At 52.2% G+C, this 55751-nt stretch carries 58 protein-coding genes and 1 pseudogene (2 of these 59 cut by a window edge); 24 read left to right on the top strand and 35 right to left on the bottom strand.

All coding sequences use genetic code 11. The features are described 5' to 3' along the window. Together B3007_RS12025 and acnA are read right to left on the bottom strand one after the other, a co-directional pair. Positions 1-880, bottom strand: partial view of an AraC family transcriptional regulator gene (locus B3007_RS12025; RefSeq protein WP_068439563.1) — the 5' portion only. 167 nt of this gene lie to the left of the window's left edge; only the first 880 of its 1047 coding nucleotides appear in the window; the start codon lies at positions 878-880; its stop codon lies beyond the left edge, outside the window. A 378-nt stretch (positions 881-1258) separates the two neighbouring features. Further along, positions 1259-3991: an aconitate hydratase AcnA gene (gene acnA, locus B3007_RS12030; RefSeq protein WP_301377338.1), complete on the bottom strand. Its 2733-nt coding sequence runs from the start codon at positions 3989-3991 to the stop codon at positions 1259-1261. Between the two features lie 277 nt (positions 3992-4268). Here acnA and B3007_RS12035 point away from each other — a divergent pair, with 277 nt between their 5' ends. Further along, positions 4269-4751 (top strand): FKBP-type peptidyl-prolyl cis-trans isomerase, encoded by a 483-nt coding sequence (locus tag B3007_RS12035; protein ID WP_301377337.1) that lies wholly within the window; start codon positions 4269-4271, stop codon positions 4749-4751. Positions 4752-4755: 4 nt separating this feature from the next. After that, complete coding sequence (locus B3007_RS12040; protein ID WP_301377336.1) at positions 4756-5085, top strand: TfoX/Sxy family protein; 330 nt, start codon at positions 4756-4758, stop codon at positions 5083-5085. A 54-nt stretch (positions 5086-5139) separates the two neighbouring features. On the opposite strand, the gene B3007_RS12045 is transcribed toward B3007_RS12040, so the two are convergent. Beyond that, on the bottom strand, positions 5140-6540 hold the full coding sequence (locus B3007_RS12045; protein WP_301377335.1) for a DEAD/DEAH box helicase: 1401 nt from the start codon (positions 6538-6540) through the stop codon (positions 5140-5142). Then, a complete protein-coding gene (locus tag B3007_RS12050) occupies positions 6537-7088 on the bottom strand; it encodes a YaeQ family protein (protein WP_068439536.1) in 552 nt (183 codons plus the stop codon). The genes B3007_RS12045 and B3007_RS12050 overlap by 4 nt, the downstream gene beginning before the upstream one ends. 144 nt (positions 7089-7232) lie before the next feature. On the opposite strand from B3007_RS12050, the gene B3007_RS12055 reads away from it, so the two are divergent. After that, complete coding sequence (locus tag B3007_RS12055; protein ID WP_068439534.1) at positions 7233-7610, top strand: helix-turn-helix domain-containing protein; 378 nt, start codon at positions 7233-7235, stop codon at positions 7608-7610. Further along, positions 7607-8920, top strand: a complete 1314-nt coding sequence (locus tag B3007_RS12060; RefSeq protein ID WP_068439533.1) for a type II toxin-antitoxin system HipA family toxin — start codon at positions 7607-7609, stop codon at positions 8918-8920. The genes B3007_RS12055 and B3007_RS12060 overlap by 4 nt, the downstream gene beginning before the upstream one ends. Before the next feature lie 48 nt (positions 8921-8968). On the opposite strand, the gene B3007_RS12065 is transcribed toward B3007_RS12060, so the two are convergent. From B3007_RS12065 to B3007_RS12080, 4 genes are all read right to left on the bottom strand, one after another. Then, positions 8969-9433 (bottom strand): hypothetical protein, encoded by a 465-nt coding sequence (locus tag B3007_RS12065; RefSeq protein ID WP_068439532.1) that lies wholly within the window; start codon positions 9431-9433, stop codon positions 8969-8971. Between the two features lie 40 nt (positions 9434-9473). Further along, complete coding sequence (locus tag B3007_RS12070) at positions 9474-11417, bottom strand: putative bifunctional diguanylate cyclase/phosphodiesterase (protein WP_301377334.1); 1944 nt, start codon at positions 11415-11417, stop codon at positions 9474-9476. Positions 11418-11693: 276 nt separating this feature from the next. Next, a complete protein-coding gene (locus tag B3007_RS12075) occupies positions 11694-12836 on the bottom strand; it encodes a fatty acid desaturase family protein (RefSeq protein WP_301377333.1) in 1143 nt (380 codons plus the stop codon). Between the two features lie 139 nt (positions 12837-12975). Then, positions 12976-14016, bottom strand: coding sequence for an AraC family transcriptional regulator (locus B3007_RS12080; protein WP_301377332.1), 1041 nt, complete (start codon positions 14014-14016; stop codon positions 12976-12978). A 128-nt stretch (positions 14017-14144) separates the two neighbouring features. Between B3007_RS12080 and B3007_RS12085 the strand changes: the two genes are divergently transcribed. After that, a complete protein-coding gene (locus B3007_RS12085; RefSeq protein ID WP_068439524.1) occupies positions 14145-15872 on the top strand; it encodes an AMP-binding protein in 1728 nt (575 codons plus the stop codon). A 175-nt stretch (positions 15873-16047) separates the two neighbouring features. Beyond that, positions 16048-17304 (top strand): annotated as a pseudogene (locus tag B3007_RS12090) (acyl-CoA dehydrogenase C-terminal domain-containing protein); the annotation flags it as partial. A 65-nt stretch (positions 17305-17369) separates the two neighbouring features. Here the strand turns inward: B3007_RS12090 and B3007_RS12095 are convergent. Next, the gene (locus tag B3007_RS12095) at positions 17370-19193 is read right to left on the bottom strand and encodes a HAMP domain-containing protein (RefSeq protein ID WP_301377330.1); all 1824 of its coding nucleotides are present in this window, start codon (positions 19191-19193) and stop codon (positions 17370-17372) included. 256 nt (positions 19194-19449) lie between these two features. Between B3007_RS12095 and B3007_RS12100 the strand changes: the two genes are divergently transcribed. After that, on the top strand, positions 19450-20091 hold the full coding sequence (locus B3007_RS12100; RefSeq protein ID WP_301377329.1) for an OmpW/AlkL family protein: 642 nt from the start codon (positions 19450-19452) through the stop codon (positions 20089-20091). A gap of 62 nt (positions 20092-20153) precedes the next feature. Here the strand turns inward: B3007_RS12100 and cls are convergent, their stop codons facing one another. The 3 genes from cls to murI form a co-directional block, all read right to left on the bottom strand. Next, positions 20154-21551, bottom strand: a complete 1398-nt coding sequence (cls, locus tag B3007_RS12105; RefSeq protein WP_301377328.1) for a cardiolipin synthase — start codon at positions 21549-21551, stop codon at positions 20154-20156. A gap of 87 nt (positions 21552-21638) precedes the next feature. Continuing rightward, positions 21639-22190 (bottom strand): GTP cyclohydrolase I FolE, encoded by a 552-nt coding sequence (gene folE / locus B3007_RS12110; RefSeq protein ID WP_068436502.1) that lies wholly within the window; start codon positions 22188-22190, stop codon positions 21639-21641. A gap of 83 nt (positions 22191-22273) precedes the next feature. Continuing rightward, complete coding sequence (murI, locus tag B3007_RS12115; RefSeq protein ID WP_301377325.1) at positions 22274-23161, bottom strand: glutamate racemase; 888 nt, start codon at positions 23159-23161, stop codon at positions 22274-22276. A gap of 116 nt (positions 23162-23277) precedes the next feature. Here murI and B3007_RS12120 point away from each other — a divergent pair, with 116 nt between their 5' ends. Then, positions 23278-24276 (top strand): DUF484 family protein, encoded by a 999-nt coding sequence (locus B3007_RS12120; RefSeq protein WP_301377324.1) that lies wholly within the window; start codon positions 23278-23280, stop codon positions 24274-24276. A gap of 3 nt (positions 24277-24279) precedes the next feature. Here B3007_RS12120 and B3007_RS12125 read toward each other — a convergent pair whose 3' ends face one another. Both B3007_RS12125 and B3007_RS12130 read right to left on the bottom strand, forming a co-directional pair. Further along, positions 24280-24855, bottom strand: coding sequence for a YceI family protein (locus B3007_RS12125; protein WP_297531933.1), 576 nt, complete (start codon positions 24853-24855; stop codon positions 24280-24282). Between the two features lie 106 nt (positions 24856-24961). Beyond that, a complete protein-coding gene (locus B3007_RS12130) occupies positions 24962-25444 on the bottom strand; it encodes a DUF2489 domain-containing protein (RefSeq protein ID WP_068439508.1) in 483 nt (160 codons plus the stop codon). A 32-nt stretch (positions 25445-25476) separates the two neighbouring features. Here B3007_RS12130 and B3007_RS12135 point away from each other — a divergent pair, with 32 nt between their 5' ends. Next, positions 25477-25692: a hypothetical protein gene (locus B3007_RS12135; protein WP_068439506.1), complete on the top strand. Its 216-nt coding sequence runs from the start codon at positions 25477-25479 to the stop codon at positions 25690-25692. A 10-nt stretch (positions 25693-25702) separates the two neighbouring features. Here the strand turns inward: B3007_RS12135 and B3007_RS12140 are convergent, their stop codons facing one another. Next, positions 25703-27424: a SulP family inorganic anion transporter gene (locus B3007_RS12140; RefSeq protein ID WP_068439504.1), complete on the bottom strand. Its 1722-nt coding sequence runs from the start codon at positions 27422-27424 to the stop codon at positions 25703-25705. Further along, positions 27411-27749, bottom strand: coding sequence for an ArsR/SmtB family transcription factor (locus tag B3007_RS12145; RefSeq protein ID WP_301377322.1), 339 nt, complete (start codon positions 27747-27749; stop codon positions 27411-27413). The genes B3007_RS12140 and B3007_RS12145 overlap by 14 nt, the downstream gene beginning before the upstream one ends. Positions 27750-27852: 103 nt before the next feature. Between B3007_RS12145 and B3007_RS12150 the strand changes: the two genes are divergently transcribed. Continuing rightward, a complete protein-coding gene (locus B3007_RS12150; protein WP_301377320.1) occupies positions 27853-28719 on the top strand; it encodes an MBL fold metallo-hydrolase in 867 nt (288 codons plus the stop codon). 90 nt (positions 28720-28809) lie between these two features. Then, the gene (locus B3007_RS12155) at positions 28810-29250 is read left to right on the top strand and encodes a DUF695 domain-containing protein (RefSeq protein WP_076517053.1); all 441 of its coding nucleotides are present in this window, start codon (positions 28810-28812) and stop codon (positions 29248-29250) included. A gap of 27 nt (positions 29251-29277) precedes the next feature. On the opposite strand, the gene ylqF is transcribed toward B3007_RS12155, so the two are convergent. Next, complete coding sequence (gene ylqF / locus B3007_RS12160; RefSeq protein WP_301377318.1) at positions 29278-30213, bottom strand: ribosome biogenesis GTPase YlqF; 936 nt, start codon at positions 30211-30213, stop codon at positions 29278-29280. Between the two features lie 137 nt (positions 30214-30350). Between ylqF and B3007_RS12165 the strand changes: the two genes are divergently transcribed. Beyond that, positions 30351-30542: a hypothetical protein gene (locus tag B3007_RS12165; RefSeq protein ID WP_068439496.1), complete on the top strand. Its 192-nt coding sequence runs from the start codon at positions 30351-30353 to the stop codon at positions 30540-30542. Between the two features lie 91 nt (positions 30543-30633). Here the strand turns inward: B3007_RS12165 and B3007_RS12170 are convergent, their stop codons facing one another. Next, entirely contained in the window at positions 30634-31251 is a 618-nt protein-coding gene (locus tag B3007_RS12170; protein ID WP_301377316.1) for a hypothetical protein, read from the bottom strand. 116 nt (positions 31252-31367) lie between these two features. Between B3007_RS12170 and B3007_RS12175 the strand changes: the two genes are divergently transcribed. The 3 genes from B3007_RS12175 (at position 31368) to B3007_RS12185 (ending at position 33790) form a co-directional block, all read left to right on the top strand. After that, positions 31368-31685, top strand: a complete 318-nt coding sequence (locus B3007_RS12175) for a BolA family protein (protein ID WP_068439494.1) — start codon at positions 31368-31370, stop codon at positions 31683-31685. Further along, a complete protein-coding gene (locus tag B3007_RS12180) occupies positions 31678-32334 on the top strand; it encodes an START domain-containing protein (RefSeq protein ID WP_297531926.1) in 657 nt (218 codons plus the stop codon). Before B3007_RS12175 ends, B3007_RS12180 begins: the two co-directional genes overlap by 8 nt. 85 nt (positions 32335-32419) lie before the next feature. Then, positions 32420-33790: a phosphate ABC transporter substrate-binding/OmpA family protein gene (locus B3007_RS12185; RefSeq protein ID WP_301377314.1), complete on the top strand. Its 1371-nt coding sequence runs from the start codon at positions 32420-32422 to the stop codon at positions 33788-33790. Positions 33791-33826: 36 nt separating this feature from the next. On the opposite strand, the gene B3007_RS12190 is transcribed toward B3007_RS12185, so the two are convergent. Next, a complete protein-coding gene (locus tag B3007_RS12190) occupies positions 33827-34411 on the bottom strand; it encodes a YecA family protein (protein ID WP_301377313.1) in 585 nt (194 codons plus the stop codon). Positions 34412-34458: 47 nt separating this feature from the next. Between B3007_RS12190 and B3007_RS12195 the strand changes: the two genes are divergently transcribed. After that, the gene (locus B3007_RS12195) at positions 34459-35163 is read left to right on the top strand and encodes a M48 family metallopeptidase (protein ID WP_301377312.1); all 705 of its coding nucleotides are present in this window, start codon (positions 34459-34461) and stop codon (positions 35161-35163) included. A 31-nt stretch (positions 35164-35194) separates the two neighbouring features. Here B3007_RS12195 and B3007_RS12200 read toward each other — a convergent pair whose 3' ends face one another. From B3007_RS12200 to B3007_RS12210, 3 genes are read right to left on the bottom strand one after another with little or no spacing between them, the layout of a single operon-like run. Further along, positions 35195-36235 carry a polysaccharide deacetylase family protein gene (locus B3007_RS12200; protein ID WP_068443910.1) on the bottom strand — a complete coding sequence of 347 codons (1041 nt, stop codon included), beginning with the start codon at positions 36233-36235 and terminating at the stop codon, positions 35195-35197. Between the two features lie 53 nt (positions 36236-36288). Beyond that, positions 36289-36870 carry a DNA-J related domain-containing protein gene (locus B3007_RS12205; RefSeq protein ID WP_297531918.1) on the bottom strand — a complete coding sequence of 194 codons (582 nt, stop codon included), beginning with the start codon at positions 36868-36870 and terminating at the stop codon, positions 36289-36291. 28 nt (positions 36871-36898) lie between these two features. Beyond that, entirely contained in the window at positions 36899-37168 is a 270-nt protein-coding gene (locus B3007_RS12210; protein WP_068443904.1) for a PGPGW domain-containing protein, read from the bottom strand. Positions 37169-37248: 80 nt separating this feature from the next. On the opposite strand from B3007_RS12210, the gene greB reads away from it, so the two are divergent. After that, positions 37249-37785, top strand: coding sequence for a transcription elongation factor GreB (gene greB, locus B3007_RS12215; RefSeq protein WP_301377311.1), 537 nt, complete (start codon positions 37249-37251; stop codon positions 37783-37785). Between the two features lie 67 nt (positions 37786-37852). Further along, a complete protein-coding gene (locus B3007_RS12220; protein WP_068439775.1) occupies positions 37853-38341 on the top strand; it encodes a hypothetical protein in 489 nt (162 codons plus the stop codon). A 5-nt stretch (positions 38342-38346) separates the two neighbouring features. On the opposite strand, the gene ttcA is transcribed toward B3007_RS12220, so the two are convergent. The 12 genes from ttcA to ccoN all read right to left on the bottom strand — a co-directional run bounded on the left by ttcA (position 38347) and on the right by ccoN (position 49575). Then, the gene (ttcA, locus tag B3007_RS12225) at positions 38347-39309 is read right to left on the bottom strand and encodes a tRNA 2-thiocytidine(32) synthetase TtcA (protein WP_297531911.1); all 963 of its coding nucleotides are present in this window, start codon (positions 39307-39309) and stop codon (positions 38347-38349) included. Between the two features lie 56 nt (positions 39310-39365). Further along, complete coding sequence (locus tag B3007_RS12230) at positions 39366-39860, bottom strand: hypothetical protein (RefSeq protein ID WP_068438283.1); 495 nt, start codon at positions 39858-39860, stop codon at positions 39366-39368. A 254-nt stretch (positions 39861-40114) separates the two neighbouring features. Then, on the bottom strand, positions 40115-40879 hold the full coding sequence (fnr, locus tag B3007_RS12235; protein WP_301377307.1) for a fumarate/nitrate reduction transcriptional regulator Fnr: 765 nt from the start codon (positions 40877-40879) through the stop codon (positions 40115-40117). Positions 40880-40907: 28 nt separating this feature from the next. Then, positions 40908-41585 (bottom strand): sulfite exporter TauE/SafE family protein, encoded by a 678-nt coding sequence (locus B3007_RS12240; RefSeq protein WP_297531907.1) that lies wholly within the window; start codon positions 41583-41585, stop codon positions 40908-40910. After that, complete coding sequence (ccoS, locus tag B3007_RS12245; RefSeq protein ID WP_301377305.1) at positions 41578-41811, bottom strand: cbb3-type cytochrome oxidase assembly protein CcoS; 234 nt, start codon at positions 41809-41811, stop codon at positions 41578-41580. Before ccoS ends, B3007_RS12240 begins: the two co-directional genes overlap by 8 nt. 2 nt (positions 41812-41813) lie before the next feature. Continuing rightward, entirely contained in the window at positions 41814-44255 is a 2442-nt protein-coding gene (locus tag B3007_RS12250; RefSeq protein WP_301377303.1) for a heavy metal translocating P-type ATPase, read from the bottom strand. Then, positions 44252-44746: a FixH family protein gene (locus B3007_RS12255; protein WP_076517085.1), complete on the bottom strand. Its 495-nt coding sequence runs from the start codon at positions 44744-44746 to the stop codon at positions 44252-44254. Before B3007_RS12255 ends, B3007_RS12250 begins: the two co-directional genes overlap by 4 nt. A 94-nt stretch (positions 44747-44840) precedes the next feature. Next, complete coding sequence (ccoG, locus tag B3007_RS12260) at positions 44841-46280, bottom strand: cytochrome c oxidase accessory protein CcoG (protein ID WP_301377302.1); 1440 nt, start codon at positions 46278-46280, stop codon at positions 44841-44843. A 151-nt stretch (positions 46281-46431) separates the two neighbouring features. Further along, positions 46432-47346: a cytochrome-c oxidase, cbb3-type subunit III gene (gene ccoP / locus B3007_RS12265; RefSeq protein WP_297531897.1), complete on the bottom strand. Its 915-nt coding sequence runs from the start codon at positions 47344-47346 to the stop codon at positions 46432-46434. Between the two features lie 2 nt (positions 47347-47348). Next, on the bottom strand, positions 47349-47525 hold the full coding sequence (locus tag B3007_RS12270; RefSeq protein WP_068435313.1) for a CcoQ/FixQ family Cbb3-type cytochrome c oxidase assembly chaperone: 177 nt from the start codon (positions 47523-47525) through the stop codon (positions 47349-47351). A 4-nt stretch (positions 47526-47529) separates the two neighbouring features. Continuing rightward, entirely contained in the window at positions 47530-48135 is a 606-nt protein-coding gene (gene ccoO / locus B3007_RS12275) for a cytochrome-c oxidase, cbb3-type subunit II (RefSeq protein WP_076517091.1), read from the bottom strand. Positions 48136-48147: 12 nt separating this feature from the next. Then, positions 48148-49575, bottom strand: a complete 1428-nt coding sequence (gene ccoN / locus B3007_RS12280; protein ID WP_301377299.1) for a cytochrome-c oxidase, cbb3-type subunit I — start codon at positions 49573-49575, stop codon at positions 48148-48150. 421 nt (positions 49576-49996) lie between these two features. Here ccoN and B3007_RS12285 point away from each other — a divergent pair, with 421 nt between their 5' ends. Beyond that, complete coding sequence (locus B3007_RS12285) at positions 49997-50647, top strand: alpha/beta fold hydrolase (protein ID WP_301377297.1); 651 nt, start codon at positions 49997-49999, stop codon at positions 50645-50647. A gap of 101 nt (positions 50648-50748) precedes the next feature. On the opposite strand, the gene B3007_RS12290 is transcribed toward B3007_RS12285, so the two are convergent. Further along, the gene (locus B3007_RS12290; RefSeq protein WP_301377295.1) at positions 50749-51030 is read right to left on the bottom strand and encodes an antibiotic biosynthesis monooxygenase family protein; all 282 of its coding nucleotides are present in this window, start codon (positions 51028-51030) and stop codon (positions 50749-50751) included. A gap of 101 nt (positions 51031-51131) precedes the next feature. Between B3007_RS12290 and B3007_RS12295 the strand changes: the two genes are divergently transcribed. The 5 genes from B3007_RS12295 to B3007_RS12315 all read left to right on the top strand — a co-directional run. After that, the gene (locus B3007_RS12295) at positions 51132-52094 is read left to right on the top strand and encodes a helix-turn-helix transcriptional regulator (RefSeq protein WP_301377293.1); all 963 of its coding nucleotides are present in this window, start codon (positions 51132-51134) and stop codon (positions 52092-52094) included. Between the two features lie 226 nt (positions 52095-52320). Then, on the top strand, positions 52321-53304 hold the full coding sequence (locus B3007_RS12300) for a LysM peptidoglycan-binding domain-containing protein (RefSeq protein ID WP_301377291.1): 984 nt from the start codon (positions 52321-52323) through the stop codon (positions 53302-53304). Then, complete coding sequence (locus tag B3007_RS12305; RefSeq protein WP_301377289.1) at positions 53292-53687, top strand: hypothetical protein; 396 nt, start codon at positions 53292-53294, stop codon at positions 53685-53687. The genes B3007_RS12300 and B3007_RS12305 overlap by 13 nt, the downstream gene beginning before the upstream one ends. 122 nt (positions 53688-53809) lie before the next feature. Continuing rightward, positions 53810-54709, top strand: coding sequence for a restriction endonuclease (locus tag B3007_RS12310; protein ID WP_414716226.1), 900 nt, complete (start codon positions 53810-53812; stop codon positions 54707-54709). 148 nt (positions 54710-54857) lie between these two features. Continuing rightward, a protein-coding gene (locus tag B3007_RS12315) for a type I restriction-modification system subunit M (RefSeq protein ID WP_301377285.1) crosses the window boundary here: on the top strand, positions 54858-55751 show its 5' portion. The gene runs 693 nt beyond the window's last position; only the first 894 of its 1587 coding nucleotides appear in the window; its start codon is at positions 54858-54860; its stop codon lies off the right edge, out of view.

Raw genomic sequence — 55751 nt, forward strand, 5'->3', positions numbered from 1 at the left:
GCAGTAAACCACGAAATTGATTGCCTTCCTCTTCCAATCGACGTCGCAAACTTCTTTCCGTTAACTTCAAATGTTGAGCCGCCCCTGTGACCGTGGGTTCGGACTTCTCAAGCTGGCTGAATATGTAATGGACAACGTGTTGGCTCACGGTTTTATCGGTTAAGTCTTGAACGTAAGACTGCACAATGGATTCATTGTAAGCTGCCATTTTTTTATCGCCCATGAGGTCGCTCTTGGCCACCTGTTGGCGATCAAACCATAAAGCGTTGTGCGTTTGCTTAAACTCAACTGCACAGCCAAAGCCGTTTTGCCAGCGTTCAGGGTAGGGTTCACCTGATCGTTGCAGTGTGACTTTGTTGATTAGCTTTGGGTTGCTGGTCAGTTGCAAGGCAAGCTGGTGAAGCGTTGCTAGAAAGCTGTCTATGGCTAAGGGGCTGATGTCCACACTGGGAATGGGTTGAATGGCAAACTGAATGTGCTCTGGTGTGTAATGCAGTTCGATATTGGCCGAATTACTCACCATGGCGTGATACTGCGCCAGTTTTTGAATGGCTTGCTCAAGATTGTCAGCGGTCAGCATCAACAGTCCCAACGCTCTAAAATGCATGGGCTGAACGTATTTGGCCACCTCTAGACCGAAGGCGGCGTTACCTGTGGCCTGCTCCACTAATTGCCAGAATTGGGTCATACGGCGAACGTCCACCCGCCCATCTGGATTGTCCTTAAACTGAGCAACGGACAGACCTACTTGTTCAAATAGCGGAGCGGGGTCAATGTCTTGAGCCTTAAGGGCGCGAATAATGGCCAGAGGCCATGCGGCAAGAGTGGTGTGGACTGGACGATTGATCATGTTTTTGGTTGTTATTGTTAGTTGGCTCATTTTATGGGTCAAGCTTGTGTCAGGTAAAGAGGTGAACCGGTAAACCCTAGCGTACGTATGTTGGGATAAGCGTATGAAATGGGCTGTTTCATGGAAATAAATCATTTTAATTGTGCGCAATCTAATTTACAGTGGTCACTCCCCAAAAGGGACAGGCTATACTGCTAGCCACATCAAAAGCATTTCCAATACAAAGCTGAAGCGCTTACCGCGCAAGACGGATTTCTGCCTGTACGAGGGCTATAAATTCGAGGTGCTGGATCTTGAGGGCGTGCGGGTAGAGCAGTTGCTGGTCACCCGATTGAATGGATGAGGTTGGTCGATGGCAAAGCGGGGTACTCCCGCTTTGCCACTTTCCTTAACGTTATCCCGTTGCGCTTATTTTGCAATCAGCTCGCGCAGTACATAATGCAGAATGCCACCGGCTTTGAAGTAACTGATTTCATTACTGGTGTCGATTCGGCACTGCACCTTAAATGATGTGGTTTTACCGTCGTCATCCGTCGCTTTGACTTCAAGAAGTTGGTTGGGTTTTAACTCATCATTAATACCTTTGATATTGATAGTTTCATGCCCGGTTAAGCCAAGGTCAGCAATGTTCTGACCGTCGATAAACTGCAATGGCAGAACACCCATACCGACCAGGTTTGAACGGTGAATCCGTTCGAAGCTTTCGGCGATGACCGCTTTTACGCCGAGTAGAATTGTACCTTTTGCTGCCCAGTCACGGCTTGATCCTGTGCCGTATTCTTTACCTGCGAGTACAACCAGTGGCGTGCCTTCTTTCTGGTAACGCATCGCAGCATCGTAAATAGCCATGCGTTCACCGCTTGGTGTATGGATGGTTTCACCACCTTCTTCGCCGCCGAGCATCTGGTTGCGGATGCGGATGTTGGCGAAGGTGCCGCGCATCATGACTTCGTGATTACCACGACGTGAGCCATAAGAATTAAAGTCCTGAGGTTTTACCCCAAGACTCTGCAGGTATTCACCCGCTGGTGAACTGGTCTTGATGTTACCCGCCGGTGAAATATGGTCGGTGGTAATGGAGTCACCAAAGAGTGCCAGCACTCGAGCGTTTTCGACGTTCTCTAAGGGTTTTAGAGGTTGGTCGATGTCATCAAAAAACGGCGGGTTTTGCACGTAGCTTGAGTTGTCGTCCCAGGCGTAGGTTTTCCCTTCGCTGATATCAATACCTTGCCAGTGCTTATCGCCGCTGAATACATCGGCGTAACGGGTGCGGAACATGCCATCATCGACCTTGGCAACGGCCTCGGCAATTTCGGCATTGGTTGGCCAGATATCTTTCAGATATACCGGCTTGTTGTCTTTATCCAGACCGAGCGGTTCGGTTTTTAAATTAATGCGGGTATTTCCGGCGAGCGCGTAAGCAACAACAAGGGGCGGTGACGCTAACCAGTTGGCTTTGACGTGCGGGTGTACACGCCCTTCGAAGTTTCGGTTGCCCGACAGTACCGCTGACACGGTCAGATCATGTTCGGTGATGGCTTTGGCTATCTCGTCGGGGAGTGGGCCAGAGTTACCGATACACGTGGTACAGCCGTAGCCCACCAGATTAAAGCCGAGCTTATCCAGATACGGTGTGAGTTCGGCTTTTTCAAGGTAGTCGGTTACGACTTTCGAGCCGGGAGCGAGTGAGGATTTCACCCAAGGTTTACGTGCCATGCCCAGTTCTATGGCTTTCTTCGCAACCAGACCGGCCGCCATCATGACGCTTGGGTTCGATGTGTTGGTGCAGGAGGTAATAGCAGCAATCACCACAGCACCGTGGCTCATGGTGTGTTCTTCGCCGTCAATCGTCACTGTTGCCTGTGCGTTCGGGCCGCCTACGGCCGTGCCGCTGCCACCTTCGCTTTCCAGTCGTGCTTGCTCATCATCGGCAGGCGTTACCTGCAATGCGAGCAGATCGTCGAAGGTATCCGGTACATCGGGCAGGGCAACGCGATCCTGCGGACGACGTGGCCCGGCAAGGCTGGCTTCTACTGTGCTCATATCGAGATGCAGGCTGTCGGTAAATTCAGGCTCATCACCGGCTTCACGCCACAAGCCTTGTGCCTTGCAGTAGGCTTCAACTCGCTTGATTACATCATCGGGGCGACCACTTAAGCGCATGTAATTGAGGGTTTCATCGTCGACGGGGAAGAAACCACAGGTCGCACCGTACTCGGGTGCCATATTGGCGATCGTGGCACGGTCAGCGAGTGGCAGGTCGGCAAGGCCATCGCCGTAGAATTCGACGAACTTACCGACAACGCCTTTGTTACGCAGCATCTGGGTGACCGTAAGTACCAGGTCGGTGGCCGTCACGCCTTCGGGCATTCTACCTGTGAGTTTGAAACCAATGACTTCCGGTATCAGCATGGAAACGGGTTGGCCCAGCATGGCCGCCTCTGCTTCGATGCCGCCAACACCCCAGCCCAGTACACCGATACCGTTAATCATCGTGGTGTGCGAGTCGGTGCCTACGAGCGTATCCGGGTAAGCCCAGTCTTCACCGTTCACATTGGCGGCCCAAACACTCTGAGCGAGATATTCAAGGTTCACCTGGTGACAGATACCCGTACCGGGCGGCACAACGCGGAAATTATCAAAGGCGGTCTGGCCCCAGCGCAGGAAAGCGTAGCGTTCGCCATTGCGTTGCATTTCGATTTCTACGTTATCGTGAAACGCCTGATCATCGGCAAAGCGATCCACCATCACTGAGTGGTCAATCACAAGATCAACGGGTGAGAGCGGATTGATGCTCTCGGGGTCACCGCCTGCGCGGGCGATGGCATCACGCATGGCGGCGAGGTCCACAACTGCAGGTACACCGGTGAAATCCTGCATCAGTACGCGGGCAGGGCGGTATTGTATCTCGCGGTCGGACGAACGCTTATCCAACCAGTCGGCGATGGCTTTAATATCGTCTCTAGTGACGGTGTCACCGTCTTCGTTGCGCAGAAGGTTTTCCAGCAGCACCTTTAAGGACTTAGGCAGCTTATCAATGCCTTTCAGTTGTTCGGCCGCTTTCAGAAGCGAATGATATTTGTAGGGTTTGCCGTCCACCTCTAGCGTGGACTGGGTATTCAGACTGTTAACTGTCGACATGCTCGGCCTCCATGAAATCCGTGAATCAGCCGCTGTCATCACAGCGGCTGATGTATAACCTAGTAAATTTGGTTCGGAAAAGGAGGACAAGTTCAACCTGATTGGCAAGGATTGGCCAAACAGAGTGTTCCGTCGCGTTTGGCGCCTCAGTACTCAAGGAATGCCTTGAGTGGCGTATCAGCAAAGCCAGCTTTCCCATAAGTCAGATCTCACGGTGGTGTTACTCGCAGAAGTGTCCTCGGCACGGCATAATGACTGCAAATTTTAAGGAGCCATTATGACTTTTAATATTGTTCTGATCGTACTTATCGTTTTGCTGGTGATCTACGCGCTAAAGCGTGCGGGTGTATTCAGCAAAGGCGCAGCAGAAAACGAGACCGTCGGTGATGCTTATTTAGCTGAGAATGCGTTGCGCGAGGAGGTTACTCAGACCGACAGCGGCCTGCAGTACGAAGTGCTCACAGAGGGTGAGGGTGATACTCGACCGGTAGCGACAGATACTGTGCTGGTGCATTATCACGGCACTTTGATCAATGGTTCTGTCTTTGATAGTTCGGTAAAGCGCGGTGAGCCGATTTCATTTCCGCTGAATCGCGTTATCGCGGGCTGGACTGAGGGCGTACAGTTGATGACTAAAGGCGCAAAATATAAATTCTATATTCCTGCGCGTCTTGCCTACGGCAATCGTCAGGTGGGTACGATTCCGGGTGGGTCGCTGCTGATTTTCGAAGTCGAACTACTGGATATTAATCCGGCCTGATCTTATGGCGTTTGACACTGAGCTTGCGGAGCGTATTCGTGCGGTGGTCTGTCACTTCGGCCACTGGGACGAAAAGAAGATGTTCGGTGGGCTTTGTATCATGCTCAATGGTCACATGCTGTGCGGCGTTTTGGGGGATGAGCTGATGGTACGGGTTGGTCCTGACGATTACGAAGACGCACTTGATGAAGACGGTACGCGAGAGATGGACTTCACCGGCCGTCCATTAAAAGGCATGGTGATGGTCGATGGCGCAGCGGTCGCTGAACCAGAGGATCTGGAATACTGGCTTCAGCGGTGTAACCGCTTTGTCGGGCGCCTGCCGCCCAAATAACCCGAAAGGGCTTTTGAAATAGCCTCCGCCTGAAGAGACCAATTGAATCGTGTTTTAATCAATCGATCTTTTGGTGACGTTTTTACGCCCTGAAAAGAGAGAGCCTCCGCGACCTTTTGGCTCTTTTGGTGGTGGCGCGGATGGCTTCTCTTTAGCGCGGTTGGCACGTGGCACGGAGCTCAATTCCTGATTGTCTTCACCGCTCTGTTTTCCTTTTGAAGCCTTTCCTTTCTGTGCTTTCTCTTTGCCTGCTTTTGTCTTCAATGTTTTACGCAGGTTGAGTTTACCAGGCCCTGTCGCGGGGACGCTGTGGTTTGGTACATGTCCGATAAGATCCTCGCGACGTAGTGCGCGGCCGATCAGAGTTTCAATGGCGGTCAGTGTGTCGACTTCATGGGCGGCGACCAGTGAAATCGCGATACCTTTTTCACCGGCGCGGCCGGTACGACCAATACGGTGAATGTAGTCGTGCGCGACAGGCGGCAGGTCATGATTGATGACCGCAGGTAAGTGTTCAATATCAATGCCGCGTGAGGCGACATCCGTCGTCACGAGAACTCGCAGGCGATGCTCGCGGAAGGCATCAAGAATGTCGTTACGCTCAGCCTGTGTTTTATCACCGTGCAGCACTTCCGCCTGAATGCCTTCTGATTTGAGGTGATCCGTCAGAGCGTCTGCACCTTTTTTGGTCTTGGTGAAGACCATTACCTGCTTCCATTTATTTTCAATCAGAAGCGAAGCAACGGCATTGCCTTTATCGCTGTGATCGACAGGGTGCAGCCACTGACGGACGTTTTCGCTAGTGCGGTTGGCGTCTTTCTGCCCGAGTTCGATGGCTCCGGGCATAAGCTCAGACGCAAGTTCGCGTACGGCATTATCAAATGTTGCCGAGAAAAGAAGGTTCTGGCGAACGTCGGGTAGTTTCTGAACAATGCGTTGCAGATCTTCGGCGAAGCCCAGATCCAGCAGGCGGTCTGCTTCGTCGAGCACCAGACACTGCAGATGCTCAAAACTGACACGATGACGGATCATGAGTTCGTACAGGCGACCTGGTGTGGCTACGACAGCGTCTGCGCCTTCGGCCATTTTATCTTCAATGGTGCGTGGGTTCTGTCCGCCGCAAAGGAGCAGACAACGGTGACCGCAGTTGCGTCCATAGTCCCGAAAATTCTCTGCCAGTTGCTGAGCGAGTTCACGCGTTGGCGCAATAATAAGTACTCGCGGGTAGCGATAACCTTCTTCTTCTGTGCGTGGGTGCTCGCTGAGTAATTGCAGAAGCGGAAGCATAAACGCTGCGGTCTTGCCCGTACCGGTTGGCGCTGCGGCCATCAGTTCGGTTCCCGCCAGGATATGAGGGATTGCGGCCTCCTGAATCGGGGTAGGTTCAGCGTATCCCAACGATGCCAGCCGTTTCAGAATGTTAGTGTCGTGCAACAGGCTGCGGAAGCTACTCATGACTGGTCTCCACCAAAGAGTGTCTCAGGCGTAAATTCGATGGACTGCTCGTCATTTCCTAGCCACATGGTGCCGTCCTGGATCGTCGCTTGCAGTCGCATGGTGCGGGTGCATAGTGACTCTAGCTGAGTGCAGGCATCGTCGGCGAGCTTAATTACGCTCAGCTTTGGGTATGCATGAATTTTATTTTCATGCTGTTTCCACCAGACATCAAATGCATTGCCCTGATAGCCGTACAGTTTGACTGACTGTGCTTTATTACACGCCTTTCGTAGACGTTTTTCATCAGGCTGGCCCAGTTCAATCCAAAGCTCCGTCTCATCGCTGTATGTGCGCTGCCAGAGATCAGGCTCGTCATCTGTGCTGATGCCTCGGGTAAATTCCAGACGTTCGTGTGCATTCAACGCGAATACCGCGATGCGGGTCATCATTCTCAGTATGGTTTCTGAGGGATGTTGGGCGATCGTCAGGGTGTGGGTCGCATAGTAGTCGCGATCCATGTCAGAGATCATCAGTTCAGCTTTGTAGATGGTGGCTTTCAGTGCCATGCCTGGATTCTCGAGCTTTGTGTACGGGAGAAGAAAGGTGCGTACTCTACTGCGATTGGTGGAGCTTGCATAGTATAAATACTTTTTACTTTAAGGATCATTCATGATTAATTATATATATTAATGTTGTTTAGGAGGTCATAAATGAGTGAGTATGATCTTGATCCACTGTCAGATCAGCAGATTCTGGCAAAGTTGGCCGGGCGGCTCCGGAGTGAGCGTCTCCAGCGTAACGTTACACAGCAGGCGCTGGCTGATCTCGCTGGGGTGGGAGTGGCCACACTGCGGCGTTTTGAGGGCGGAGAGGGCAATCTGAGTCTGCTTAATCTTATCGCTGTTTTACGCGCCCTCGGGCTTGTGCACCTGTTGGATGCATTGATTCGTGAGCCTGATGTCAGCCCGATAGCGAGCCTCCGAGAGAACGGTGCCGGGATTTATCGGGAGGCGCCCATACGTCAGAGGGCAAGACCTGAATCGTCATCGGCAGATGATGCAAGCTGGTCGTGGGGCGATGACGAATGATCAGCCTGGCGGAAGTGCAGCTTTGGGGACGCACAATAGGCGCTGTTCAATGGAACAGTGTGCGTCAGCTCGGCGTGTTCGAATATGCTCCTGAATTCCTACGCTCCGGCATAGAGTTGGCACCACTGCAGATGCCGTTAAGAGCGGGGCGTTTCAGTTTTCCACAGCTGGCTCATGAGACCTTTAAGGGCTTGCCGGGAATGTTGGCAGATGCCTTGCCGGACAAGTTCGGTAATCTCCTGATTGATCAGTGGCTGGTGGCACAAGGGCGTGATCCGGAGTCATTCAACCCTGTTGAACGTCTGCTCTACATTGGGCAACGAGGCATGGGGGCGCTGGAGTTTGCTCCGGCGACGCGAGGCCATGTAGGCGCTGGAACGCCAGTCGAGTTGTCCGAGTTGGTGTCGCTGGCGAATAAAGCCCTGAATCAGAAGCAGGGCCTTGCGGTAGAAATTATTGAAGGCGAAGAAGACGCTCAGGCGTTGAACCAGATTATTGCAGTGGGAACGTCGGCGGGTGGTGCACGTGCAAAAGCCGTCATCGCATGGAACGAGCAGACCGGAGAGGTGCGCTCCGGGCAGTGCGATACAGAAGCGGGCTTTCGGCACTATTTGCTCAAATTCGACGGCGTTGCGGCGAATCGTGATAAAGAATTGGCAGACCCTCAAGGTTATACCCGCATTGAATATGCATGCTATTTGATGGCACAGGCTGCGGGCATCGAGATGATGCCAAGTCGCTTACTTGAAGAAAACGGTCGTGCGCACTTTCTGACCCAGCGGTTTGACCGGTCTGAAACTGGCAAGAAGCTTCATATGCAAACGCTCTGTGGTATTGCTCATTACGATTTTAATGTGGCAGGCGGGTATTCTTACGAGCAGTGCTTTCGTGTGATTCGTCAGGTTGTGAAGAGTCAGGCACGCGTTGCTCAAGAGCAGCAGTTCCGGCGAATGCTGCTTAATCTGATGATACGTAATCAGGATGATCATACGAAGAATATTGGCTTTCTCATGAACCGTCAGGGGGTGTGGTCTCTGGCGCCCGCTTATGATGTAACTTATGCCTACAACCCTGATGGGGACTGGACTTCTACTCACCAGATGTCTGTCAACGGCAAGCGGGATCATTTTGCCCTTGATGACCTCATCGAATGCGGTAAAGCAGCGGACATTCGGGAGCGACAGGTTAAAGAGTTGATTAGCGAGGTGGGAGAGGCTGTCCGAGACTGGAGAAGGTTCGCCCAGGAGGCAGGCGTCCCGGAGGATTGGGCCGCCTCTATTGAATCGTCCTTCAGGAAGTTTTCAATTTAAAATATCGCTAATGATATACTGGTGTTAATTTATGCAATTTAGTGATCATTAATGATCTTTTGATTCGTTCCATTTGAACAACAGTAAACGTACACGCTCATCGCATGGCTGATGCCAGAAGTTGGTGTCTTCGTACCACTCTCCGAGCATGTCGAGGCCAGGCTCTGCCTGGCAGGCGCCGATCTCAATGGATGACTCTTTGCCGTAGGCATCATAGAGCTTTTCAAGAAGAAGCTCGCAGCGCTCTGCGTGGTCGGCTAGCAGAAACGGCTGATCAAGGTCTGCTTCCAGCTCGCGGATAACGGACCAGCCGGTTTCTCCCATCTGATAGAGAGTGTCCTGAGAAATACCATGCAGGTCTTCGAGTGCGAAATCCCAATCGTCCCAGTCATCGTCCGGTTGAATCAGAGTTGTCTTGACGGTGCCGTCCGCCAGAGACCAGGCGATTGCGACGGGGTGTGCGCTGTCTTCGTATGAGCTGGCATCAATCGCAACAAAAGACGGGTATTCCACGGCGGACTCCAGATATAAATCGATTAGTCAGGCGGCGAATTTACTTCGCCGCCGGTCGGTGTGCAATATTGCAGTGCAATAAGTCGTCGGGGTGCAGGAACTGCTCGGCGTCTGAGGCACTCACTGGGTGACCATAATAGAACCCTTGTGCGAGATCACAGCCGTTGCGGATCAGAAAATCAGCTTGCTCAGCGGTCTCAATTCCTTCAGCCACAATCAGCATATCGAGGTTTTTGCCTAACGTAATGATCGAAGCGGCAATGGCCTGATCGGCAGTGCTCGTGCTCAGGTCCTTCACAAACGTCCGGTCGATCTTGATGGCGTCGACGGGTAAGTTCTTCAGATAATTGAGTGATGAAAAGCCGGTGCCGAAGTCGTCAAGGTAAATAAATATGCCATGTTCTCTGAAATACTCGAGGACGTGGCGGGCATGAGTGAGGTCCTGCATCAGCAGGCTTTCAGTGATCTCAACTGAAATCAGCGAGGTTGGTATGCCTATTTCTTTAATCGTGCGGACGATATCCAGATGAAAATTCGGAATCAGGAACTGTCTTGGGGAAATATTGATGCTGATGTTGGCCTGGTAGCCTTGCTGGTACCACTCTTTTGCCTGGATGCATGCTTGCTCAAGAATCCAGAAACCAATCCGGCCGATCATGCCCGCATCTTCTGCGATATGGATGAAGCTCTCTGGTGATACGAACTCACCGTTAGACTTTGGCCAACGCAGTAACGCCTCAAAGCTGTGGAGGTGGCCAGTTGACATCCCCGGTCGTATATCGTGGAGGCACACCTTAGGTTGGTAATATAACTCCAGTGCGTTGCTTTCCAGAGCCTTGCGCAGACTGGTCTCAAGGGACATACGCTGAACGGCGATACGTTCCAGCGATGGCGTAAACAGATGGTAGCAATTTTTACCATTTGCTTTTGCACGGTACATGGCGATGTCGGCATTACGCATAAGAATGCCGACTTCTTCGCCATCGGTAGGGTAGATGGCTATACCCATAGAGGCGCCAATGACGAACTCTCTGCGTCCGAGGCGAATCGGATCACACAAGCGAAGCAGCAGATGCTCTGCGGACTCCAGTACTTCATCGTGGTGCTCGACGTGGTTGAACAGTACGATAAATTCGTCACCACCAACACGGGCCAGTGTGTCTCCTGGGCGCAATACTCCCTGAAGGCGTTGGGCGACCTCAATGAGCAACTCGTCCCCGGTACTATGACCAAGGCTGTCGTTGATGGTTTTAAAACCATCCAGATCCAGATAGCAAAGAGCAAAGCGCTTGTGTGTATCTGTGGCTTCTTCAATGGCCTCAGACAGTTTCTGCTGCAGGTGTACGCGGTTTGGCAAGCCGGTCAGGCTGTCATGGTACGCCTGGTAACTGATGGTCGCTTCTTTTTCACGGACTTCCGTAATATCGCGGATCATCCATATAAAGCCGGCAACTTCATGGTGATGTCCGTATATCTCCAGTGTTGTTCCGTCATGAAACTTGTATTCATCGAACGACGATTTACCGGGATCACGAATCGCCGCCAGTTGACTATGCAGCTTCGTTTTATCGCTGAACAAGGAGCAGGAGTAGTGGAACAGGTCGGTGCCCGACCGAGAAATGACTTCGTCCCGTGAGGTGCGGAGCAACTCTACGTAGCGGTCGTTGAACGCTACGACATGATCATCGTTGTCGACAACAAGAATGCCTTCGTTTGACGCATTGAGCGTGGCATTGAGTACTTCGTATGACTGACTCAGTTCCTGTTGTGACTTTCGTTGGGATTCAAGGTTGCGGGTCAGGGTAGCGTTCCGCTCCAGCATGGTACGCGCACTCTGCTCAAGCGTTTCCATGAGGTCGGACCGCTGTTGATCCAGTAATTCGTATGTTCGGTCAACGTCCCGGAGCAGCGCCTGAAAGTTTTCGGGCAGGCTCGCCTCTTCTCCGAGGTGTTGCTTTATGTGTTGCTCAAGCCTTTGGTGCATAGGGCCGCCAGGTACCTGTTTGTTTTTGTAGTTGTCGGTAAGCGTGGTGACGACCTGACGGGAGAATCAGGACGGCCTGACATCCGCTGGTTGCCGTGGCAGTGAATCGAGCGTATCCGGCTATTTTGTCCTGTCTGCATCTTCCGCTCTGACTTTTTAAGGAAGGTATGCAAGGCATCCGGAAAGAACTCGACTTTTGCTAGCGGCAACCGGCTTTTGTTGCTCGATTATTGCTCTATAAAACGGTTTGTTTAAACGTCTCTCGAGTGTGATAGATCACGAAACTCTGAGTTCTTCAGCGCCAGCAGTGCACTCTATCTCGTTTGTCTCATCTACCGTGATCGCGCGCGCTGGCGCTGCCGGCACGGAAAGCGCCTTAATGTGGCGATAGTGACCTTTGATGGCCGCCCGCATCGTTGGGTACGAGCGCAGCTCATAGCCCAGTTCTGCCGCTTTCTTTTCAACCATAGGGTGCAATTCAGCGTAATGCACATGGCTCACACGTGGGAACAGGTGATGTTCTGCCTGAAAATTCAGTCCTCCGAGAGCCCAGGTCAGAAAACGGCTGTCCGTGGCGAAGTCTACCGTAGTACGCATCTGATGTACGGCCCACTCGTCCGGTAATACACCACGTTCGTCCGGGCGGGGGAATTCAGCTTTGTCTACGACATGTGCCAATTGGAAGATAACGGCGAACAGGAAGCCCAGAAAAGCGTGCATCAGAAGAAAACCGAGCAGTGCTGGGCCAGTTCCCAAAGCAGCCATTGGAATCAGCAGATACAGGGTCACGTAGATGGCTTTCGATGCCCAGAACTCCACATGGTCAGCGAGCTTCATGCGGTGCGAATAATCCCTGCGGGCAATTTTCTGGCTGCCATAGGCTTTAAAATCCAACGCAAAGAACCAGAACAGACTGGTAATCAGGTACAGGAACCAGACATAAAAATGCTGATATTTGTGAAATGGGCGATGCGGTTGATGAGGGCTCATCCGGAACAGTCCGAGAGCGTCGATATCCTCGTCCGCCTCGTCGACATTGGTAAAGGCGTGATGATTGCGATTGTGCTTCTGTGCCCAGTAGTAGCGATTACTACCAACGAGGTTGAAGGACATCGCCATCAGGCGATTGACCTTGCGAGAACCGCTGAAAGATTCATGTGCACCGTCGTGCATGATATTGAACCCGACCAGTGCTGTAGCTATGCCATGCAGTGCCCAGGCAATGTAATGCATTGAGCCAGACAGACCGTAGATGAGCAGGTAGCTCCCTACGTACAGCAGGGCAATAAAAATGGCTTTATTATGCAGGCGATCATCGCCGGTTTTCCTGATTCCTTTCTCTCTGAAGAAACGGGTCACTTCTCCAGATAATTCCTGATATACCGGGCGTTTGCCGGACTGAAAGTGTACGTGAGACATGTTAATTATTCTTTAGTTATGAGGCCGCAGCCTGTGCTTTTCGGACGCTCGTTTCTTCCACTTCCGTATGGACAATCAGCGCCTCAAAGTTATCGTTATTATACAGGTGTTGTGAAACTATGGTTGGAAATATTGTGACTCAGGACACATGTTTGGTCAGTTTTCGGTAATTTAATGGTGTGATTCCCATCCATTTCCGAAACGCCCTCACGAAGTTTGACGTGTCTGTGTAACCTAGTTGCTCGGCGATTTCTGAAACCTTCATGCTCGAGTTGCCAAGCAGTCTTGTGGCCTGTTCACGTCTTACTTCTTCAACCATTTTTCGGAAACTGGTGTTGAGCTGTGCCAGTTGCCGGTTGAGGGATCGGGCGCTGATACGCAGGCGCTCTGCAACATCTTCTAGTGATAGGCCGCTGCCGTAACTGATCAGTAGCGTACGGACGCGTGACGCAAGATCGATGTGCTCACCCGGCGCTTCCGCCAGTAGCCGCTCGCATTCCTGCTCCGCGCTATGACGAGCAACGCTGTTCGCTGTAGATACCTCGAGGCTCAGAGCTGCTTTGGGTAATACAAGTTCATACTGATCACAGTTAAATTCGACGTCGCAGCCTAACAGTTGTTCATAGAAAGCCACTGGTCGCTGTGCTGACTCGACCAGTCTGATGATTGGAGCCAGGATGTCACTATTGCGGGTCAAAAAACGCGCAATTGTTACCAGCGTCGATAGAATGTTGTGAGCAATAAAAGGGTAGGAGTCGGGCAGGGCGGCAGCTCTGATAATCTCCAGAGCGCATTCATCCTGCCCCTGACGAAATCGAATGCGCGCCAACCCGGTACGGGTGCCTGCGTAACGTACCGCCAACGAGAGACCCTCGCCCAGAGTTTCGCTCGCCATCACCGCAAAACCGAGAAAGCCATGGCTTGCGATGCTCATTCTTCGCCCATGCTCCAGCCCCAGCAGGGGATCGTTTGACAGGCGATAGGCGTTGCGTACGATCTGGTCATACTCACGCGCTGAGATATGTGTGCCGGGTTGTCCGAGCGCCCGTGGCGAAAGGCGGGTATTTGTGACTAACTGTGCCGGGCTTATCCCTCGGTTAGCCAGCAGCTCCAGCAAGGGGATCAGGTACTCGTTAGTAAACAGCGGGTGAACTGCGGATATATCCTGACGTCCGGGCATGGTAAACCTGATACAATGTGTGGCGGTAAATGACCAAAATGATGTCACGAATATCACTTTCGCTCAAACTCGCTTTGCTTCATAGTCTGGGCGCGTTAAAAACGATCAAATAAACAGGGGAAAAACCTATGGATGCGTCTTTCTGGGACGGCAAACGTGCGCCCGGTATCGTTGATACCATCAATGTGAATGAATACGATTCGGTTGTTGAATGCATTGACAGTGCGTTCAAGCGCTACGCTGACCGCAAAGCATTCACCAGCGTAGGCTACACTCTGACCTATCGTGAAATCGACGAGTACAGTGCTGCATTCGCATCCTATCTCCAGAACCATACTACCCTGCAGCCAGGCGATCGTGTCGCGGTTCAGATGCCGAACATTATGCAGTGTCCGATTGCGGTATACGGCGTTCTTCGTGCCGGTATGATTCTTGTGAACACGAACCCGCTGTACACTGAACGCGAAATGCTTCATCAGTTCAACGACTCAGGCGCTAAAGCCCTGGTGTGCATGGACATGTTCGCTAAATCTGTACAGAGCATCCTGCCAGAAACGGGCCTGAAGCACGTTATTGTGACCAGCCTTGCAGACATGCTGCCATTCCCTAAGCGTCAGCTGATCAATGCTGCTGCTAAATACATCAAGAAAATGATCCCGGATTACTCGTTGCCAACCGCTGTGCGTTTCCGTAAAGCGCTGAGCCTGGGTAAGTCTGCGGGTGCCTATAAGAAGAACCACATCACTGGTCACGACAGTACTATCGTTCTGCAGTACACCGGTGGTACAACAGGTGTTGCGAAGGGCGCTGAGCTGACCAACCTGAACCTGATTGCGAACATGCTGCAGGCGCGTGCCAACATGGCACAGGTTGATGATAACGGTAAGCCACTGAAACCAGCCGAAGGCGCTACTGTAGTAGCTCCGCTGCCTCTGTATCACATCTACTCGTTCACTGTTCACCTGATGGCGATGCTGGATTCTGGTGATCACAGCATCCTGATCGCGAACCCTCGTGACCCAGGCATGTTCATTAAAATGATCAAGCCTCATCGTCTGGACGGTTTTGTTGGTCTGAACACACTGTTTGTCGGGCTGTTGAACCACCCTGAATTTAAAGAGTGTAACTTCGAGCACCTGAACCTGACTCTGTCAGGCGGTACTGCTCTGATGGATGACACTGCCAAGCGTTGGAAAGAAACCACAGGTTGCGGTATCTCAGAAGGTTATGGTCTGACTGAATGTTCGCCAATTGTTGCGGTTAACCCAGCGGCTGGTCTTGAGCGTCTTGGTACTGTGGGCCAGGCTGTTCCGGGCACGTCACTGAAGTGTATCGACGATCAGGGTAACGAAGTGCCTCAGGGCGAGCGCGGTGAGCTGTGCGTTAAGGGTCCTCAGGTAATGAAAGGTTACTGGAACCGTCCTGAAGCGACCGCTGACTCTTTCACTGAAGACGGCGAATGGCTGAAGACCGGTGACGTTGCTGTTATCGATGACGATGGTTTCGTGAAGATCGTTGACCGTATCAAAGACATGATCCTGGTATCTGGCTTCAATGTTTATCCAAACGAAATTGAAGAAGTTGTGGCAGCGCATCCTGCTGTTGAGAACTGTGCCGCGATCGGTATTCCGGATGCGAAGAGTGGTGAAGCAGTGAAACTGTTCATTATCTCTACCGATAAGAACCTCACTGCGGATGACATCAAAGCTCACTGCCGTGAAAATCTGACCGGTTACAAACAGCCTAAGTACATTGAGTTCCGCGATGAACTGCCAATGACTCCGGTTGGTAAGATTCTCCGTCGTGAGCTGAAAGACGAAGAAGCTGCTAAGAACAAAGAAGCTGAGCCGGCTTAATTCCGCTCGGTACTTTGTTGCAATTTGCTGAAAATAGAAACGGCCCCTCATGCAGGGGCCGTTTTGTTTCTTGACCTATCTCAATAACACCCGCAGAACCCCCCGGACTTACCAGTGTGACACCCTCTGTTGGTCATCGCGGCCAATCGCTGCTTCTGGCTGCCGCTGAAAGAATGCTGATGGTAGCTACAACATCACCGGGACTAAGATTTTTATTTCTTCGGGTGAACACGACTTTACCGACAACATTATTCATATCGTACTTGCCCGTCTTCCTGATGCGCCTGCAGGCACAAAAGGTATCTCGCTGTTTATCGTGCCTAAGCTGAATGTGAACGACGATGGTAGTGATGGCGAGACGAACAACGTGACCTGCGGTTCTATCGAGCACAAAATGGGTATTCACGGTTCGTCTACCTGTGTCATGAACTTCGACGGTTCTAAAGGCTTCCTGATCGGCCCTGAGAATAAGGGCCTGCACTGCATGTTCACCTTCATGAACACGGCTCGTCTGGGTACTTCTATTCAGGGTATCGGTGCGGCTGAACTGTCGTTCCAGGGCGCACTGCCATATGCCAAAGAGCGTCGTTCAATGCGCTCCCTGAGCGGTAAGAAGAGTCCGGACAAAGTGGCTGATGCACTGATCGTTCACCCGGACGTACGTCGTATGCTGCTGACTCAGAAAGCCATCGCCGAAGGCGGTCGTGCCATGCTGTATTATGCAGCGACGCTGGCAGACAAAATGATGGCCTCACATGCTGCAGGCGATATGAAAGGCTACGAGGACTGGGACGACAAACTAGGCTTCCTGACGCCAATCATGAAAGCGGGTCTGACAGAACTGGGTTACGAAGCGGCGAACCACGGTGTTCAGGTATACGGTGGTCACGGCTTTATTAAAGAATGGGGCATGGAGCAGATCATCCGTGATACTCAGATTGCCAAGCTGTACGAAGGTACTACAGGCGTTCAGGCACTCGACCTGCTGGGTCGTAAGATCCTGCTGGGCCGTATGAAGTCATTTGATGATTTCCGCGCTGTGGTAAACCAGTTCATTAAGAACCACAAAAATACCAAAGAGATGAAGCCGTTCATCAAGCAGCTGAAGCGGGCGATGATTGCCTGGCGTCTGAACACTTTCCGTATTGCGTTCAAAGCACGAAAAGACCGCGACATGGTAGGTGCTGCGTCAGTCGATTACCTGATGTACTCGTGCTACATCGTGATGGCGTTCTTCTGGGCGAAAATGGCGGATGCTGCTTACACTAACATCGCTGAGGGGAAAGATGTCGATTTTCATAAAGCGAAAATTCAGACCGCAGAATTTTATTATGATCGTCTTCTGCCTCGAGCGAAAGCACACAGGAAAATGATGCTAAAAGATCCGAAGTCTCTGATGCAGATGGATGAGGAGAGCTTTGCTTTTCTGTAAGTGAGATCTGACGATAATAAAACGGCCAGCAAATGCTGGCCGTTTTATTGTCCGGGGAATATTAATCAGGCTTCGACTTCGCTTTCATCATCGTCATGCACTGACTTGTCAGAGTAATCATAGAGCGCGATTGAAAGATCAATATCGAGCGTATTCTCATCGCTTAACTGGCGGTTCAGATCGCCATGGAAGCGGGTTGTGGTGATATGTTCAGCCAGACCAAAGTGCGGATGAGGCGTTACTTCGTCGGTGCCTTCCGGGAGTGCCAGTGAGAAGTGAACCTGTGCCATGGCACCTTTTACTTCCGCACTGGATTTGAGAAGGGTTGCACGTTCCAACATTGGCTCTCGTTCGAGAATTAGGCTGATCAGGAATGACAGCAGTCCGGCCGGTTCTGATATCACTAAAGAGAATGGCATCTGAGTCACGGTTCGGACAGACTTAAGAATCTCAGATTCGTGTAGCAGGTCGTCGAAGAGCTTCGGCAGATCAACAGCGCCCTGGCCCTCGTTGGTGCAATGGCGCAGATACTCGCGCATGACCGGCATTCTGCCTGGGAGGTCTGCACCTTCTGGGTAGTGCTCTTCCATTTCTGCAAGCAGCCACTTCTTGAACTCATTCGTCGACTGCTGATTCACCTGAGCATTTTTCTGCTCCAGACGGGTCTCGAGGCGCCTTACTGTTTCACGGGCCTTCTGTTGCTCTGTGTACAGCTGCTCCGTGCGCTCGGTGACTTTATTCTCAAGTGACGCTGCTAACTCATGAGCACGGCGGGTTGCAGACTGTTCGCGGGTTTTATCCAGCATGCAGATCAGAACTTCACGAGGGCGCGATTCACTGAACTGGAGCGTTTGCATGGTGATATCGAAATAGCACTTCTCATTGCGGAAGTTGGCAATGGTAAATTCGCCATGCAGTCGCGATATGCGGCCAAGCAATAACTGGTTAATCTTTTCCCGCTGCTCCGGACCTTTAAGCCCCCGAACCATGTCACGGATATGTTCCATCGCACTGGGCATGGACTCCAACTCCTGGCGCGTGGTCGCCAGATGCCGTGCAAAGTGGTTATTACATTGAAGATGGTCAGACTCAGGCAGGTATCTCGCAAAGCCCAGAGAGGCGTTGTCAATTGCGACTGTCAGCTGCTCTTTGGTTTCGACCAGCTGCTCTCGGGCCTGCTCCCGTTCCTGGGCGTCACTGCGAAGGGTTTCGCGCATGCGGTTAATTGCGTTGGCGACCATGTCGAGCTCATCTGATCGCTTATGTTGATCGCTGAACTGCAACGGATCATCAAGATTATTCAGGCTGAAGGTGTGTGCCCACTGGGCCATCACATCTAACCGGCGGGTAATCAGCAGGCGTACCATAACAAGGATGAAAATAGAGACTGAAAAAGTCTTTATAAACTGGGTGCCGATGATGGTGACTGCTTTGTGCTTGAGATCATCATAGAGGCCGGTGTAGTTCACATTCAGGTAAAGGTTACCGAGCTCGTATTCCTGAGAAGCGCTCTGGTGCGTCAGCGGAAACGAATAATGAAGGTCCGCGGCGGCATAAATATCTCCCGCGCTCTGTACCAGCTTCTCACGACTTTCGATGTAGACGTAAACCACACCCGGGAAGTTGAGGATACCGGAGAGCTGAGATTCGATCTGGCGGTTGTCAAAGTTCCAGAGGCTGTAGCTGATACTTTCCTGGTAACTGGCGTGGATCTGATCGAGGTTGCTGCGGTATTGGCTGACACCGCGGCGGTAATCAGAATAGAGTACAAAGCCCGAGGCCAGGACACTGACGATAAAGCTGAAAGCCAGAAGATATGACAGCAGACGCACGCCAACGTGGCTTTTCTGAACGAATTCCTGATCAGTCTGTTTCTGCGGGCTACTCAAGTCCTGTGTCCTGCAATTATGAAAGTTATACTCGTTTTGTAACTATAGGCCAGAAAACAAATTTTGACGACCAGAGATCAACAGGGTCATATTCTCTGGCTTGTTTCGTACATTCTTCGCCGAAAATTGACATAGATCGTGCTTCGCGCCTGTGAACCGTTCGTTGTTGTTTTGTTCTTGATTTGTATCAAATGACGTCAATGTCATTTACGTATTCTGGCTGTGTTTTCTATTGCACAGACATAAGGAGTGCGCGATGAAACTGATGAAAACCCTGATCGCTGGTGCTGTATCAATGGCTTTCCTTCCTGCCGTTCCCGCATTTGCATACGAAGCTGGGGATATTATCGTTAAAGCTGGCGTAATCAATGTTATTCCGAAAGATGGCAACGCCGATACCAGTGCTCTGGTGCCAGATTCAGAGTTGGATATCGATAGCAATATTCAACTCGGGCTGACCGGTGTTTATATGGTCAATCAGTACCTCGGTGTGGAATTGCTTGCTGCAACACCTTTTGAACACACTGCCGAAGGTGATGGTGGGGCGATCGACGGTGCCGATGTTCTGACTACGAAACACCTTCCGCCTACTTTATCAGCGCAATACTACCCTATGGGCGCGGACTCTGCGATTCAGCCATATGTTGGTTTAGGCGTAAACTACACCTTCTTCTTTGACGAAGAGGATGATGCTGGCCTTGGCTCTAACGGACTGAAACCAAGCTTTGGCTTAGCATACAGCGCCGGTGTTGATTATATGATCAATGATAACTGGTTGGTTAACGCTTCTCTCTGGAAAGTGGATATCGACACTGAGGTAAAAGGTGGCGCTGCGGATGGCCTGGATGTCGAGATTGATCCTGTCGCCTTTATGGTTGCGTGCGGCTATAAGTTCTGAGCAGCCATCATGACCAATAAAAAAACCGGGCGATTGCCCGGTTTTTTTTATTGCTATTGGTTTTACAGCACAGGCGCTATAAGGCGAAGCAGGCGCGCAAGAAGCTGCTTCCACCAGCGCTGATCGACGTGAGTAGGGCGACAATGGTCGAGGTCATCAAGCATCATCGCCTCGATTTCAGCAGCGAACTCTTTGTCTTTAATCAGAGCGCCAATTTCGAAGTTGATGCGCAGCGAGCGGTTATCCAGATTGGCACTGCTAACGCACGACCACTCATCGTCTACCAATAGAACTTTCTGATGAAGGAAGCCCGGTGTGTAAGTGTAAAACTGCACCTGAGCTTTCTGTAAGGAGGCGACATAGCTGCGGTTCGCCTGAGCTACCATCCAGTTATCAGAGATACCCGGAAGAATAATCCTGACATCAACTCCACGCAGGCCAGCCAGTTGAAGCGCAGCATAGACGTTCTGGTCCGGAACGAAATACGGGCTCACAATCCAGCAGCGCTCTGTGGCGGTGTTAATCATGTGCGTAAAGAACAGGCTGCCGCTGTCGTAGTAATCGGCGGGACTTGGGTTAATGCACATCACCTTGCGATTGCCCATCACCTGTGGCGATTCCCAACACAGTACCGGAGTATCACCTGTCGCCCACATCCAGTCTTCACAGAAGGATAACTGAAACGCCAGCGATACCGGGCCGGACACACGCATGTGCGTGTCACGCCAGTGGCCAATTTCCGGGTCTTTGCCCAGATACTCGATGCCCACGTTATGGCCGCCCACGAAGGTTGTGTGATCATCGATAATCACCAGCTTACGGTGGTTGCGGAAGTTGATGTTGGTCCGGTTGCGCAGTTTGAGTGGGTTAAAGCGAGATACTTCTATGCCAGCATCTGTCATCTGCCTGATGAAATTCTTATCCAGACCACCAGAGCCGATTTCATCATAAAGCAGGTAGACCCTGACACCTTCAGCCACTTTCTGGCACAGTACATCAGCAAAGCACTGTCCCAGAGCATCGTCGCGGAAAGTATAAAACTGCACGCAGACGGTATGCCGCGCTGTTCTTATGGTGTTCAGAATCGCATTGAAGGTATCGTGTCCGTTAATCAGTAGCTGAGTGTCATTGCCATCCAGCATCGGGACGCGAAAAAGTCTCTGTAGTGGCAGGGTGGTCGTGTCAGGCGACAGTACAGCATCAGTCAGAGTTTTACGGATCTGCCGCTGACGTTTAGCCAGGTGCGTGTCCTTTTTTCGGCGAGCGCGACGATAACCTCTGAAGCGGCGACTACCAAAGAGAAGATAAACGGGAAGGGCTACCAGTGGCATCAATATCAGAGCAAGTACCCAGGCGGCTGTTCCCTGCGCGGTCCGGCCTTGCCACAAAGCGTCAGCGGCGGCTGCTATGCCGCCGATGTATAAGAGGATGGGCCACACCCACCAGGCAAAAGCTTCCATAATCTTCCTGAGACGACTTTAAGTCATGTGAAAAGGCGCCTGGCGCCATTCGATATCAGACGGGTCAGCAGGTGAGGTGGCTTGTAATCAGAGGCCGACGAGTCTCATGAATTCTTCACGGGTCGCCTGATTAGCGCGAAAGTCACCCTTCATCACCGAGGTGCGCATCATTGAGTTCTGCTTCTGTACGCCACGCATCATCATACACATGTGCTTGGCTTCAACGATGACACCTACACCACGACAGCCCGTGACTTCTTCGACGGCTTCCGCGATCTGTTTCGTCATGTTCTCCTGAATCTGAAGTCGACGTCCGAACATGTCAACAATTCGCGCGAACTTGGAGAGGCCGAGTACTTTACCGTTTGGCAGGTAACCAATATGGCATCGGCCGATAAATGGCAACATGTGGTGCTCACACAGTGAGTAAAACTCGATGCCCTCTACTACAACCATTTCGTCGTTATCGCTGCTGAATACGGCACCGTTGACTACTTCATCGATTTTGGTCTCGTAACCACTGGTCAGGAACTGCATCGCTTTCGCAGCTCGTTTGGGTGTATCCAGAAGGCCTTCGCGTGAGACGTCTTCGCCTAATTCAGTTAATACATCACTGTAAAGTGATTCTAGTTTCGACATTTTGGTTCCGTCGCTTATTCAGATTTGAAGTAATAGTACTTAATTCGATGAAACTTATACAGGGTTTTGTGCTTGTATAAGTTTTATTGTGTTATCGGCCAGTCGAATGGCATTCGTTTTACGCGCTCGCCAAGCTCAGAAAGGTAGCCAGCGACGCCATCAGGCTCATGTCTTCCGGTCCAGTGCAACCATGTATGGCTCCCGGTTTCTCCAGGCAGACCGCTTTCCGCCGAAACCCTTATTTCTGAGATATTTACTGACCTTGTTGAGACTGCAGCACGGAGTATTTTATCGGTCTGGCGAGCAATTGCTTCACCTGAGTCAATCCAGTGATGATCCGGCCAGAGATGTTCTAATTCGTTGCGCAGAAGTGGGTAGTGTGTACAGCCAAGTACAATGGCTTTCATGTCCGGGTATGTCTCCAGCCAGGGGCCAAGGTGGGCCTCAAGTTCTGAACTGACGTCCTCGCCGGAGATCGCACGCTCCGCGTAACTGACCAGCAGTGGGCTTCCAAAACGGTGAACTTCGAAGCCTTCAGCGAAGTCTGATATGAGGTTGTCGGTGTATGGGCGCTTCACCGTCGCGGGAGTTGCGAGAAGACCGAATGAGGTATCAGCCGAACTCGCGCAATACCCGGCGGCGACTCTCACCGCGGGCACAACGCCCACAACTGGGATGTCGAGTACTTCACGGAGTAATGGCAGGGCTAACGTACTGGCAGTGTTGCAAGCGAGAACAAGTACCGCAGGATCGAAGCGCTCGACTGCTGCCTTGCATAATTCAGGGATTCGGCGTTCAAGGAGGCTATCACTCTGATTACCGTACGGAAAACAGGCTGTGTCCATCAGGTAATGAAAGCGCGTTACCGGGAGTTTCTTGCGGACCTCACGAAGTATCGACAGACCACCGGCGCCAGAGTCAAAAATCAGGATGCTGTTGTCTCGGGAAACATGAGGCGTGGAGGTAACCACTGAAGAGAAGTCCGCAGGTTAGTCAGTATTGCCGGCATTCTATCAAAGAAATTTCGCTCATGCCGGGCAAAAATCAGGACAGCGTCTACACTGAGTGGAACGGGAGAGGACGAACCTTGGAACTAGCGGAATTACTCGAAAACGCCCGCCGCAATGAAGCGCTGCTGCAGCGTCTACAGGCGTTTGAACTGCAATTACTGTCAGCTCAGAACTGGCAGGATTTTCTGACCTTACTTCTTGAAGCTCTGCCTTCTCAGTTTGACCTCGACGCTGTCAGTTTACGTATCTGTGACCCAGATGGAGAACTGAAAGCCTCGATGCTCCAGTCTCTCGATATCGATCAGGGAGCATTGCTTAATCAGATCGAATTCAAAGTCAGCTTACCCATAAGCAAAGCCGATGTTATCGACACACCACCACCGTGGCGTTCGGGTCTGCGTTTGCCTTTAATGCGCAGTGGCGAATACATTGGCCAGCTATGTATGTTTTCATCTCGAGAAGATCGTTTTACCGCCGGTATGGCGACCGATTTTATGCAGCATCTGGCGGCAGTGATCGCTGCTTGCCTGGTGATGGTGCGGCAGTCTGAGGCACAGGCGCTGATGGCACTGACTGATCCACTCACTGGCGCTGAAAATCGTCGGGGGTTTGATCGTGTTTATCGGCGTGAATGGGCCAGAGGGCAGCGGCAGCATCATGTATTTGCGATGGTGCTGATGGATATCGATCACTTCAAAAAGGTCAACGATATTCACGGCCACGGCACAGGTGATCGCGTACTGAAGACGTTATGCCGGACATTGAAATCGACCATACGACCCACCGATCACATCGGACGCCTCGGCGGAGAGGAGTTCGCATTGATTCTGCCTGGTTGCCAGCCAGATCAATTAATTGCGGTGGTTTCCCGGGTTCAGGAGTCGATTCGTGAAATGTCGGTATTGAATGACTCGGGCAAGCGTGTGCCCGTGACGGCGTCGGGGGCTTTTATTGCAGTCACGCCACGTCCGCATCAGGATCTGTCAGTCGAGCAGGTGCTCGATCATCTGGATAAGTATCTGTACAAAGCAAAAGCGGCCGGCCGGGATCGGTTCCTGCCGGCGGCATCTGCCTGAGCGTTACTCAGGAGCTTCGGTAAACAGTAGAGTAAAGGTCACGGGCACAGTCGTTGAAATTCGATCCAGACCTGCGACTTCGCGCAGCGCTTCGACACCTTTTGCCAGTTTAAATTCGCCAGCATTCACTAATACTGGGGATTGGGTGGTAACAATCACGTGACCGTCGGCAGCCGCAGTAGCGAGCACATCCGCTTCAATGTCTTTCTTCTCGCCGTGCAATTCGAGAGTCAGCGGTAATAAAGACGTTGCGGTTTCGCCGTTTTTAAGCGCCAGCATCATGGTTTCCGGCAGGTCGGCAGAAACTGTGGCTGTGGCATAGTCAGAGACGTTGAAAAGCATGGATTGCATGCGTTCGTTGCGGATGCCAATGCCGGTTTCAACACTGGTCAGATCAATCGCAATCTCTGCATTACCCTTATCGCTGACTGAGCCAGAAACCTGAGTAAACTCATGAACTTCGGTAATGTTGGTGTTTTTCGTACTCAGAAATTTCACTGAAGAATCCGGACTCAGTGTCCATTCAGCATAACTTAGTGGGGCGGCAAGAATTAGCAGGGTAGAAGTCAGGAGTTTCATAATTGGTTCTCGTTAACGTTTAGTCTGGACTTTGACACGAAAGCTTATGAAGGTTCAAGGCGTAGCCTGTGACCCAGGGCAAGTCAAAAGGATCATTTACTACGGATTATTGAATAAGAGTAACCTGAGGAAATGAGTACGTGCTCAACCATTTCAGATCGCGCTCAATGGTTAAGCGATTATCGTGTTCCAGAGTCAGGCGCTCTTTATCAATTTTGAACTGTTGTTTCGGCGTCAGGGCTTTGTATTCATCGAGAATCGGCATCGAACGTGTAGCAGTATGGTGGGCGCGGAGACTTGCCAGTTCATCCATGTGCCAGACATCCGGATCGAGGCCCTTCAGCAGATACTCAAGGCGAAGTACGCCCTCGGTGATATCACACTGCTGCTGCAGAACAGAGCGACTGACGAAACGGATGTCTGAAATCAGCTCTTCCTGATGCTTGCGAAGCTGCATAGCGGCTTCTGCTTCCTCACGTTCCTGTTCTTCCTCCATTGCCTGCACTTTGCGGGTTAGACTCCACGCGTACCAGGCGAGCGGAATAATCACGAGCACGGCAAGAATGATAAGCAGGATGGAAAGGGACATGGACACCTCAGGTCAGATACGTCAGTGGTGCCATGATAACCTCTGATACCGATGGGCTGAACCCCGCCTTACGCTTCCAGACGTGCAGCCTATGCCTGATCCAGCAGGCAGCGTTTAACGATAGAGCCCTCGCGATAGCGTACTTTGAAAACAGCACCATCGCGGTGACTGTTGATTTCGAAGCGCCGGGTGGTTCTCCCGGCAACTGCGTCATTCTGAGTTTCCGGCTGGCACTGGGTGTTTGGTGAGGGGCTGCTTTCAGATGATGTAGTTGTCATCACTGTCCTCCGTTACTGAGTGGCCGAGGGCCGTCATAGCCTCACTGATGGTAAAGAAGACTTGCCCAGGATTGATTTTCTCCGCCAGATGCGTTCGGTTCAGTTGATCCATGACTGGCCCTTTAAACTCGGCCAGATGCAGAAGGACAGAACGTTCCTGAAGGCGGCTATTCAGTAACTCCAGCGCTTCAAGGCCGCAGTAATCGATGTGATTAATTGCGGTACCGACGAGGACAACGTGTTTGATGTCTGGCCGTCGCGCGGTGCGTTCAAGAACATAATCGATCAGGTAGTCGCTATTAGCAAAATACAGGTTTTCGTCGACGCGAATCAAAGTGACGCCGGGGATGGTCTCAACGGCGTGTCGTAAAACATTACGGAATTGCTGTGTACGCGGCAAACGGCCAATCTCTGCAATGTGAGGTTGACTGGTGCGACGCAGGTATATGACCAGGGAAACGATCACGCCCGCAATAATGCCGGATTCAGCGTCCATAACGATGACGAGAGTAAAGGTCGTCAACCAGACGATTCCATCACTGCGTTGAAAATGCCAGGCGTTGAGCCCATCGCGCCAGCGGAACAAAGGCCAGGTGGCGACAACGATTAATGCGCCCAGTGCAGCATGGGGAAGATGTTCGAACCAACTACCAGCGACAAGACATACGAGCGCCATAAAACCAAAGGTAAATACCGCAGCCCACTGGCTGAGCGCCCCCGCTGACTGCATCACCATGCTTCGGCCAAAGCCTCCTGCCACAGGCATCGCATGACTGATAGCTGCCGCGACGTTCGCCGTTCCCAGTGCCAGCAATTCTTGATTGGGCCTGATGCGGTTTGTTTGCTCCCGAGCCATCGTATTCGAAATCGACAGGCTTTCGAGATAGATAATCAACGCCAGAACACCGGAGGGTAGCAGTAGCGCCTGCCAGTTCAGTTCAGAAATCTGGGGCAGGGATAATGTTGGGAAACCCGAGGGAACGGCGCCTACGGTCGCCAGTGGTGGGCTGATAACGAGCACCAGCAGAATGCCTGTGGTTACCAGTACCAGTGGCCCGGCTCGGTTTGCCAGTGTGCGCAGGGCATCGGGTAACGCAAAGCGTGTCGTGACCGCAGGAATGACTTTTTGCCAGAATATGAGCAGGGCTGCGCCTGTCAGTGCTGTGATAAGAGGCCATAACGCAATATCCCGCCAATGTTCAGCAGTAAACGCAACTGGGCTCCAGCCAGGTCCGCCTCTCGGAATATCAAGCCCTGTGAAATACTTCAGCTGACTGAGGATGATCACAATCGCAGCAGCGCTGGTGAATCCGGAAATAACTGAATGGCTGATAAATGAAGTCCAGGAACCCAGCCCAATGGCAAAGAATATAAATAACCAAAGCCCGGTCATGCCGGCTAGCAGAGTCGCGTAAGCTGGGTAATCTGATGCATCGGGGCTGACGACGCCCTGAAGTGAACTCAATGTCATCAGAGAAATAATGGCCACAGGCCCGACGGCCAGAGTCGGGCTTGAACCGAGCAGAGCGTAGGCGAGCAAGGGTAGCAGGGATGAAAATAGCCCCGCTTCCGGAGGCAGGCCGGCAAGAAACGCATAAGCCACCGCTTGCGGAACCAGCATAACCGCGACGACCAGCCCGGCAATAAAATCCGGTAGCAATCCCTGGTGGGGCAGCGGGTAGAGAGTATTACTGATCTTCACTGCTGACGGGTCCGTATAAGCGGTTGAGAAGGGCAATGACATCGGCTGCACGCTGATCGCCAAGCCGATAGAACATGGACTGGGCTTCTCTGCGAGAGGTAACGAGCTGTTCGTTCCGTAGCCAGGCGAGATGCTGTGACATCGCAGACTGACTCAATGGCAGCATATTACAGAGTTCAGAAACAGATACCTCACCGCCTCGCAGAGCACACAGAATACCAAGGCGATGTTCGTTTGCCATGGCCTTTAAGAGGCGTACAGCCGCTGCGCGGTTTGCCCTTTGATCGGGGCTACTGGCGGACTCAGGTCTGTTGGCTGGCTGCATTGAATTATTCCTCGGGCGTGACAGGTAATTCACTCTTTATTGCTGAATAAGAATATTCTAATATAATGATTCTATCAAGATGAGTTACTGATCGGGGGAAGGTATGAGTCACACTATCCAAAGCTACATCCATGAAGACACGTCGACCTTTACGCACTTGCTGGTGGATGACGGGTCCCTGTCATGCGCCATTGTAGACCCTGTTCTGGACTACGACCCGAAATCAGGCAAGACAGATACGGGCTTTATTGATCGTATTCTCGATGACATCGCATCCCGCGGTCTGAACCTGAAGCTGGTACTGGAAACACATGCACACGCAGACCACCTGACATCGGCCGCCTACATACGCGAAAAAACCGGGGCGAATATTGTTATTGGACAGAAGATCAAAGGTATTCAGAAGACCTTTGCCTCGATTTTTAATGAGGCTGAGGATTTCAGAGCTGATGGCTCACAGTTTGATATTCTTCTCGGTGATGGGGCTGAGTTGATGCTGGGTGATACCCGCATTAAGAGTATGGCGACACCCGGCCACACACCTGCATGCGCGAGTTACCTGATTGATGATACCGACGTATTTGTCGGTGATACTTTATTTATGCCTGATGTCGGTACGGCACGTTGCGACTTTCCTGGCGGTGATGCAGGAACCCTCTACGATTCAATCCGCAAGTTGCTATCTCTAGACGACGATGTGTTATTGCATATGTGTCACGACTATCCACCCGAGTCACGCACTGAGTTACGCAGTGCTGTGACCGTCGGTGAGCAACGTCGCGATAATATTCATGTTGGCGACAAGCACAGCCGTGACGACTTTATCGCTATGCGCACTAAGCGCGACAGTGGTCTGGCGATGCCGCGTCTGATTTTTCCGTCTTTGCAGGTCAATATCCGCGCCGGTGACTTTCCAGCCCCGGAAAATAACGGAGTCAGCTACCTGAAAGTGCCTCTGAATCAGTTCTGATACGGTTTTTCGGTCACCGGAATTGGCATTCTCTACGGCTTCCGTTAGTCTGAGGTGAACAGCAGACGCTAACGCAATAAGGAACACTTCATGCTGGTGAACAACCGTTGGGTTCGTGCAGGCGGTAGCCTGAAAGAAAAGCCAATCAGTATTCAGTTCCGTGAGGACTGGCAGCTGGCAAAAGACTCGGGCCTTTATGGCTTATGCGTCCAGATCGCCTGGAACGCAGAGAGTAGGGATGAGAGCAGTGGTTTTCCTGCGACAGAAGAGCAGGCACGCATAGTGGCCTTCACTGAGCAGTTGCAAGCTCGTCTGGAACCCGAAGAAGATTCTGTCGTTGCCATGATGATCACTCACGATGGCATCAATCAGTGGATCATCTACACCCGCGATCTCGAGCAGCTTAAAAAAGGCCTGGATGCAATCCCGACCGATAATGGCCTGTACCCAATCGAGGTCGTCGCCGACGAGGACCCCGATTGGGAGACCTTCATTCAGGTTCATGGGCGTATAACCAGCGAAGAAGCCTGAACCGAACTGAGATCGGCACGACAGAGATTATTCGCTGTGGTGCCGCTTTCCGCGTGACTCCTCTTTGGCTGCAGCTTCTCTGGCTGCCGCTGCCTCCGCTTTCAGACGCTCAATTTCTTCGGACTCGACCTGAATCATCGCCGGCGTTTCCATACTGATGCGTCCGATTTTACCGGCGCGTAACTCATGCAACACAATTTCTGATGCTTTGTGCAGATCAACGATACCGCCAGCGCGCAGGCAGCCGCGCTTGGCCGCAATCGTATTCAGCAATTGCTCGGCGTTTTCCGGTGTCTCTTTCAGTTTGAAACGTGCCGTCAGTTCTTTTTCATAGGCGCTACGTAGGTAATCCAGAGCGAACATGGCAACGTCGGTGTACTCGATGGCAGTATCTTTTACTGCGCCACTGGCAGCCAGACGGTAGCCACTGAGTTCGTTCTCGAATCTGGGCCAGAGAATTCCGGGCGTGTCTGAGAGGACGATGCCGTTTTTCAGATCAATCATCTGATTTGCTTTGGTGACGGCGGGTTCATTTCCCGTACGGGCGATATAGCGCCCGGCCAGAGCATTGATGAGGGTCGACTTACCTACATTAGGAATCCCCATAATCATCACCCGTACGGCGCGGTTTTTATCCAGCTGCGCCTGACCGACTTTCTTCGCCAGCGCAATCAGCTGCTTAACCTGCTTCCGGTCTTCGGCAACCATGGGCAGAGCCTGTGTCTGGGCCTGCTCTGAGAAATGACTGACCCAGGCGCTTGTCGTGGCCGGGTCCGCGAGATCCGCTTTATTCAGCACCTTGATCGTTGGCTTGTCGCCACGCAATTCGTTGACGAGAGGGTTGGTGCTGGAGAAGGGCAGACGAGCGTCCAGAACTTCGATGACCAGATCGATGTCTGGCATCGCCTCGCTAATTTTTTTGCGGGCTTTGTTCATGTGCCCGGGGAACCAGTTAATGGCCATTGTGCGCTATCCCGATTGACGTTCGCTCAAGAAAGCGACACATTGTAATGCATGGCAGTGCAAGAGTAACCTTCCTCTGATTGTCATAATCAGGTGATACAAAGCATTGCTAAGGATGATGGGATTGGAGACAACCTATGGATCTTTTGCCTGTAGACATTATTGATACTGCGCGCAAACAGGGCAGACACGCGTCAGCAACCGTTTCTGGACGTCGGCGTGAAGGGTTTTTACTTGGAAATCGCTTTGTCTTTTCGGATCAGAGTGAAGTGCTCTGGATGCAAGCGGGCCCAGGTGAATTCCGGGAATTGAAGATCTGGCGTAAATAGCCAGCCTGGCTCGGTAAGAGTTGAGGTAACAGTCGGCAGATTCTGCCGTGAATTCTAGGCCGCCCAAATAGGCGGCACAGGTCTTTCGCGCTTATTCAGCGTTGGCGGTTTGCTGTTCTTCGTCGTACTCGTTTGCTGCTTCTGTCTGAGTTTCCAATGCGGCCGGTGCTTTTTCGATCGCGCTGGTTTCAGGGTAGTGAGTCGACTCTTCGTTGCTGCTGTCTTTAGCCGCAGTGTCAGGTGCTGCCGCCCGCTCTTCAGCCTGTGGCTTCGGTGTTTCCTGCTTGTTTGCCATAGAGGCTTCTTTCTCTGCCTGCTTGGCTGCCTTCTCGCGTTGCTTTTCTATCTTAGCGATCTGGCGATCCTGCTGTGTCCAATATCCGGTACGGAACTCGACATCACGCACACCGTTTTCTTCGGCGATGCTGTCTGCGATTGACTTGGCGGCATCGTCGGCATCGCGAGCCATCAGCTTACGTTCAGACGCATCAATACAGGAGAACAGATCCAGCAATGCGCTTGAGAGTACTTCCTGGGCTACATCATCACGACCTTTGCGGAACCGACGTGCGATCATGCTCAGCATGGCAAGGTCGTTCGCATCGAGGCGCAGCTTCAGCTCTGCCAGAGAGAGTTCTTTCTCGCGTTGCTCACGCTCTTCTTCGTAATATTTTCCAATCAGGGCGTGTGTCTGTGTGGTCTCGGTCATGGTTGATGGCGTCCGTAAAGTAATTCGCAAACGCGTACTTTAGCGATAACCCTCCTTAGTGTGCAACTGCAGGATAGTCGTTTATGATAGGCCTAATCTAAGTAGTCAGGTGATGTATGAGTCAGGAGCGCACAGCACAGATAATTGAGCAGAAACTGGCAACGTTGGAGCCCCAATTTTTGCGAATAGACAACGAAAGTCATATGCACTCCGGTCCGGCGACAGACTCCCACTTCAAGGTGACTCTCGTCTCTTCTGCCTTTGATGGTGTTCGTACGGTGGCTCGTCACCAGAAAGTGTACGGCATACTCAGTGATGAGCTGGCAGGGCCTGTCCACGCGCTTTCTCTGCACCTTCATACCCCAGAAGAATGGCAGACAGACTCAACTATTCCCGATTCTCCCGCGTGCATGGGGGGCAGTAAGCATGATTGATAGATTGATCGGGTTTGCGCTGGCTACTACGGCATTGGTGTTCACATCGGTGGCTGCTGCCGGTGATTGGGAAGAAGTGGCGTACGATAAAGACGAAGATATCCGCGTATATACCCGCTACGTCGAAGGCTCCGATATGAAAGCGTTTAAAGGCGTCACAACGCTTGAAAGTACAGTAACGGCGCCGGTTGCTCTGCTACAGGATGTTAAACGCGCTCATGAGTGGGTGTTTAATTGCAAGGCAATGGACCTGATTGAAGAGATAGCACCAAATAACGCTACCTACTACACAGTGACGTCTATGCCTTGGCCTGTGAAAAACCGCGATAACATCAGCGAATCACTGGTGACACAGGACGCCAGCTCTGGCGTTGTCACAGTGACCATTCAGGCGCGCAATGATATTTTCCCGTCAAACGATGACCATGTCCGGATTCGTGAACTGGATGCGACCTGGACGCTCGAGCCGCAGGCAGACGGCTTGTTAAAGGTGACGTACGAGGCGCATGCCGATCCTGGTGGTGGCTTACCGTCCTGGTTGGTGAATAGCTTTGTCGTTGAAGCACCTCTGAATACCCTGCGTGATTTCCGCGAACTGGTGGTTGATGAAAAATACCAGTCGGCCTCACGGGAATATATAACGCACTGATTTAAAAAGGCTTTTTTAGATTTGTAATATTGCTGTCATAAAAGTCAGGTACTCTCCGACGCTGGTGAATAGAGTAGTACCTACTATGCGCATTTTCGTAATTGTCACAGCACTGTTGTTATCTTTCGCGGGCCTGCCGTCTCTGGCACAGCAGCCGGAGTCGCTTTTCAGCGATATTTCCTCTGGGCGTTATCAGCATCTTTTTCGTATTGATGGCTCCAACACCATTGGTGCAGAGCTTGGTCCTGCTTTAGCTGAAGCCTGGCTGACCAGTCACGGTGCCAGCCAGTTATCCCGCGTTCCTATGGCGGAGAATGAGACCCGTATTACAGGCTACCTTGATAGTGTTGGTTCTCACGTGATTATCGATATCGCCGCCCACGGTTCAGGCACCGGGTTTAAAGCCCTGTCTAAGGGGCTGACCGACATTGCCGCCGCGTCTCGTCCGGTAAAAGCCAGCGAAGCGGCGATGATACCAACGGCGGACCTGACCAGTGTTGAAAGTGAACATATTGTTGGCATCGACGGTCTGGCCATCATCGTTGATCCCTCAAACCCGCTTAATGCGTTGAGCGTGGACGCTCTCCGCAATATTTTCTCAGGTCAGGTCGCTAACTGGAAAGAGGTTGGTGGTCCGGACATGCCAGTCAGTATCTTTGCACGTGATGACAAGTCAGGTACCTGGGATAGCTTCCGTCATATGGTATTAGGTAAGACTCCACTGGCTGAGACTGCTGAGCGCTTTGAATCGAATAACGACCTTTCTGATCGGGTTAGCGGCGTTCGCGGCGCGATCGGATTTGTCGGCCTCCCCGCGGTGCGTCAATCGAAGCTGCTGTCGGTATCGGTGGGAGATGTAGCAGCGCTGGCGCCAGATCGCCTGACGGTTGCGACTGAGGATTATGCCTTGTCCCGTCGTTTATACATGTACACCGCGGGTACATCAGATAACCCCTACGCACGAGACTTCCTGCGTTTTGTCGCGACCGAGGGGCAGGAGCAGGTGGCTGCGACAGGCTTTATTTCACAGGATGTTTCTGCAGTTCGCCCAGAGAATACTGCCAGCTTGCCTTCAGAAATACGTCAGCGGGTTGAAGGCGCCTATCGCCTGAGTGTTAATTTCCGCTTCAAGGACGGTTCCGCCCGGCTGGATAACAAAGCCCAGCGTGACGTAGAACGCCTTGTGAAGTACCTGAGTAACAATCCAGATGCTGATGTAATGCTGTTCGGTTACGCGTCTGAAAGCGACGACCTGAATCGTGCTCACCTGTTGTCCAAGCATCGGGCCATGGCGGTCAGTCGGGCATTGAAGCAGGAGGCGCTCTATCCGGATGAGATTGATGGATTTGGTGCGGAGGCACCACTGGCGCGCATAGAAGGAAACGATGGCCGTCAGAAGAACAGTCGGGTGGAAGTCTGGATTCGCCCACCGCATTCAATCGCCGAAGCGCTGTAACGCGCTTCGCGATTGGCCGGACGTCGCTCTGATAGATCAGGCGGCGCCGTGCATCATCAGATAAAGTTCGACGACTGCCGCAGGAATGTTGGCGCACATACGGTCGGACAGGTCAGCATCTTCATCGATATCCGCCATTTCTGGCTCATCCATAAACAGCCCTGATGCATACATGATCGGGAACAGGTGCTGAGCCACGATTTCCTCACGGTCGGCATACCAGGCTTCTTCGTTAAGCAGAACGGCTGACATAAAGCCCATTGCCCAGCTTTCGAGTGGTGGTTCGTTTTCATCGTCGATCAATGTCAGATCCGTAGGGACGGGAAAGTCCTGACCGGAATCCAGCCACGCCTGTATCTCTTTCGACAGCTGGCTCATCAGGGTATCAACTTCCTGACGTTCCGCTTTCGAGAAACCGGGTTGTGCTTCAAACGCACAATCCCATAGGGTTTGTTGGTCCATGCCAGAGGCACCCGAAGGGCCCGTCAGAAGGCCGGTAATGAAACCGTGTACAGCGAAGAAATCAAAGCTATCGTTGCGCTCTGCTTCGTCTTCAAGCAGAGTGCCGAGTCGTTCGAGTTCTTCTTCGGTAAGGGTTGGGATACTATTCAGATCAGTCATATATTCAGAAATCAGATTAACTTAATTCGGGCAATCGTATCAGGCTTATGAGACAGCGGAAATCCTACCGGCAGGAATTATGGTTAGATGTCGCCGGAGAACAGGTAAAAGTACTGCTGAGTGCGTCCGTCCGGAAGTCGATTCGCCTGCAAGTGAACTCAGAAGGTGACGTTGATATCCGAGTGCCGGTCGGTACTCCCAAGAGCGATGTACTGACCTTTGTTCGTCGACATGAGAGCTGGCTGAGTGAGCGCCGCGAGGCGGTGAGAGAGCGCGATCGTAAGCGCGCCGCATCGGTAACTCTTTATGGCCGTGAACTGCCCATTATGGAAAGTGCGCTGGGTGAATTTCTGGTCACTGATCAGCAAGTATGGATGCCACTGGAGTGGTCGCAGGAGAAACGCGATAAGGCACTCGATAAATGGCAGCGAGAAGAAGCACGCCTCTGTTTCACGCGTTTAATCGAACAATGGTGGCCACGTTTCACCAAACCCGGCCGTGAGCGTCCCGTATTGCGCGTAAAGCGGATGCGTACGCGCTGGGGCAGTCTCTCTAAGAAGGGTTACATCAACCTGAATCTGGCTCTTCTGTCGCTGCCTGAGGATCTTATTGAGCTGGTGGTTGTTCACGAACTTTGTCATCTCGAACATTTCGATCATGGTCCGGGGTTTAAAGCTTGTATGACATCTTGCTTACCGGACTGGCGTGCGCGCGACAAGCGAATCAATCAGGCGGGTCTGATGCTGCTTTAAAGCAGCATCAGGTCACCTGCAATACGCTCTCTTATCGATTACTGACGTCTGTGTTCACCCACAACTGCGAATACCAGTAGAAACGGCCAGGTTGGCTCAGACTGGGAGCAGTGCAGTTATAGCGGCCCCGGCCAGCAGTGATGGCGTTCGGTTGCTGCATCTCCACGGTCATGATTTTACCTTCGACAGACGTTTCTATATCCAACTCTCCAGCGCCGGCGGCATAGCATTGCAGTTGCGCGGGCTTGAAGTCGTCCACATCAATGGTCAGGGTGAGTTCTGGTGGGTTATTTTCCAGTACGGGGTCTCGCACCTGATCGGCTGAAATCGAAAACGGCAGGCTCATAAGCTTGGTCGCAAGAGTGTCTGTGTTGGCATACACCCCAGAGGCCGGGAACCGCGCTATGACCTGCGGATGAGCGCTCTGACCAACGGCGCCGCTCTGTTGACCGAAAGCAATGTAACCATGATCTTCCAGCCATTCGGCCATCTCCAGTGTGTACTCGCCGTAGGGGTAGGCAAACATACGGGTTGATGATCCGGTCTCTGCCTTAATACGTGCTTCCGCTTGTTTGATTTCGTTTTCCCACCAGTCTTCGGCATCCTGACCTTCAGGGGTTTCCAGTAAGTAGGGGTGGCTGCGTGTATGGTTGGCAATGACAGCTCCACCGTCTTTAATCTCGCGAAGCTGATCCCAGGTCATCATGTCGGCGTATTTCTTATCCACCGGGTCAGTACTGGTGAACATAGTAAATGACCAGCCGCGTTTCTTAAGTTCTGGCCAGGCATTCTCGTAGACTGACAGATACGCATCGTCGAACGTAATTGCGACGGCACGCTCGGGTAAGGGCTCACCGGTCATGATCGACTGCAGCGCTTCTTCGAGGTTCACCACGGTCATGTTCTTTTCTTCCAGCAAGGTCATATGTTCGCGGAAGACCTCGGGTGTCACACTGGTAATGGCCGGGGTCGAAGCATTGACGTGGTGGTACTGCAGGATCACCAGTGCGTTTGCCAGGCCCGGAAACAGGGCGCTCATAATGAATACAGCAAAGATCAATCGGTGCGTCATATAGTCCTCAGAGTTGGCTCTCTATTCGTAATAGCTTCTATCGTGGTCAGCTGTTAGCCGTGCCGATAGCGTAATCGTTGATAGGCGGAGCTGACTTTGCGGAACGCCTCTGCGTCGCCGCCTTTGTCTGGATGATGCTGACTCGCCAGCCGTCGGTATTGCTGTCGGATGGTACTGAGATCTACCGGAGGCGTCAGCTCCAGCATAGCCAGATCATCGTCGTAATGTTCTGGTATGACCATGCGCTGCCAGAAATCGTTCAACAGGGCGTCGACGCTGGCCTGATCTGTATCCAGATTGTTCAGATCGAGATAATACTCAGCGAGTGCATCGTGTTGGTCGGGCAGGTCGCTCCCGCTGTCGGTTTTTAAAGGAACGAGTCCTATATCCAGTGCACTGATCTGAAGGTAACCCCGCGCATCCTCAAGCCAACGATTTCGCAATCGATACAGGGCATGCATGACGATGAAGTTAGCCCGGAACAGAGTCATAGAATCGCTCAGGGCATCTTCACGAAATATGCCTTGCTCTGGGGCCTGTAACCACCGGATCAGTTCGTATTCCGGGCACCGGTGTCCGTCGGCAAGGTAAGTCGCTAACAGGTCGGTGACCAGATTGAGAGTGTCTTCTTCCATGCACACAAGGTAGCACAGAGCGGAGCCGTCAGCTTCGTCTATCGGGGTCCGTTTCTTCGATCACGCGTCGGACAAAGCCGGGAAGGCGTGGACTGATGTGATTCAGACGCCTTGAGGTCACCGGATAACGACATCGCAGACGCTTCAGGTAACGCGACAGAGCGGGGATTGCTGGAACGAGCAGCGAAACGCCAAGGATGATCATCAGTAAACCAACGGGTACAGGCAATGGCAGAACGAGTAGCCCGGCAACGATCAGAAGGACGCCGCCGACAAGAGTTACACTGCGTCGGATCATTAGTTATGCTTTAGAAAAGCCTCAAAGGGCGCGTGCAAGTAGTGTGTGCGCTCAAACTACTGACCAGATGTTGCAATACGATGACCGAAAATAAAAAGCCGCTGCCGCGCCGGGCACACCTGATTACACCGGGCGGGCTGAAAGCTCTTGAAGACGAGCACGATTTTTTATGGCGCCGCGAACGCCCGAAGGTAACCCAGGAGGTCTCTGACGCAGCTAAGCTCGGAGACCGCTCCGAGAACGCGGAATATATTTACGGTAAAAAGCGCCTGAGACAGATTGATAGTCGTCTCAGGTTTCTCGGCAAGCGCATTGAGGCAGTCACCGTAGTCGACCGCCCGCCCACAGATCTGGATAAGGTTTTCTTCGGTGCCTGGATCGAACTGGAAGACGAAGAGGGCGAGATCCTGCGTTACCGTATCGTTGGCGAAGATGAGATCGACTTGCCGCATGGTTATATCAGCGTCGATGCGCCGCTGGCCCGTGGCGTAATCGGTAAGTTCGTTGATGATGAGGTGACGGTGCGCCTACCGAAAGGTGAGGCGACGTACTTTATTGCCAGCGTACGGTACGAGCGACCTGACTGGGATAAGCGGCCCACACCCGAGTTCTCGTAAGTGATCCCCGTACGGGAATATGACGCACGGGCAGGTATGAACTAATCTTGAGCAAAGGAGGTGCATGATGATGCAACGATGGCTGCTTACGCTGCTCGCTATACCGGCCCTGGCTCTGGCCGATAATCACGCGGCTCACGGTTCAGGTTCGAACTCAGACGCTAAAGATGCGCTGTCAGAAGCCTATGTAATGCCGGTCTGGGTCGATGCAGTGACTCAGGTTTGCCCGTGGAAATCGGAAGATGCTGAAGGGTATATCCGTCTGATTCGGAAGAAGAACGACGATGGTAGTCACGGGCTGTTCGTACAATGGATACGGAAAGGAATTGCGGGTGCCCCGACCTCGGCGGTATCAACGTTGGCCGTAGAGCCGCTTGAAAAAGACTATCTGGTCAGAATTGAAATGCCGCAGCCGACCCTGGCGCGGGATGCTTGTCGCCTCAAGGCGATGGCGGAAGATATGATGAATGAGCGACGTTACGAATTCGACCTGCTGCTCCGGGGGCCTGGCGACATGCAGGTCAATATTACGCGTATGCTTGGCGGCGGAGTCTGAGCGGGTCAGTCGTCCGACGCCAGAAGGTCAATGCGGGTACCCAGGTGGCTCTTATCCTGTTCGTCCTGCAGACCTTCGAAGTTCCACAGTTCGCGATCGCCCAGCTGTGATGGCGCAACGTTACAGACAGCGGCAAAGATGTTTTCACTGCGTCCTGGTTGTTCTTTCTCCCACTGAGCCAGCATTCCTTTGATGTTCTGACGCTGCAGGTTCTCTTGAGAACCGCACAGATTGCAGGGAATGATCGGGAATTCTTTCTCGATGGCAAACTTCTCAATGTCTTTTTCTTTGCAATACGCCAGAGGACGAATGAGAACGTGCTTTTTGTCGTCGCTGAGCAGCTTGGGCGGCATGGCCTTGAGCTTGCCGCCGTGGAACATATTCAGAAATAGAGTTTCGATGATGTCGTCACGGTGATGACCCAATGCAATCTTGTTGGCGCCAATCGATTCTGCATAGCCATACAGAGTACCGCGGCGCAGGCGTGAGCATAGCCCGCAGGTGGTTTTTCCTTCAGGGATGATCTCTTTAACGACGCTGTAGGTGTCTTTCTCGATGATATGGTAGGGCACGCCCACCTGTTCAAGGTAAGCCGGTAGGATATGCTCAGGGAAGCCTGGCTGTTTCTGATCCATATTGACGGCGATCAGCTCGAAGTTGACGGGCGCGCTCTTTTGCAGGCTCATCAGAATTTCCAGCATGGTGTAAGAGTCTTTGCCACCCGACAGACACACCATGATTTTGTCACCGTCTTCAATCATCCGGTAATCTTCGATGGCTTTGCCGACGTTACGACGAAGGCGCTTCTGGAGCTTGTTGAATTCGGTTCTGGATTTGCGTTCAGCTTGATTGGCTGCAGCTTCAGTAGCTTCTGCAGATAGCTCAGCGGCCGCTGGATCGAAGATCTCAGGCTGATAGCCTTCTTCAGGTTGTGAAACAGCAGATTCAGACACGTTCAATTCAGACATACAACACCCCATGCGTAGGGTGCGCTTTATATCAGAATGCGGTGCTTATATAAACATCAGGCCACAGCGTCACTGGATTCAACCAGTTCTTCATAGCGTTGCACGAAGTCCTGTACGCTCAGGTCGTCACGGGTGTGATAACAGTTTTTCCAGAGCGTTGCCAGATGCACCACACTGGCGCCACGGGGCAGGGTGAACTGAGGGTGGCGAACGTAGGCGAGCCAGGTAACAGCGGTCGCATAGGCGAGGTTTGTTGTTAGTTCAGCGTGCGGGTTCTCCAGGAATTCCCGTTGGCTGGCAATGCCTCGCACTTTACTGGCCAGTTCTGGCCGATCTGCAAGATAGTCATCCCAGATATGCCGGTGCGTCAGGCCATGCAGCCGGTAAATACCCGAGGTGCGTTGCCCCTCTGTTTTCAGGAATGAGCCCAGCTCAGACTCAATGGCTGCAGTACCCAGCAGTAAAAGCTCTGCGTCGGCACTGTTAGCGTCCAGTTTCTGCAGTGTTGGACGAATAACGTACGTCCGGAAATCATCAGCATCTATACCCATCAGAAACTCCAGAGGGTGTAATTTTGGCAGTCTCAATATCAGGAGCAATAAGCGTACCTGAATAACTGCCGGTACAGGCAGCGCCTGTTATCAGATGTTTACTCAATAGTACTGCCCAGTACGTGAAGCATAGTGATGCAGGTCTCAGGGGGAAGCAAATATTTGCGCACTGTGACCAATGTCTGATATAGCGAGCGAAAAGAGGATGAGCACGGTCCGTGTGCTCATTAGGATGCTAAAAGCCAAAATTTAAATCAGCTTTCTGCCTGATGCAGACACTCATCGTTGGCGCGTGTCAGGCCCGCGAGATCATACAGGGTGTCGCTGTCTTTCAGGATAATCTCTTTGCCCTGTGTTTCGATCAGTTCATTTTTCTGGAAGCGTGTGAACACTCGGCTGATGGTTTCTACCGCCAGGCCCAGGTAGTTACTGATGTCGACACGTGACATTGGCAGGCGGAAGTGAGTCGCTGAGAAACCACGACGCTGATAACGTTGCGAAATATCTAGTAGGAAAGAGGCAACACGTTCTTCTGCATTCTTCTTGCTGAGAAGCAGCATCATGTTCTGATCGTGCCGGATTTCAGTGCCCATGGTGGTCATCAGCTGACGACGCAAATCAGGTAGCTCATCCGCCAGTTGTTCAAGCTGCTGCAACGGAATTTCACATACTGTTGTGGTTTCGAGGGCTTTTGCCGTCAGCGGATACGTGCCTGCGTTGTAGCCAGACAATCCGATCAGCTCGCTGGCCAGGTGAAAACCTGTGATCTGCTCTTCGCCGTTACTTGCCAGGGTGTAGGTCTTCAGTGCACCCGTACGAACCGCGAATACAGACTGAAATTCTGTACCTTGCTGAAACAGCAGTTGGCCTTTCTGGATCGGGCGACCACGACGGATGATGTCGTCCAGACGTTCCATATCGCTTTCAGTCAGGGAAAGTGGCAGACACAGAGCATTCAGTGAGCAGGTCTGACAATGAGGCTGTGCTCCACGCATAGGAGCATTAACTGACGTTTTCATAGGCAAGAACGATCTCTAATACTTTAGATCAAGCGGCTGCGAACATGGCTGGTTGCCACACGGAGGCCAAAGTCCAGCAACCATAACCGATCAATAATAGGCCCGCAATATTTCGCGCCCACTGATGCCGAATAATATTCATCACGGATGCCGAGGCCAGCCCAGCGGATAAAATAGCGGGAAAGGTTCCGAGACCAAAAACAAACATGGTCAGGGCGCCCATCGCAGGCTGACCGTTAGCTGCTACCCAGCTCAGGGTGCTGTATATGAGCCCACACGGCAACCATCCCCACAACATGCCGAGAAGCCACTGGCTGGCTGGGTCTGAACGGCCCAGTCGTTTCTGGGCGTGGGGTTGAATTCTGCGCCAGAACAGTTGGCCAATTTGCTCAATGCGGGTGAGCCACAGTGCCCAGCGCGCGACGTAGAGACCCATTAATATGAGCATAACGCCTGCGATTGAACGTAGTGTGATCATCAGAGCTTCGTGCAGGCTCGACAGCCAAAGTCCGAGACTGCCAACAATCAGGCCTGCAAGGGTATAGCTGGTAATGCGGCCAAAATTGAACAGCAGTGAAGCCCGGACTCTGTGCTGGGTGTCCAGCTGTCCTGCTGCCGCGGCAACTCCACCACACATAACCAGGCAGTGGCTAGCACCAAATAAGCCAAGTAGCAGGGCGGTAAGGAGGGATAAGGGTTCAGTCATTCTTGGATTTTTTGGGTTCGCCGTCTGACTCTGAATCCGCGTCTGAATTGGTCTCAACGCTATCTTCGCGGCGCTCGTTCAGGTACTCATCATCATCGAACAGAATCTTGTGCGCGGGCGAATCCAGGTCATCAAACTGGCCGCCTTTCACAGCCCAGAAAAAGATGGCAACTGCAATGGCGAGCAGGGCAATCGACAGGGGAACCAGTACGTAAATAATATCCATGGTCAGCTCTCAGCAGTAAGTGCAGGTGGGCGACGGGTCAGTCGCAGAGCATTCAGAACGACAAGTAGTGAGCTGAATGACATGCCAATGGCCGCGGCCCAGGGCGGAACCAGACCGGCCGCCGCAAGTGGTAACGCGATCAGGTTGTATAGTAACGCCCAACCGATGTTCTGACGAATGACATTGCGGGTTTTATGGGAGACTGATAACGCATCAGCAATGACTTCAAGGCGGCCATTGGTCAGTAGGGTATCTGCGTTGGTTTTCGCAAGATCTGTAGCTTCATTCACGGCCAGCGAGACATCCGCGCCCGCAAGTACCGGAACATCATTAATACCATCTCCTACCATAAGAACAGTATCGCCCTTTTGTTGCCACTCGCGCACGATGGCAAGCTTATCTTCCGGGCTGAGGCCATTGCGGACATCGGTAATGCCGAGTTCATCAGCAACGAGGGTCGCAGATCGAGACGGGTCGCCGGTGAGCAGGGCGACTTCAATACCACGGGCTTTCAGTGTCTCGACCAACGGAGACGCACTGCGGCGTACTGTGTCATTGAGGAGAAACCAGGCCAACGGCTGATTATCATCGGCAAGCAATAACCACTGCCCTGATGCGCTCTCGGGCGGCAGAATTCCCTCCGGCCAGACGAAATCCGGGCGACCAAAACGGAATCTGTAGCCATTAACCTGACCACTGACGCCCTGACTCGGGTGGTGCTGAATATCTTCGGTAGGTAGCACCGGGTAGTGGCGAAACGCCTTAGCAATCGGGTGGCTGGCATGTTGTTCAAGCGATGCGACTACTGAGGCCAGAGTATCCTGATCCAGCTCCATCTTGTTGTCTGTACCGCCCGCAACAGGGCGGATTTCTGTCAGAGTCAGGTGCCCTAGCGTCAGGGTGCCGGTTTTGTCGAACACTACACGGTTCACTGACTGCAGAGTTTCCAGAACATGGCCTTTACTGATTAATAAGCCGCGTTCGCGCAGCGCCGTTGTTGCCGCTGTCAGAGTGGTTGGTGTAGCAAGTGACAGGGCACATGGGCAGGTAACGACGAGAACAGAGAGAGCGATAAAGAAGGCATGGTCGTTGCCCTGAAACATCCAGTAGCTGAACACCGACGCGGAGATAATCAGAACCGCGGCAACGAACCGACTGGCAATGCTGTCGGCAATAAGAGCGACTTTGGGCTTTTCCTGTTGCGCGCGATCCATCAGGCGAACGATGGTCGATAGCTGCGCATCGGCGCCGGTGGCCGTAACTTCCATCACGAGTGGGCTTTCGACGTTCATGGTGCCGCCGATCAGTGTGTCACCGGCTTGCTTGTTCAGTGGCATGTATTCGCCCGTCAGTGCCGATTCATCGACGGTGCTCTGTCCTTCAATCACAACGCCATCCGCAGGGACTGGGTACCCGGGTTTCAATAACAAACGGTCGCCGGTTGAAATGTCACCTGCGGCGATGATTTCTTCACCGTCCTGCGTTTGTTTCAGCGCTACATTCGGCAGAAGTGTCATCAGATTGTTGCCCGCTTTGCCCATTCGATGGCGGGCGCGCATTTCCAGAAAACGCCCAAGCAGCAGCAGGAAAGTGAACATACAGACGGAGTCAAAATAAACTTCGATGCCCTGGTTGAACGTGCTCCAGATACTGGCGCAGAAAGCGAGAATAATTGCCAGTGACACAGGTACATCCATGGTCAGATGGCGTGTCTTCAAATCGCGTATTGCCGCATCAAAGAACGGTCGGGCGCTGTATAACACGACCGGTAAGGTCAGAATCATCGAAGCGAAGCGCATAAAGACTTCGTACTGTTCGGCCATGCCGGCATACAGGGGCACCGCAAGCATCATTACCTGCATCATGCCGATACCGGCGACAGCGAGGCGCCGGATCGCTTTCTTGCCCTCGCGCTCGCGCTGCGCGTCGTCTTCTGTTGATGAAAACGGCGCGGCTTTGTAGCCGAGGCGGTAGATGGCTTCGAATATCTGGGAGAGCGCTATGTCGGTGTTATTCCACGCGACGACGAGGCGGTGGTTCGAGAGATTCAGCGTCGCCCGTTCGACGCCCTTCAGTTGATTAATTCTGTGCTCAATCAACCAGGCACAGGCGGCACAACTGATTCCGTCGATAATCAGTGTCGCTTCTTTCTCCTCTCCCTGCGTCGCAACAAACTGCTTCTGCAAGGCTTCGCTGTCATACAGACTGAGAGACTCGCGAGCGGTCAGGACCTCGTCGTCTTCGTTCGCAGGCGATATCTGTGGAAGTTCTGTGCGGTGACGGTAGTAATCTTTGAGACCAGAAGCAACGATGGTTTCGGCCACGGCTTTGCAGCCTGGGCAGCACATGGGTTCTTCTTTGCCATCGATGATGGCCGTCCACTGCTGGCCTGCTTTCAGCGGTTCACCGCAGTGAAAGCAGGGCGTACGGAGGGTTTGCGTCATTGAGTGACTGTCTGAATCTTCTTACCGTTTTCGATGACTGTACGCGCTGTAACGCGCCACTCCTGATCCGGGCTCGTCAGCCAGATAACGCGCTTCTGCGGCAGCTCCAGCTCATTGGCGGCAACGTACTGACCACCCGGAGTACGCTGCAGAAACAGAGTAAGGTCACGATCTTCTAGTGTCGGGTGAATCAACTGAAGCTGCAGAGAGCCAGGGTCTTCATCGGCAATGGAGGTCGCGTTTACGATGATTTCGTCTTCGGTGAAGGTCAGGTCTGCCTGAACATTGAGGCGGCGGGCGCCCTCATGAAACCGCAGATCCTGCGTATAGCTCATGCCGTCCTTGTAGTAACTGTTGCTCACGAGCGAGTCTTTGGTGTCGAGTGCGAGTGACAACATGATGAAGCCCCATACTACAGCGGCGAGCGGTACGCCGATGACAAGCAGCATCATGGGTTCTTTGTACCAAGGGGTCGTCTTTTCGCTAGTCATGCAAGGTATCCAGGGGAAAAATGAAAAATCGCCCAAGTGTAACTACTTGGGCGATAGGGCTCCAGTGCTACTGTGTCAGGAAGTTATATGACGTTCAGATCGCTCTTGGTGCGATAAAACGGCTTTCTTCCCGGGTCACTTCTTCACCGGTATCTTTGTTGACGATGACGAACTCAATGTCTGTTTTACTGGCCGAGGTTTTCACCTCATCCGGGTCGATTTCAAGGTTGATGGTGGTCTCTTTCAGCTCATTAACGCTGAGTTGATACTCAGTGTCGCCAAGCAGTCTGATTCCATCAAGACCATCGACGCTCAGGACATAGGTGTGCTCCTCCTGAGACATATTCATCATCTTCAGGGTATAGGCATTCTGAATCGTATCATTCACCGTGACCTGATAGAGGCGACCACGGTCGCGCTCGATATCCAGCTCAAACGGTGTGCGGTCGAGGATGGCATAGCCCAGGCCACCCATCATCAGAACCATGGCACCGGCGTAGCCAAACAGGCGAGGGCGAAGAATATGGGTTTTCTTGCCTTCAAGCTCGTTCTCTGTGGTGTAGCGGATCAGACCTCTAGGCTTATCGAGCTTTTCCATGATGTCATCACAGGCGTCGATACAAAGCGCACAGCCAATGCACTGGTATTGCAGGCCATCGCGGATATCAATGCCGGTTGGACATACCTGAACACACATTGAGCAGTCGACACAGTCGCCGAGTTGTTGTGTGTCGCCATCTGCTTTCGCTTTTTTGCTGCGTTTGCCACGAGGTTCGCCACGGTTGTAATCGTAAGATACGGCGAGGGTGTCGTTATCGTACATAACCGACTGGAAGCGGGCGTATGGGCACATATAGATGCAGACCTGCTCGCGCATCCAGCCAGCGTTCAGGTAAGTAGCAACCGTAAAGAAACCGATCCAGAAGATGGCCCAGGCACCGACGTCTCCAAAGGTGAAAATATCGACAACCAGCTCGCGAATCGGAGTGAAGTAACCAACGAAGGTGACACCCGTCCAAAAAGCAACAATGAGCCAGGCGATGTGCTTAATGCCCTTTTTACGCAGTTTCTCTGCCGACATCGGCGCTTTATCCAGCTTCATTCGCTGGTTGCGGGTACCTTCAGCGCGTTCTTCGATCCACATAAAAATAAACGACCACGCCGACTGCGGGCAGGTGTAGCCGCACCAGATCCGCCCCGCAAAATTGGTAATCGTAAACAGACCGAAAGCACAGATGATCAGCGCCCAGGACAGCAGCATGAAATCCTGAGGCCAGAAAGTGACGTTGAATATATGGAACTGACGTGCCGGAAGATCAAACAGCACCGCCTGACGGTCACCGATATTGATCCAGGCCGTACCAAAGTAACCTAACATCAATGCCCACAGAGACCAGGTACGCAGCTTCTGAAAGAAGCCTTCAACTTCGCGGACGTAGATCTTTTCGCGCTTTTGGTACAGGTTGACGGTGTCTGAGGCTTTGTCAGATTTTTTGCTGGGTGGGGTGACGTCTTTGACCGGGATTTTACTCATAACTACTGATCACCTTGTCTTTAGAAAACTCTTATATAACGAGTTGATTATATAGTTTTTGGTCGTTGGTCGGGATAAAAAAAGCGGCCCGTGGGCCGCTTTTTCTTGTTTCCTTGCTCTAGCTCAAGAGGGGAGCGGAGCCCCCGCTTGATTACTTGTCTTGCGACAGAGAGTAGACGTACGCAGACAGAACGTGAACTTTCTCTTCGCCGAGGATCTCAGCCTGAGCTGGCATTCTGCCGGCACGACCGTAGCGGAGAGTAGTCTCGATCTGCTTGGTAGAACCACCATAGAGCCAGATTTCATCAGTCAGGTTAGGTGCACCAACGAGTTGGTTACCTTTACCGTCTGCACCGTGACAAGCAACACACAGCATGTCGTACTGTGGCTTGGCTTTCGCAGCAGCGTCTGCATCGTGCTCAAGACCTGACAGGCTACGGACGTACTGAGCCATGTCTTTGGTGCCTTGCTCACCCAGAGCGGCTTCCCATGCAGGCATCGCCGCCTGACGACCATACATAATGGTCTGTTTGATCTGAGCTGGCTCGCCACCGTACAGCCAATCGTGGTCTGTCAGGTTAGGGAAGCCCTGTGCACCCATAGCGTTAGAGCCGTGGCATACCGCGCAGTAACTCTTGAACAGGCGACCACCGGTCTGCATCGCTTCTTCGTTCTGAGCAAGCTCAGCGATTGGCGTAGCAAGGTAGCCAGCATACAGAGGAGCGATCTTCTCATCGAACGCCTGAACTTCGGCTTTCCACTGGTTGGTCTGTGTCCAGGTAACGTCTTCGCCGTCAACTTTAACGGTACCGAAACCGTCGAAGTTAGCCAGGCCATAGATACCGATGTAACCGAAACCGAATACGATGGTTGCCCAGAACATACCTACCCACCAACGTGGCAGTGGGTTGTCCAGTTCTTCGATACCGTCGTATGAGTGGCCGGTAGTTTCGTCTGTTTCTTCTTTCTTCTGACCTTTACTGGTGTAAACGATCAGGATACCGCAGGCAATCATGGACCCGATGACAATCGCCTGGACCCAGAAACTCCAAAATGAGCTCAACATAATTATTTACTCCGATCTTTATCGTCGTCCGCGGGCATTTCTGTGTTATCCCGGAAAGGGATATCGCCGTCATCCTTGAAGCGCTGCTTACGGCTGGAACCGTAAGCCCACCAGATGATGCCCATGAAAGCGATCAGAGCGAATACTGATCCAAGGCCGCGAACGTCGTTAATATCCATAGGGTTACCGTTTAGTGACGACTGTGCCCAGCTGCTGCAGGTAAGCAACCAGAGCTTCGATTTCGGTGACACCGTCAACCGCGTCTTTTGCACCTTCAATGTCTTCGTCTGTGTACGGTACGCCGACCATACGCAGAGCTTTCAGCTTGTTAGGTGTATCACGACCGTCAACCTTGTCTTCAAACAGCCATGGGTAAGATGGCATTACAGACTCAGGTACAACGTCACGCGGGTTGTACAGGTGTGCACGGTGCCACTCATCAGAGTAACGACCACCCACACGGGCCAGATCAGGACCAGTACGCTTAGAACCCCACAGGAATGGGTGCTCGTAAACGTGTTCACCTGAGGTAGACGGAGGACCATAACGCTCAGTTTCCGCGCGGAACGGACGAACCATCTGGGTGTGACATACCGCGCAACCTTCACGCATGTAGATGTCACGACCTTCAACCTGAAGTGCAGTCAGCGGCTTCAGGCCTTCAGCAGGTTGTTGAGTGTTCTTATCAAAGAAGAGTGGAACAATCTCAGCGAGCCCCGCCCAGCTCAGAGCGATAACAATCATTACCACCATGAGTGGTAAGTTCTTTTCAATAGTTTCGTGCTTCATTTACCAAACTCCTTAAGCGTGTGCCGCAACCGCAGCTTCTTTCTTAGCTTCGCGGGTGGTCATGAACACGTTGAACAGCATGATCAGCATACCGGTCAGGAAGAATGCACCGCCCAGTACACGAACCACATAACCGCCGTGAGAAGCTTCTACAGATTCAACGAAGGAGTAGGTCAGAGAACCGTCTTCGTTCACTGCACGCCACATCAGACCCTGCATAATGCCGTTCACCCACATTGCTGCGATGTACAGAACAGTACCGATAGTCGCCAGCCAGAAGTGAACATTGATCAGGCCGATAGAGTACATCTGACCCGCTTTACGGCCGAACATGATAGGAATCAGGTGGTACAGAGCGCCGATAGACACCATAGCAACCCAACCCAGAGCGCCTGAGTGTACGTGGCCGATAGTCCAGTCAGTGTTGTGAGACAGTGCGTTAACAGTCTTGATAGACATCATCGGGCCTTCGAAGGTAGACATACCGTAGAAAGACAGAGATACAACCAGGAAGCGCAGGATAGGGTCAGTACGCAGTTTGTGCCAAGCACCTGACAGAGTCATCATACCGTTGATCATACCGCCCCATGATGGCGCCAGCAGGATCAGAGACATAACCATACCTGAAGTCTGAGCCCAGTCTGGCAGAGCAGAATAGTGCAGGTGGTGAGCACCAGCCCAAACGTAGATAGAAATCAGTGCCCAGAAGTGAACGATCGACAGACGGTAAGAGTAAACCGGACGACCCGCCTGCTTAGGCACGAAGTAGTACATGATACCGAGGAAGCCAGCAGTCAGGAAGAAACCTACCGCATTGTGGCCCCACCACCATTGGATCATGGCGTCTACGGTACCCGCCCATACAGAGTAAGACTTGGTCAGCGACACAGGCACTGCCAGGTTGTTACCCACATACAGGATAGCGATCATGATCATGAAGGCAGCGAAGAACCAGTTAGCAACGTAGATGTGGCTTTCTTTACGGATAGCCAGCGTGCCCAGGAAGTTCACTACGTAGGCAACCCAGACCAGAGTCACCAGAATGTCGATTGGCCATTCCAGTTCTGCGTACTCTTTAGTAGAGGTCAGACCCATCGGCAGAGTGATGGCCGCTGCAACGATCACTGCCTGCCAGCCCCAGAAGGTGAAGCTTGCCAGAGTGTCTGAGAACAGACGGGTACGACATGTGCGCTGAACAATGTAATAGGAGGTTGCGAACAGAGCGCAGCCGCCGAAGGCGAAAATCACCGCATTGGTGTGAAGAGGACGCAGACGTCCGAAAGAGAACCAAGGGGTATCGAAGTTCAGTTGAGGCCATGCCAGCTGAGCAGCGATGAGTACACCGACTGCCATGCCAACAACACCCCAGACAACAGTCATGATGGCAAACTGTCTTACCACCTTGTAGTTGTATTCTGGATGGTCAAATGCTGTGCTCATGATCAGATTCCATTAAACAGCGAGGGTTAGAGGGTTAAAAAATCGGCGCAATTATCGTCGCTGGCCTCCCCATTTGCAAATAATCCATGTAAAAAAAGTGCCATAAATACAGCGGCTTAGGGCAGTTTTTACACGAATGATAATCAAATGAGAATCAATCGTATTGACGTTTGGTTGAAAATCTGACAGCTCTACGTGCCTCGCCAGGACATATAACCCAGACTCAACCTGCGCATACTCCAATTTTACCGCACCTTTGCAGCCCAATTGCAGCCCCTGCATGGTATTACTGTCGTAAACAGGAGTATTGACCCAGCTCAAGCCTTGACGCAGAACGTCCCAGAGCCAGAATACGCGCAACCAGAACCACAAATAACGAAACTCTTGAGGTGTAAGCTAAAGAGTAGAAGAGGAGCACCAGATGGCCAGTGAACAGACTCAGGAAATACTCGACTCCATTATTGTCGATGGGAAAGAGAGCCAGCCAACACTGATCCTGGCGCACGGCGCAGGTGCAGATTTATCAAGCGAATTCATGACTGACATGGCCGGAAAGATCGCCGCGCATGGTGTTCGGGTGATGCGGTTTAACTTCCCGTACATGATTAAGCGCATACAAGACGGCAAGAAACGACCACCAGACCGCGCACCAAAACTCATTGATGCTTACGCAGAACTTGTTGAAGAGCTGGATACTCCATGCGTCATTGGCGGTAAAAGCATGGGGGGGCGTATCGCCAGTATGCTTGCTAACGGAAGTGATGTGCCTACACAGGTGCAAGGCTGCGTCGCACTGGGTTATCCATTCCACCCGCCAGGAAAACCGGACAACCTGAGAACAGAACACCTTTTAGCACTCAAAACACCGACGCTCATTGCGCAGGGCACACGCGATGCGATGGGAACAAAAGAAGAAGTATCGGGTTACGGGTTAGATAAAACACTCGAACTGGTCTGGCTCGAAGACGGAAACCACGACCTGAAACCAAGAAAGGCATCCGGTTATACCCATGATGCCCACCTTCAAGCAACCGCAAAACACGTCGCCGACTTTGTAAAACGCTGCCTTTAGGAGGGGATCACATCCCCGACCTGTGCGTGAGCCGGTCGGTGTTGGTTGTGGGAGCGAATCAGCCGAAGGCTATTCGCGAACGAACCCCATACTTCTGCACATCACGCCGTAAGAATTGTGATCTTCTCCTGCGTTTCCAGAATCGGCTGAATCGACGCAATCACACTGGCACGCTCTGGCGACTTAGCCCAGGCCTGCCAGGCTTCAACACTCGTCCAGTTAGTGATGATCATCCGACGGTTCTCTTTCTTCACATCTTTATAGCTGGCACCTGACACATAGCCCGGCGCTTCGAGAATCGCACGCAAGGTGTTCTTAACCGCAGCTTCATATGTCGTTTCCATATCTGCGGCAATCTCACGCTCGATAATCACTTTAATCATTGCAGGGGCTTCCTTCTGATGTTTCTCAATATCAAGTAAGGTATGGGCCGAGGGTGTGTATTGCAACCACGAAAACCCAAAAAGCGGAACAAAGAACCAATATGGCCAACAGCGACCTGATTCAGCGACTTCACCGCCTGTTCTCTGAACAGACAACGGGCCTAAACACCATGATGCTCGCCGCAGAAACCGGCGTTGGCCCGGCCGAGCTACAAAGTGCATTGCAACAACTTAAAAGCGACTACAACGCACCGCTGGAATACGACACCGACAGCCGCACCTACCGCTATCGTAAAACCCAGGAGCAAAGCTTCGAACTGCCGGGCCTGCAACTTACCGCGACCGAACTTCGTGGCTTGGCCATCGTCCTTAACATACTTAATGACCTGAACCCCGGGCAGGGCAGCGGCGAACTGAACCGCATCCATGAGCAGGTCTCGCGGCTTACAGAAGAGCGCGGTGTTGACCTTAGCGAACTGACACAGCGCATCCGCATCCTCAGTGCCCCGCGCCGTCCGGTAAACCAGAACATCTACCAACAAGTCAGTGACGCACTGTTTGCGCGAAAACAACTGCACATCCATTACGTTGCCAGTGACCAGAGCCTGAGCGAGCGTAACGTCAGCCCACAAACGCTGGTTTACTACCGAGACCACTGGTACCTCGACGCCTGGTGCCACAAACGCCAGCAGCTACGCACTTTTATGCTCAGCCGCATTAACAGCGCTTACCAAACCAGCGAAAGTGCAAAAGAGTTTGAACAGAGCGAACTCAACGACCACTTCCATAATAGCTATGGCATCTTCTCTGGCGGCGAACAGCACATAGCTGAACTCATCTTTATGCCCGGAGCCGCCCACCTCGTTGCGCAACAGCAATGGCACCCCGATGCCAAAGGCCAGTGGAAAGGCGACGAATACCACCTCAGCTTGCCGTACAACGACCAGCGTGAACTACTGAGAGACATGCTCTCTTATGCCCCCAACGTCATCATCACAGCTCCCGAAGACCTCAAATCAGCGTACCGAAAACGCCTTCAGGAAGCCCTCAACCGTAACCTATAATCCGGATTACATGGTGGATACTGCATTCTTATATTGATTGTAGGAGGGAAGCTTCTTCCCGAACCATGTTTGATATCCGATTCTGTAGGAGCGCTTCAGCCAGCTTGCCTGGCTATGCGCGAAGGTCACTATGCCGATTGTGGGAGTGAATCAGCCGAAGGCTATTCGCGAAAATACCCATGTAAGGTATAGTTTGGCCAAACTTATCGAACAAAAGGATTTGTAAGTGTCCGTAGCGCAGCAACCAATTCAATATCTCGAATACCGGGTAAAACCGGGCGATACACTTTCATTTATCCTTTCTCAGTTTTACGACGTTGGTTTTGGTTCCAGCGAATATAAACGACGTGCCGCGGGTATCATGGAACTAAACCCTCACATCTCGAACCCTGATCGAATAACCGCTGGAGATTTACTTGTTCTGGAAGCGTCTACTGGGTCGCAGATGTGTCTTGCTCCTCAAGGGAGCCAGCCAAAACTGTTTAAAGCTCCCGCTCCACAGATTTTAAGTTCAGTCCCTCGTGACAGTGATTCAGATTTTTATGCTTTGAGCTGGTTGGCAAGTAACGCGAATTACTTGACCCTCCCTGGGAGTGTGGCACTTGGAGGTCAAGGTAACTTGCTGAGTGGTGGTAACTTAGGCCTGATCGACAAAGTCAGTGAGCTTTATGCTGACTATAAATCCGGAAAACTTACAAAGAACCAGTATGACTATCAGCGCAGGCTGACCCTTGATCAGTTTCGCAAAAACATCGGCCCATTTGAGAAATTACTTTACGGCGAGAAAACTCCTCATGAGGTAGTTCGTATCGCCCGAGGCGGCGGAGTTCCCGCAACTGCGAATATTACAGCGAACACGCAGCAGCTGAAGAAGCTTGCGGCGATGGCGAAACATGGCGGGATCGTACTGACAGGCGTTGGTGTGGCTGCTTCTTGTGTTCAGATAGCGGATGCGGATAGCAGTAAAAAGAAGAATGAGATATTTATTGAAACTCTTGCAAGCACGACCATCGGTGCCGCGGGAAGTTATGCTGTAGGTTTGTTTTTGATATCAAATCCAGTGGGGTGGGGGACAGCTATTGTCTTGGCTGCAGGTACAGTTGCAGCGGGTTACTTAGCTGGGAAAGGCGCAAGAGCAGCTTATGATCTTACAGGGGCAAAGGTAGATTTTGTCTCGGGCACAGGGGTTGGTTCGATATGTCGCAGGTGATGATGGAGCAAGCTTTCCTTCTTATGATGTACTCGTTTGCAGCATTCTGGATATGGACAATGATATCGGTCGGCTTCCTGCTAGCTACGCCGAAGGCCTTTCTGGAAAAATACTTTTGCCCGCCATATTTTCGCTCGGCAGAAGTCATCATTTTTTCAGCTTTTCCTTCAAACTTGATCCGTAACGTAATGTTTATTCGTTTGATTGCTTCGCCGTCATCCGGGAAAGTGCGTGGCCTGAGCGAAGCATATCGAGACGTTCCCTCGTGGCTAATAGCCTATGCCAAATTTCTGTACATCAGTCTTATCCTGGTACTGATCTGGATGTTTGGCATGTTGGCCTTTTGGGGCTGCTATATTGCATACGACCATTGGCTTGCCTGACGACTACATGCAAACCCTGGAAAACACGCGTCAATTGTCACTTCCGCGAGCAGGGAAGTCTGATACCATGACCTCAAAGAAGATGAGGACACGGAATGCCAATCCCAGATTATCAAACCCTGATGCGCCCTGTGTTAGTTACGCTCGATTCCTGCGGCGATATGTCATTGCGCCAGCTTGTCGACTTGTTGAGTGACCAATACCAGCTCACCGATGAAGAACGCCGCCGCATGACCCCCAGCAAACGCAGCCCGCTGATGTACAACCGCGTTGCCTGGGCGACCACCTATCTACGAAAAGCAGGCCTCATAGAAAGCCCAACCAGAGGGATGAACAACATCACCTCTCGCGGAAAACAGGCACTGATCCAGACTGACACACCCATTGATCGTAAATACCTTATGCAGTTTGAGCAGTTTCAAGACTTCCAATCTGTAAATCGATCCGATGATGCTGGCCCGCAGAACGAACTGAACTCAGTACAAGTGCAACCAGAAGCTCTCGATCCCACCGAGCGCCTGGAAGAAGCTCACCAGGAACTGCAAGCAACACTAGCCGATGATCTACTCGCACAAGTAAAACGCCAGACACCCGAGTTCTTCGAAAAGCTCGTCGTCGAGCTCATGCTCGCCATGGGATATGGCGGCTGGAGCGAGAAAGCAGGGCAGGCGACCCAATACACCAACGATGGCGGCGTCGATGGCGTCATCAACGAAGACCCATTAGGCCTCGATACCATCTACCTGCAAGCCAAACGCTACACCGAGAACTCTGTCGGTCGCCCTGACATACAGGCCTTTGTCGGAGCGTTAGAAATGAAGCGTGCCAGAAAGGGCGTATTCATCACCACAAGCCGCTTCAGCCGTGATGCCATTGAATACGTCAATATGATCGAAAAGCGGGTAGTGCTGATTGATGGCGTGCAGCTGGCCGAGTTGATGATCCGCCACAATCTGGGCGTTACCGTTAAAGAAACCTATCAGGTAAAATCGCTGGATTCAGATTACTTTGCTGAAGGCTGATCGCCGACAGCTGGCGAACGACAAGCCACAGATAAGTAAAACCAGAAAGATGAGCCGATGATAAGCAAAACCAGATAGGTAAGTTCGTAACGCTTATCATCCAAGAACACAGAAAATAGCAAACAGATAACAGAAATCAGGAAACCTAATGACAAGTTCCCAAACCAACTCAAGTCAGCAACGCGCCGCCCTGCAACGCCAGATCTGGGCGATTGCCAATGATGTACGAGGCTCAGTGGATGGTTGGGACTTCAAGCAGTACGTACTGGGCACCCTGTTTTATCGCTTTATCAGCGAAAACTTTGCTGCCTACATTGAGGCCGGTGACGAAAGCATTCACTACGCCGAACTGCCCGACAGCGTCATCACCCCAGAGATCAAAGAAGACGCCATCAAAACCAAGGGTTACTTCATCTACCCCAGTCAATTGTTTGAAAACGTAGCGAAAAATGCCAACAACAATGAAAGCCTGAACACCGATTTAGCAACGATCTTCAGTGCTATCGAAGCCTCAGGTTTTGGTTATCCGTCAGAGCAGGACATCAAAGGCCTGTTCGCTGACTTCGATACCACCAGCAACCGCCTCGGTAATACCGTCAAAGACAAAAACCTGCGCTTAGCCGCCGTACTTAAGGGCGTTGCCGGGCTGAACTTCCATGGTGAATCGGGCGGGAAATTTGAAGATAACCACATCGACCTGTTCGGTGACGCCTACGAGTTTCTGATCTCTAACTACGCCGCGAATGCCGGTAAATCCGGTGGCGAGTTCTTTACTCCGCAGCATGTGTCCAAGCTCATCGCCATGCTCGCGGTTCACGGCAAGGACAGCATCAACAAGATATTCGACCCCGCCTGTGGTTCGGGCTCACTGCTCATGCAAGCCAGAAAACACATCGACGTGCACAAGATTGAAGAGGGTTACTTCGGCCAGGAGCTGAACCACACCACCTACAACCTGGCGCGTATGAATATGTTTCTGCACAACATTAACTACGACAAATTCAATATCCAGCTGGGCAACACGCTGACCGAACCCCACTTC

Source organism: Thalassolituus sp. UBA675, from assembly GCF_002297765.1.
Taxonomy (GTDB): domain Bacteria; phylum Pseudomonadota; class Gammaproteobacteria; order Pseudomonadales; family Oceanobacteraceae; genus Thalassolituus.

What these genes read in the sequence shown, in the direction of transcription:
- acnA (WP_301377338.1), bottom strand. Translation starts at nt 3,991, where the DNA reads ATGTCGACAGTTAACAGTCTGAATACCCAGTCCACGCTAGAGGTGGAC.
- B3007_RS12035 (WP_301377337.1), top strand. Translation starts at nt 4,269, where the DNA reads ATGACTTTTAATATTGTTCTGATCGTACTTATCGTTTTGCTGGTGATC.
- B3007_RS12040 (WP_301377336.1), top strand. Translation starts at nt 4,756, where the DNA reads ATGGCGTTTGACACTGAGCTTGCGGAGCGTATTCGTGCGGTGGTCTGT.
- B3007_RS12045 (WP_301377335.1), bottom strand. Translation starts at nt 6,540, where the DNA reads ATGAGTAGCTTCCGCAGCCTGTTGCACGACACTAACATTCTGAAACGG.
- B3007_RS12050 (WP_068439536.1), bottom strand. Translation starts at nt 7,088, where the DNA reads ATGGCACTGAAAGCCACCATCTACAAAGCTGAACTGATGATCTCTGAC.
- B3007_RS12055 (WP_068439534.1), top strand. Translation starts at nt 7,233, where the DNA reads ATGAGTGAGTATGATCTTGATCCACTGTCAGATCAGCAGATTCTGGCA.
- B3007_RS12060 (WP_068439533.1), top strand. Translation starts at nt 7,607, where the DNA reads ATGATCAGCCTGGCGGAAGTGCAGCTTTGGGGACGCACAATAGGCGCT.
- B3007_RS12070 (WP_301377334.1), bottom strand. Translation starts at nt 11,417, where the DNA reads ATGCACCAAAGGCTTGAGCAACACATAAAGCAACACCTCGGAGAAGAG.
- B3007_RS12075 (WP_301377333.1), bottom strand. Translation starts at nt 12,836, where the DNA reads ATGTCTCACGTACACTTTCAGTCCGGCAAACGCCCGGTATATCAGGAA.
- B3007_RS12080 (WP_301377332.1), bottom strand. Translation starts at nt 14,016, where the DNA reads ATGCCCGGACGTCAGGATATATCCGCAGTTCACCCGCTGTTTACTAAC.
- B3007_RS12085 (WP_068439524.1), top strand. Translation starts at nt 14,145, where the DNA reads ATGGATGCGTCTTTCTGGGACGGCAAACGTGCGCCCGGTATCGTTGAT.
- B3007_RS12100 (WP_301377329.1), top strand. Translation starts at nt 19,450, where the DNA reads ATGAAACTGATGAAAACCCTGATCGCTGGTGCTGTATCAATGGCTTTC.
- cls (WP_301377328.1), bottom strand. Translation starts at nt 21,551, where the DNA reads ATGGAAGCTTTTGCCTGGTGGGTGTGGCCCATCCTCTTATACATCGGC.
- folE (WP_068436502.1), bottom strand. Translation starts at nt 22,190, where the DNA reads ATGTCGAAACTAGAATCACTTTACAGTGATGTATTAACTGAATTAGGC.
- B3007_RS12125 (WP_297531933.1), bottom strand. Translation starts at nt 24,855, where the DNA reads ATGAAACTCCTGACTTCTACCCTGCTAATTCTTGCCGCCCCACTAAGT.
- B3007_RS12130 (WP_068439508.1), bottom strand. Translation starts at nt 25,444, where the DNA reads ATGTCCCTTTCCATCCTGCTTATCATTCTTGCCGTGCTCGTGATTATT.
- B3007_RS12135 (WP_068439506.1), top strand. Translation starts at nt 25,477, where the DNA reads ATGATAACCTCTGATACCGATGGGCTGAACCCCGCCTTACGCTTCCAG.
- B3007_RS12145 (WP_301377322.1), bottom strand. Translation starts at nt 27,749, where the DNA reads ATGCAGCCAGCCAACAGACCTGAGTCCGCCAGTAGCCCCGATCAAAGG.
- B3007_RS12150 (WP_301377320.1), top strand. Translation starts at nt 27,853, where the DNA reads ATGAGTCACACTATCCAAAGCTACATCCATGAAGACACGTCGACCTTT.
- B3007_RS12155 (WP_076517053.1), top strand. Translation starts at nt 28,810, where the DNA reads ATGCTGGTGAACAACCGTTGGGTTCGTGCAGGCGGTAGCCTGAAAGAA.
- ylqF (WP_301377318.1), bottom strand. Translation starts at nt 30,213, where the DNA reads ATGGCCATTAACTGGTTCCCCGGGCACATGAACAAAGCCCGCAAAAAA.
- B3007_RS12165 (WP_068439496.1), top strand. Translation starts at nt 30,351, where the DNA reads ATGGATCTTTTGCCTGTAGACATTATTGATACTGCGCGCAAACAGGGC.
- B3007_RS12170 (WP_301377316.1), bottom strand. Translation starts at nt 31,251, where the DNA reads ATGACCGAGACCACACAGACACACGCCCTGATTGGAAAATATTACGAA.
- B3007_RS12175 (WP_068439494.1), top strand. Translation starts at nt 31,368, where the DNA reads ATGAGTCAGGAGCGCACAGCACAGATAATTGAGCAGAAACTGGCAACG.
- B3007_RS12180 (WP_297531926.1), top strand. Translation starts at nt 31,678, where the DNA reads ATGATTGATAGATTGATCGGGTTTGCGCTGGCTACTACGGCATTGGTG.
- B3007_RS12185 (WP_301377314.1), top strand. Translation starts at nt 32,420, where the DNA reads ATGCGCATTTTCGTAATTGTCACAGCACTGTTGTTATCTTTCGCGGGC.
- B3007_RS12190 (WP_301377313.1), bottom strand. Translation starts at nt 34,411, where the DNA reads ATGACTGATCTGAATAGTATCCCAACCCTTACCGAAGAAGAACTCGAA.
- B3007_RS12195 (WP_301377312.1), top strand. Translation starts at nt 34,459, where the DNA reads ATGAGACAGCGGAAATCCTACCGGCAGGAATTATGGTTAGATGTCGCC.
- B3007_RS12200 (WP_068443910.1), bottom strand. Translation starts at nt 36,235, where the DNA reads ATGACGCACCGATTGATCTTTGCTGTATTCATTATGAGCGCCCTGTTT.
- B3007_RS12205 (WP_297531918.1), bottom strand. Translation starts at nt 36,870, where the DNA reads ATGGAAGAAGACACTCTCAATCTGGTCACCGACCTGTTAGCGACTTAC.
- B3007_RS12210 (WP_068443904.1), bottom strand. Translation starts at nt 37,168, where the DNA reads ATGATCCGACGCAGTGTAACTCTTGTCGGCGGCGTCCTTCTGATCGTT.
- greB (WP_301377311.1), top strand. Translation starts at nt 37,249, where the DNA reads ATGACCGAAAATAAAAAGCCGCTGCCGCGCCGGGCACACCTGATTACA.
- B3007_RS12220 (WP_068439775.1), top strand. Translation starts at nt 37,853, where the DNA reads ATGATGCAACGATGGCTGCTTACGCTGCTCGCTATACCGGCCCTGGCT.
- ttcA (WP_297531911.1), bottom strand. Translation starts at nt 39,309, where the DNA reads ATGTCTGAATTGAACGTGTCTGAATCTGCTGTTTCACAACCTGAAGAA.
- B3007_RS12230 (WP_068438283.1), bottom strand. Translation starts at nt 39,860, where the DNA reads ATGGGTATAGATGCTGATGATTTCCGGACGTACGTTATTCGTCCAACA.
- fnr (WP_301377307.1), bottom strand. Translation starts at nt 40,879, where the DNA reads ATGAAAACGTCAGTTAATGCTCCTATGCGTGGAGCACAGCCTCATTGT.
- B3007_RS12240 (WP_297531907.1), bottom strand. Translation starts at nt 41,585, where the DNA reads ATGACTGAACCCTTATCCCTCCTTACCGCCCTGCTACTTGGCTTATTT.
- ccoS (WP_301377305.1), bottom strand. Translation starts at nt 41,811, where the DNA reads ATGGATATTATTTACGTACTGGTTCCCCTGTCGATTGCCCTGCTCGCC.
- B3007_RS12250 (WP_301377303.1), bottom strand. Translation starts at nt 44,255, where the DNA reads ATGACGCAAACCCTCCGTACGCCCTGCTTTCACTGCGGTGAACCGCTG.
- B3007_RS12255 (WP_076517085.1), bottom strand. Translation starts at nt 44,746, where the DNA reads ATGACTAGCGAAAAGACGACCCCTTGGTACAAAGAACCCATGATGCTG.
- ccoG (WP_301377302.1), bottom strand. Translation starts at nt 46,280, where the DNA reads ATGAGTAAAATCCCGGTCAAAGACGTCACCCCACCCAGCAAAAAATCT.
- ccoP (WP_297531897.1), bottom strand. Translation starts at nt 47,346, where the DNA reads ATGTTGAGCTCATTTTGGAGTTTCTGGGTCCAGGCGATTGTCATCGGG.
- B3007_RS12270 (WP_068435313.1), bottom strand. Translation starts at nt 47,525, where the DNA reads ATGGATATTAACGACGTTCGCGGCCTTGGATCAGTATTCGCTCTGATC.
- ccoO (WP_076517091.1), bottom strand. Translation starts at nt 48,135, where the DNA reads ATGAAGCACGAAACTATTGAAAAGAACTTACCACTCATGGTGGTAATG.
- ccoN (WP_301377299.1), bottom strand. Translation starts at nt 49,575, where the DNA reads ATGAGCACAGCATTTGACCATCCAGAATACAACTACAAGGTGGTAAGA.
- B3007_RS12285 (WP_301377297.1), top strand. Translation starts at nt 49,997, where the DNA reads ATGGCCAGTGAACAGACTCAGGAAATACTCGACTCCATTATTGTCGAT.
- B3007_RS12290 (WP_301377295.1), bottom strand. Translation starts at nt 51,030, where the DNA reads ATGATTAAAGTGATTATCGAGCGTGAGATTGCCGCAGATATGGAAACG.
- B3007_RS12295 (WP_301377293.1), top strand. Translation starts at nt 51,132, where the DNA reads ATGGCCAACAGCGACCTGATTCAGCGACTTCACCGCCTGTTCTCTGAA.
- B3007_RS12305 (WP_301377289.1), top strand. Translation starts at nt 53,292, where the DNA reads ATGTCGCAGGTGATGATGGAGCAAGCTTTCCTTCTTATGATGTACTCG.
- B3007_RS12310 (WP_414716226.1), top strand. Translation starts at nt 53,810, where the DNA reads ATGCGCCCTGTGTTAGTTACGCTCGATTCCTGCGGCGATATGTCATTG.